Source organism: Rhodoblastus acidophilus (assembly GCF_900187365.1).
Lineage (GTDB): Bacteria > Pseudomonadota > Alphaproteobacteria > Rhizobiales > Beijerinckiaceae > Rhodoblastus > Rhodoblastus acidophilus.
In genome coordinates this window covers 1,029,495-1,085,460 of the sequence record NZ_FYDG01000001.1, presented here as the reverse complement: position 1 = coordinate 1,085,460, position 55,966 = coordinate 1,029,495, and the positions used below count along the sequence as shown (strand labels likewise).

Below are 55,966 nucleotides of genomic sequence, written 5' to 3'. Positions count from 1 at the left end.
ATGTCTTTGAACGCCGTCGAAAATGTCGAGGACTGGCTGGCGCGCGTGAGGGACTATCTCGCCGTGCTCGCCGCGCGCAAGCGGAGCCAGTTCGGCCGCCGCGTCTCGCTGGGCGACCTGCTGACCGAACGCGCCGACAATGCCGCCGCCTGCGGCTTCGGCGAGGGAACGACCATGTATGACAACGTGCTCGTTCTCGGCGACGTCAGGGTGGGCCGGCACAGCTGGATCGGTCCGGGCTGCATTCTCGACGGCTCCGGCGGCGGGTTGGAGATCGGCGACTGGTGCTCGATCTCGGCCGGCGTGCAGATCTACACCCACCACACCGTCAACCGGTCGATTTCGCTCGGGCGCTTGCCGATCGACTACGCGCCGACGAAAATCGGCCACGGCGTCTATCTCGGGCCGAACGCCATCGTCCAGATGGGCGCGACCATCGGCGACAAGGCGGTGATCGGCGCCAATTCGCTGGTCAATCGCGACATACCCGCCGGCGCCGTCGCTTACGGCTCGCCGGCGCGCATTCGCCGGCTCAACGCTCCTTCATCGCCCGTTCCGCCTGATCCCACAGCGGCTTGGTGAGGTAAGACAGCGCGGTGCGCTCCGGCGTCTTGATGAAGACGTCGACCGGCATGCCCGGCGTCAGCTTCGCGGGGCCGAGACGCGCCAGTTCCTTGGCCTTCATTTCGATCCGCGCCTTGTAGAAGCTCGCGCCGGTTTTCGGGTCCTGCGTGGAATCGGCCGACACCATGGCGATGGCGCCGTCGATTTCCGGCGTGGTCTTCTGGTTGAAGGCGGTGAACCGCAACGCCGCCGTCTGGCCGACGCGCACCTGGTCGATGTCCTGCGGCGCGAATTTGACGTCCACGGCCAGAGCGTCGGCTTCCGGCACGATCAGCATGATCTGCTCGCCCGGCGCGATCACGCCGCCGACCGTGTGAACCGACAATTCATGCACGCGGCCCGACTGCGGCGCGCGTATGTCGACTCGGTTGAGCTGGTCAACGGCGGCGATCTTGCGTTCGGCCAGTTCGGAAAGTTTTGAGCGCGTTTCGATCAGATCCTTGCCGACCTCGCTGCGCAAGTCCTGGTCGATCTGGATGATCTGCAACGCGATTTCGGAGGTCTTGCCCTTGGCTTGCGCGATCAGCCCCGACAATTGGCTGCCCTCGCCTTCGAGCCGCGCCGCGTCGCGCTCCATCGCGTTCAATTTTGTGAGCGGAATCAGTTTTTTGTCCCAGAGCGTGCGCAGGCCGTCGAGTTCCTTGCGCACCAGTTCGACCTCCTTGTGCTTGGCCTCGGTCTGGCCCTGATAGCCGGCGATTTCATCCTGCAATTGCGCGCTGCGCTCCCGCAGTTGCGCCTTCTGGCCTTCGCGCGCCAGCCGGCGCAGCTCGAACAGTCGGCGCTCCGCGCCGATCGCCCGGTCCGCATCAGAATTCTCCCGCACGCGGTCGAGCAGGGAGGGCGGAAACACGATGCCGTCGGAATTGTCGCGCTCGGCTTCGAGCCGCGCCTCGCGCGCCAGCAGATCGTCGACGCTCTTGACGACGACGGCGGCGTTGGCGGCGGTCTGGGTCTGGTCGAGCCGGATCAGCACATCGCCGGCCTTGACCTCGTCGCCGTCGCGCACCCGCAATTCGTTGACGATTCCGCCGGTCGGGTGCTGCACCTTCTTGACGCTGGAATCCACCACCACCACGCCCTGGCCGATCACCGCGCCGGACAGCCGGCTGGTGGCGGCCCAGCCGCCCAGCCCGAAGGTCAGGCACAGGGCGAGCGCGCCGCCGACGATCATGTAGCGTTGGATCGAATGCAGGGCCGAATCCGGCTGCGAGGCTGTCATCGCGCGCTCCATTTTCCGCCGGTCGAATTGGTTGCGACCACGTTCAGATTGGCGGGCTTGCGCAGCACCCGGCTGAGCACCTCGTCTTTGGCCCCGAACCCCTGGCGACGGCCGTCGCCGATCACCAGCACATGGTCCACGCTTTCCAGCGCCTTTGGCCGATGCGCCACGATCACCACGATTCCGCCCCGCTCGCGCACGCTCGTGATCGCGTCGTTGAGCGCCTGTTCGCCCTCGCTGTCGAGATTGGACGAGGGCTCGTCCAGCACGACCAGGAAGGGCTCGCCAAACAAGGCGCGCGCCAGTCCGATCCGCTGCCGCTGGCCCGCCGAGAGCGCCAGGCCGCCGTCGCCGATTCGCGTTCCGTAGCCGTCCGGGAAAGACAGGATCAGGTCGTGGACGCCCGCCGCTTTCGCCGCCTTGAGCACGTCGGGGGCTTTCACCTTGGGATCGAACCGGGCGATGTTGCGGGCGATGCTGCCTTCGAACAATTCGACGTCTTGCGGCAGGTATCCGATGTGGCGGCCGAGCGCCTCGCAGGACCAGTGCTCGAGCGCGGCGTTGTCGAGCTTGATGCGGCCGGCGAGGCGCGGCCACACCCCCACCAGCGCCCGCGCCAGCGTCGATTTGCCGGAGCCGCTCGGGCCGATGATTCCGACAGCCTGTCCGGCGCTCAGCGTGAAGGAAATGTCCGACAGCAGCCGCCGCTCCGAGCCGGGCGCGGCGACATGCAGGCCTTCGACGATCAGCGTTTCGCGCGGCGCCGGCAGCGCCAGCGGCTCGCGCTCCTCGGGCAGCAGGCGCAGCAGCGTGTCGAGCCGCCGCCCGGCCTGACGCGCGCCGACAAACCCCTTCCAATGGACGATGGCCGCGTCGACCGGCGCGAGCGCGCGCGCCGTCAGGATCGATCCGGCGATGATGATCCCGGCGGTCGATTGTTGATTGATGACGAGGATCGCGCCGACCGCCAGCACCACCGATTGCAGGATGGCGCGCAGCACGCGCGACAGGCCGCCCAGCCCGGTGGCGACGTCGCTGGCCCGCTCGTGCGCTTGCAGATAAGCGTCGTTGGCCTTGCGCCAGTTCAGCGCCGCGCGCCCGCGCATGCCCATGGCTTGCAACACTTCGGCGTTACGGCGACTCTCGGTCGCCAGCGCGGCGCGGGTCGCGCCATGGCGCGCGAAGGCTGCCGACGGCGCCTGGGTGCGCGCTTCCGTCATGACCGCGAGGGCGACCAAAACCGTCGCGCCGATCAGGGCGGTCGCGCCGATCCAGAAATGAAACAGGAAGCAGACGCCGAGATAGATCGGCATCCACGGCAGGTCGAGCAGCGCGATCGGGCCGCCGCCGGCGAGAAAGCCGCGCAGCAGATCGAGATCGCGCAAGGGCTGCAGCCCGTCGCCGTCGCCGCCGGTTTTCAGCGGCAGCCGCGCCAGCGCGTCGAACACGCGCGTTCCCAGACGCTCGTCGAAATGACGGCCGAGGCGCACGCTGATCCGGGCGCGCACCAGATCGAAGCCGCCCTGGAACAGGTAGAGCGCGACCGCGAGCGTCAACAGCGCCAGCAGCGTCGGCACGCTGCGGCCCGGCAGCACGCGGTCATAGACCTGCAGCATGAAGAACGAGCCGGTGAGCATCAGCAGGTTGCTCAACCCGCTGAACAGGGCGAGGGCCCAGAAGATGCGCCGGCACGACGCCAGAAAGGCGCGGATTTCCGATCCTTGCGCGTCGCCCGCCGCCGTGTCCCGGATGCGGTCGAAAAACGGCAGGCTGCGGCGGGCCAGTTCGATCAGGTCCTTCGCCGCCGGGCGCAGCGTCTCCGTCCATGCGGCGACGCGGGTCGTGAAACGCGCCGCCCGCGCGTCGGAGGCATCCTCAAGCGGCGTCGGTCTTCCGAAATGAGTCATGATGTCCGGCCCCTCGCGGCGCCCCTTCGAGAAAGTGCGGAACGCCAGCGGACGAAGCCGCTGGCGCGGGACGCCGTCGCCGCGGCGTCAGGCGAAATGGAAGTCGTGGGCGCTGAGGGCGCCGAGGCTGGTGTGCTTGAGGGTCAGCTGGTCATGCCCCGAGGAGATCAGCACATCGGATCCCACCTGTTGGGCGTGCGAGAGCACGCTGGCGAAATCGGCGAATTCGGACGCGCTGAACTGGATCGTGTCGTGCCGCCATCCCGTCGCGGCGAAGTCGTTGATGACGTCGTGGCCGAAATGCGAGGCGAACACGAAGGTGTCGGGATGGCCGCTGCCGAGGAAAGACATCGGCTCCGGACGTGCTCGTCAGCGTATCGTGGCCGCGCGTTCCCAGCGTCGCCGCGCCCGAACTCTTGGCGGCGACATGGCCGGAATTGTCCACCTCCGTCGCGGTGAACGTGTGGGCGGCGTTGGACAGCGGGGCGGTCTTGAAGGTCCAGTGTCCCTCGGAATCCGTGGTGGCCGATCCGTTCTGGGTCTTGCCGTCGAAAATGTTGATATGGCTGTTGGCGTCGGTGACGCCGTTGATCGTCGCGGCGTGGGCCCAGCCGCCGGCGGATAGGTCGGTGATGTCGACACATGCGCCTTGGCGGCCGAGCCGTGTGGCCGGGGTCGAGCCGGGCGTCGTGTGCGAACCGGAGTCTGTGCCCGTGCCTGTGCCTGCGCCCGAGCCTGAATCCGTCGGGGGCGTCTCGCCGCCGGTCGACCCCCTCGGCGTGGTTGTTCCCGTCGATCCCGAGCCGGTGTTGGCGGGCGTGTTGAGCTTGGCGATCAGGGCGGCGCCGTCGTTGACATTGCCGCTATAGACCGGCGTGTCGGCGTTGAAATCGGTGTAGCCCCAACGGCCGGATTCCATGTGATTGTTGGTGAAGGAGACGCCGGTGACGTCGCTGCCGTTGAAGTGGGCGTCGTCGCAAACCGTGTAGCCGCCGCCCGAAAGGATGTTGCTGTCCACCTTGATGTTGGAGACGGCGCCGAAATCGTTGTCCATCATCACCGCCGCGGTCTGTTCGTGCGCATTGATGATGGTGTTGTGGATGACGACTGTGTTGGACACGCCGCCATCGATCTGGATGCCGTCGGAGTGCGGCTCGCCTGAGGCTTTGAGATCGTGGATGTAATTGTCCTGAATGGTCGACGGCCCGGTGACATTGATGCCGTTCTCGACATTGTAGATGTTGTTGCCGACGAAGGTTCCCTGACCGTTGATGCCGTGGGAGCCGTCGTTGTGGGCGTCGGTTCCGTTGATCTCGCAATTCTTTACGGTCGTTCCGGTGACGCCCCCGGCGATCTGGACCACGGCGAAATTCGCGCTGGTGATCTTGCAATGGCTGATCGTCACGTTGGGCGTATAGACATATACCGTCCCGCTGATGTTCATGCCGGTGATGACCGTACCGGCCTTGGTGACGATGATGTCGCCGCTGGATGTGAGCGTGACGCCAGCGGGAACGCCGGTGTTGGTCGCGTCCGGATATCCGGTGTGGAAGCTGTGGTTGCCAAGAGAACGTTCCTGTCGGTTTGGTGTATTCTTAGTAGTTTCAGGCTATTTGATGTGGTTTTGAAACAGACGTAAGGCCAAGTTGGCGTTGCGAAGATGCGTTGGAAGGACAGGCGTTTTTGTGACGCAACCACGGCCCGGATGAGGTCATTTCACTGCACGTCGCGCCAAAATTCAATTCCATCCCGGTGAAATTTCAGGCGCGTGCTGGCGTAACAGTCTGAAAAGTAGATTATTTTTGCGAAGGTGCGGCGGGGCGAGCGCGTGGTCGTCCGACCGCGAAAAACCGTTTTTTTTCGCCCGGCTTTTTTCTCTCACATGAAAAGCCTCTATTCATTGTCGCGCCGCGCCCTGAAGAGGATGAATAAAACCGCAGTGATTCACCTTCAAGCCGCCCCATTATGCAGTTCACGGAAAAATTGAACAGTTTTTATTTAAAGATCGCTTGTAAACAAATTGTTAGCTTTTTTTACAATCCGCGCACGCCCGACGATTTATACTTGATAAATTAGACACCTAGAGCGCATTAAATAATCTAAAATTACGTGTGGGATTCCAAAGAAAATGTTAGTTTAAATTGTTAAAAAAGAGGCGCCCGCAAGTCGAGCGTTCGCCGCGCCCGGTGTTCGCGTCGGAATCGGGGATTGAATATTTATGAGGTCTTTTGGAATATTGAGGCGAGATGAAGGATCGGCGCGGACTATTTGCGGACGCGCGGCTCATGCGGACGGCGGGCGTCTCTGCATTGGCGCGGCCGCGACAAAGCGCTCTGAGCTTATGCCGATAAGGGATGCGCCGTTCCGTGCGGCTCCGCCGGCGTCAGGCTGATTGTGCGGGATTCGCGTCCTGCGCCGCGCGCGTCGGGTTTAGCGCGCGCCGAGGTCGGCGCCGGTCCTGACGTCGACATTGCCGCGCCATTCCGGGGTGTTGCCCTCGATGCTGCGATAGCCCCAATGTCCCGTCCCCATTCGGTTGTTGGTGAAGGACACGCCGGAGACCGGCCCGTTCTTGAAACCGTCGGAGCTGTAAACCGTGTAGCCGCCGCCCATGAGCACGTTGCCGTCGACGCGAATGTTGGACACGGGAGAGAAATAATTGTCGATCATCACCGCCGAGGTCTGCGCATGGTCGTTGATGATCGTGTTGTGCAGGATTGCGACGTCATGGCCGCCGTCGATCTGGATTCCGTCGTAATGCGGCGTGCCGGACGCGCGGAGGTCGTGGATGTAATTGTCGCGGATCAGCGAAGGCCCGGTGACGTTGACGCCGTTTTCGACATGGTGAATGTTATTGCCGACGAAGGTTCCCTGGCCGTTGATGCCGTTCGATCCGGCGTTGTCGTGGCCGACGCCGTCGATTTCTGACGTCTTCACCGTCGTTCCCGTCACATCGGCCGGGATTTGCGCCACGCTGAAACGCGCCGCCGCGATCCGGCAATTGACGATGGTGATATTGGGCGCCTTGACTGTGACCATGCCGCGAATGTCGAGGCCCGAGATCACCGCGCCGGGTTCGGTGACGATCAGTTCGCCCGAGGGTTTCAGCGCGAGGCCGGGGGGCGGGCCGGTGTTGGCGGCGTCGGGCCACGGCGCGCGATCGGCCGCCTGCGCGCCGGACGCGGCCAGCGCCGCCGCAAAAGACGCCCCCAGCCTGGCGAGCCGCCGCCTCATCGCGGGCGGCTCCAGTCGGGCGCGCCCCATTCGCCGCGCAGGCCCGCCGCCGCGCCCGCCAGCGCCGCCATGCAACTGTCTGGCGCGCGCCTGAGCAGAAAGCGCAGGGCGAAGGCCAGCGACAGGGCGACCCGAACCGGCAGGCTCCAGGGATAGTGCCGGCGCACGAAATGAATGGCGTTGCGATGCTGCAGGTAAACGGCGAGCTTGGACAGGCCCTGGCCGCGCTCCGCCGACCCCGTGGTCGTGCCGCGCTTGTGGGCGACGACGGAGGCGCTTGCGTAGCCGAGGCCGAGTTTTTTGGCGCGGACGCCCCAGTCGAGATCCTCGAAAAACAGGAAATAGGCGTCGTCCATCAGACCGATCTGCTCGATGCAGCGCCGCGTCACATACATCGAGGCGCCCGACGGGCTGTCCATCGCCCCTTCGATGGCGGCGAGATCGAAGGCGGCGTCGAGCCGGTCGCCCAGTCCGAGCGCGACGCATCGGGTTGACAATTTTCGCCAGCACAGCCCGCCGCGGAACCGGATCACCTCCGCGCTGCCGGCTTCGAGAATGGTGCTGCCCACCATGCCCTTGCCGCCGGTTTCAGCGCGCGCGACCAGCGCGGCGAGCGCGTCCGGCGCCGGTTCGGCGTCCGGGTTGAGAATCCACGCGCCCTTCCAGCCCTCGCGATTCATCAGCGGGCGCAGCCAGGCGTTGACGCCGCCGCCATAGCCGAGATTGGACCGGGCGCAGCCGAGGGTGACGGCGGCGTCGCGATCGCGCAGGATCAGGCGCCGGGCCTCCACAAAGGGCGCGGAGGCTTCGATCGGCCCGATGTCGATGCACAGGCCCTCCGCGACCAACCGGCCGGTCAGCTGGTCATAGGCGGCGCGGCCGCCGTTTTCGCAGATGAAGATGTTGAACCGGGGCGAGGCGGCGGCGCGCGAAAGGGCGGCGAGGCAATGCAGGATGTCCTCGGCGTTGTTGTAGCCGACGATCAAAACCGCCGTCTCCGCGCATTTGGCGGCCAAGCCTGTCATGAATCGCCGGTCCTCGTCGTTTTCGTTATTTAATTAGCAATTTATTGCGCGCGCCGGTGTGAAATGCAAGATTATTTAAATGCCGCCGTCGTGCGGGGCGCCGCGAAGCCGGCCGCTCACGCCGGGGGCGGCGGCGCGCGGGCGATGAGCCGCTCGCGCAGCGACGCCTTGATGCCGATGCACAGCGCCCAGAAAATCCACATGTAGTTCCAGAAATGCACGGTGATGCTGCTGAACATGAACAGAAGCAGCACGATGGCGAAGCCGAGATTGAGGCGCCGGTCGGTCACGGCCGCCGCGTCGTCGTCCTCGAACCCGCGCCGCCGCGCGGGCCACACCGCCGCAATATTCGCCCAGGCCAGCAGGAGGATGGCGGGCGCGCCGTAGCGCAGGGCCTCGACCAGCCAGACGCAATCGACGGTGGAGTCGAGAATGGGATCGTTCAACAGGTTGAAGGCATAGCCGGTGAGGGGATTCTCGTCGATTTTCGCGAGGGCGCGATCCCAGATGATCATGCGGAAAAAGCCGCTTTCCGGGTCGAGCGTGAGGTGGGAGACGATCCAGCCGATCGGATGTTCGACCAGAACGAACAGGACGCACAGCGCGGCGCCGACCAGGCCCCAGAACAGCCGCCAGCGCGCGGTCAGATTCGGCAGCAGGCGGTCATAGGCATAGGCGGCCGAGCCGAGCGCGAACGCCATCAGCGCCGCCGAGGATTGCGACGTCAGGCAGCCGACAAGGCACAGCAGCGACAGCGCCGCGCGCTGCGCGCCGTTGCGCGCCCACAGCAGGACGAGGGCGTTGACGAGCGCGCAGAACACGCCGAACTGGATGGGATGGTCGAGCGTCGCCGTCGCGCGTATGGCGCCGTCGCGCGAGACCGGCGTCAGCGCCGATCCGCCGAACAGCGCCGCCGCCGCGTCGTGCGCCAGCCAGCGGTTGGTGAGGCGTTCCGCGATGGCGATCGCCACCATGGCGAAGGTCAGCCCCAGCAAGATCCGCATGAAGGCGTCGAGCGTGGCCGGCGCGAAATAGAACGCCCGGCCCACCAGATAGCCGAACAGGAATTGCAGACTTTCCGCCGCCGGCGAGGCCAGCTCGCCAAAACCGCCGACCGACGCCGCGGCGCCGATCATCCATAAAGCTGTCAGCAAGGCGGCGAGATCGGCGGCCATCAAGCGACGTCCGCGCCGGAACAGCAGGACGAGGGCGGGGATGACCAACAGGGTGACGCCGAGACGTCCGGCCGTCATTTTGGCGCCGGCGACGTGGACCTGCGCCTCCCAGCCTGGAATCACCAGGCCCATCAACACCAGCGCGTTCACCATCAGGCGACGCGGGCCGGCCTCGGCGTCCGAGCGCGAACGCGCGGGGGCGGGCCATGCGGCGGCGAGGGGCGCCTCGGGCGCCAGGCTGCGGCTTGCGTTCACGCCCGCTCCCGCGTTTCGGCCGCCGCGCGCCGGGCGACGGCGATGATGTCGGCGGCGAGCCAGGGTTGGGCGATCCGCGGAATGCGGCCATCATAGGACGCCAGCCGGGGGTGCGGAATGAAGCGGGCGGTCTCCAGCGTCAGGCCCGCTTGCCGGCACCACCGCGCGACCTGGCCAGCCGAGGTGAAATGCGCGCCGGATTTCTCGAAACCCAGCGGCGTCTCCAGGCGCCGGATCCGGATCTGGCGCAGGGCGGCGGGCAGGCTGGCCATGTTGGGGCAGCTCAGGATGACCGGGGCGCCAGGCGCCAGCAGCGCGCGGAACGCCGTCAGCGCCGCGACGGGATCGGGCGTGAGATGCAGCAGGTTCAGCATCAGCAGCGCGTCGAAGCGCCGGCCGGCGAGGCGGCGCGGCGCCGTCGCCAGATCGGCGTCGCACATCTCCACCCCGGCCTCGGCGGCGGCGCGGCTGCTCACCGGATCCATCGGCGCGGCGGTCACCGCGACGCCGGCCCGCGCCAGCGCGATTTCGGTCGCGCCGCTGGCGCAGCCGACCGAGAGAATGCGCGCCGCCTGCGGGGGAACGAGGCGGAGGATTTCCGGCGCCGCCGGCTCATAGAAATCGCGGGAATAGACGCCTTCCGGCAGGCGGGTTTCGGCGTCGAGCAGGCGCAGCGGCGGGCGCCGGCCGCGCGCGATGTCGGCGAGCGCGGCGAGCTGCCTCCGCATTTCCGTCTCGTCGACGCCGACCTTGCCGGCGTATTTGTTGGACATGTGGTGGACGGTGAAATCGTCGAGGCGGGAAATCGGAATCAGCTTGGCGAAACCGCATTGCGTATACGGGTCGGTGGCGGCGGTGCACAGCAGATCGTAGCGGTCCGCATGGGGCTTGACCGCGAAGCCGCCGGAGGCCAGCGCGCGCCCGAGCTGCGCCCGGGTCAGCATGTAGCAGGCGGCGTGGTCGTTGGTGAAGCGGGCGAGGGTGAGCGGCCCGCGCGTGCGAACCGAGGTCGGGTCCCAATGGTACCGCCCGTGCGCGTCGGGATAGGTCCGCCGTCCGTCCGGGGTTGTTTCGAAGCGCAGGAAGCCGGCGATCTCGTCGTCGCGCAACAGCGGCGCGACCTCAAGGAAGGCGGCGATGGCGCGCGCTCCGATCAGGATGTCGTCCTCCGAATAGATGAACAGATCGTAGGCCGACGCCCGTTCCGCAAACAGCGGCTTGTGCGCGAAGGGCAGGGACCACGGGTTTCTCGACGGCAAGCCGACGCGGGTCTCCACGCCCGGGCCGAGCGTTTTGTCGATGTTGGAGAGCACGACAATGTCCACATCGAACGGCAGCGACCGGTATTCCGCGATCATGCGCTTGAGATAAGCGTCGTTGCCCGAGCCATAGCTGGCGATCGCGACCAGCGCCTTTGCGACGCCGATGTCGCGCCGGCGGCTCGGAACGGTTTCGCAAAGCTCGGCGACAGGCCCGCCGTAGTTTCCGTTGTCTTCCATGCTCCGTCCAATGTCCTGCGCGCCAGGGGCGGGACGGCCCGCCCCCCGGCTTTCCCGATGACTCGGCGATTGAATAATGCCGATTTATAATTTAATTCTGATATTATATGCCCGCAGTTTAAATACAATGGTTTTTAATTTGGAGGCGCCGGCGCATGAGGATCCTGGTTTACCCGCACGCGATGGAGCTGGGCGGATCGCAGATCAACGCGATCCAGCTGGCTGGCGCGGTGCGCGATCGCGGACATGAGGTGATCGTCCTGTCCGAACCGGGGCCGCTGGTGGCGCGGGTGCGCGCGCTGGGGCTGGAGCATGTCGCCCTTCCCCTCGAACGCAGCCGTCCCTCGCCTTCGGCCATTCTCGCGTTGCGCCGGCTGGCGGCGCGGCGGCGCATCGACGTCGTCCACGGCTACGAATGGCCGCCGATCATCGAAGCCCTGCTCGCGGTGGGGTTTTCGCGGCGCGTCGCGGTGACCGGCACGGTGATGGCCATGTCGGTCGCGCCGTTCCTGCCGCACCTGCCGCCGCTGGCGGTCGGCGCCGCGCAGATCCGCAAGTCCGCTCTGGCGCAGGGCCACCGGCGGGTGGCGCTGCTGGAGCCGCCGGTGGACACGCGCGCCGATCACCCCGGCGCGGACGGCGGCGATTTTCGCGCGCGGCTCGGCGCGCGGCCCGACGACATCGTCGTCGTCATGGTGTGCCGTCTCGTGCCGGAATTGAAGCTGGAAGGTTTGCTTGCGGCTTGCGACGCCGTCGCCGACCTCGCGGCGGCGGGCGGCAGGATCAGGTTGGCGATTGTCGGAGACGGCAGGTCGCGCGAGACGGTGGCGGCGCGCGCGGCGCGCGCCAACGCCGCCTGCGGCCGTGAGGTCGTGACGCTCGCCGGCGAGATCGCCGATCCCTCGCCGGCCTATGCGGGCGCCGACATCGTGGTCGGACAGGGCGGCTCGGCCTTGCGCGGCATGGCTTACGGCAAGCCGCTCGTGGTGGTGGGCGAGCAGGGCTTCGTCGAGACGCTCGCGCCAGCGACCGCGCCGCTGTTTCTGCGGCAGGGCTGGTACGGGCTGGGGCCGGGTTCGCTGGGGGCGGGCGCGCCCGCGTTGAGCCGGGCGCTGGAGGCGCTGGCGCGCTCGGAGGAGGCGCGGCGCACGCTCGGGGCTTTCGCCCGCCAGCTTGTCGTCGAGCGGTTCAGCCTGGACCGCGCCGCCGCGTTGCAGGAGCAGGAATATCTGGCCGCGATGGCGGAGCGGATCGCGCCCGCGCCGCTCGCCGCCGATCTCGCCCGCAGCCTGAGCCTGCTGGCGGCGAGCAAGTTGCGCCGCAAGGTGCAGCGCTGGCGCGGGACGGTCGCGGTGGACGACACCAACGCGCTGGCGGCGGTGGCCGCCGTCCTGCGCCGCTGACGGCTCAGGCCTGAAGGCGCAGCTCCGCCTTCAGCGCCGCCGCGACATGGCGCTGGTCGTCCTCGCTCATTTGCGCGTAGAGCGGCAGCAGGATGCAGCGGTCCTGCGCGCGCTCGGACAGGCGCAGGTCGGCGCGCGCCGCGCCATTGGCGAAAGGCGCCTCGCGATGCGCGCACATGATGCCGCGCCGGGTGGCGACGCCCCTGTCGAGCATCCGCTGCATCACCTCGCGCTGATCGACCTCGTCGGGCAGGCGCACGCAATAGCTTTGCCAGTTGGAGCGCGCCCAGGCCGGTTCGCCCGGCAGGCCGAGGCCGAGCGGAGCGAGCATTTCGCCATAGCGCGCGGCCAGGGTCCGCCGGCGCGCCACCAGTTCGGGCAGCCGCTTCAGCTGGCCGCGGCCGATCGCCGCCTGGATGTCGGTCATGCGGTAGTTGAAGCCGACCATGAGGTAATCCTCGAAGATCACCGTGGGCGAAGCGTGGCGCACCGTGTCCGGCGCGCTCATGCCATGCTGGCGCAGCAGCCGGAAGCGCCGGTCGAGCGCGGGATCGCGCGTGGTGATCATGCCGCCCTCGCCGGTGGTGATGACCTTGCGCGGGTGAAACGAGAAGCAGGCGATGTCGCCGCGCGGGCGGCCGATCGGCTCCCAGTCTCCGTCGATGTTGATCTGGCTGCCGGCGGCGCAGGCGGCGTCCTCGACCAGGGCGAGGCCGCCCCGGTCGGCGATCTCGACCAGCGCCGCGAGGTCGCAGGGCATGCCCATCTGATGCACGGCGACGATGGCGCGCGTGCGCGGCGTGATCGCCGCCGCGACGCGTTCGGGGTCGATGTTGTAGCCCTCCGCGCCGATGTCGACGAACACCGGCCGCGCGCCGCAATAGCGGATGCAATTGGCGGTGGCGATGAAGGAATGGCTGACGGTGATCACCTCGTCGCCCGGCCCCACGTCCAGCGCCTTCAGGGCGAGGTGCAGGGCGCTGGTGCAATTGCTCACCGCGCAGGCGTGGGGGGCGCCGACCAGCGCGGCGAATTCGCGCTCAAACGCCTCCACCTGCGGCCCTTGCGACACCCAGCCCGACAGCACGGCGGCGTGGGCGGCTTCGGCTTCGGCTTCGTCGAGCAGCGGCAGCGCGATCGGGATCACGACGCCACCGCCTGACGCTCGACCGCGACCGCGGCGGGGCGCTCGGCCCGCCACCACTTGACCAACTCGGACAGCCCCTTGTCGAGCGATGTGGTGGCGCGGAAACCGAGCAGGCGTTCGGCCTTGCCGGTCGAGGCGAGACGGCGCGGCACGGGGTTGATCGAACGCTCCGGCGCGCATTCCGGCGTCAGGCCGCGCCGGCCCATAGCGGCGGCCAGCGCCTCCGCCAGTTGCCGCAGGCTGGTTTCGGTTCCGCTGGCGACGTTGAACACTTCGTCGCTGGCCTTGGCTTTGGCGCCGAGAATATTGGCGCGCGCCACGTCGCGGACGTGAACGAAATCCATGGTCTGCTGTCCGTCGCCGAAAATGATCGGCGGCAGGCCGGCCTCGAGACGCTCCATCCAGCGGATCAGCACCTCGGTGTAGCGGCCGTGGATGTCCATGCGCTCGCCATAGACGTTGAAATAGCGGAAGGCGACATAATCAAGCCCGTACATGTCGTTGAAGGCGCGAAAGAGTCCCTCGTTGAACACCTTCGCCGCGCCATAAAGGGTGCGGTTGGCGTAGGGGTTCTGGCGCTCGGTGGTGGGGAATTCCTCGGCCAGCCCATAGACCGAAGCCGAGGAGGCGGCGATCAGCTTTTCGACATGATGGGCGACGCACAGCTCCAGCAGGTCGAAGGTCGCCTGCGCCATCACTTCCATCGCCAGGCGCGGTTCGGCGGCGCAATGGGTGATGCGCAGCGCCGCCTGGTGTAACACGATGTCGGAGGATCGCACCAGCGATTCCATCAGCCGGGCGTCGCGGATGTCGCCCTCGACCAGCCGCACCGGGCCGCGCGCCAGCGCGCGTTTGAGGTTCTCGGGGCGCCCCCTGACCATGTTGTCGAGCGCGACGATTTCGATGCAGCCCTCGTCGCATAACAGATCGACGATATGGGAGCCGACGAAACCCGCGCCTCCGGTGACCAGTATGCGCTTGCCTTTCAGATCAGCCACGGCCCTCTCCTCTTTCAAATGACGCCGGCGCCTATTCGGCGGCGGCCAGGGTGAGTTTCTTCAGCAGCCGCGCCACCCCAAGCAATTGTTCGGGCTGCAATTCCGGATAGACCGGCAACGACAGGAATTCGGCGGCGAGACGCTCGGTCCTCGGCAGCGAACCCGCCGGGAAATCCGGGTCGCGATAGGCTTCCTGCAAGTGGACGGGCACGGGATAATGCACGCCGGCGCCGACGCCCTCGTCGCGGAACGCCTGCAGCATCGCGTCGCGCTGCGCCAGCCGCACGGCGTAGACGTGATAGACGTGGCGGCGATCCTCCGGCGGCGCCGGACGCCCGAGCGGCGCCAGCAGCTTGTCGTACATGCCGGCGATGGCGCGCCGCGCGCGCGTCCACGCGTCGATGTGGTCCATCTTGACGTTCAGGATCGCGCCCTGAATCGCGTCCATGCGATAATTGTAGCCGGCGAGGACGTGGTGGTATTTCTGCTCCTGCCCCCAGTCGCGCAGCAGCGCGATTTTGTGCGCGAGGTCCGGCCGCGCGGTGGTCACCGCGCCGCCCTCGCCATAGGCCCCGAGGTTCTTGCCGGGATAGAAGCTGAAACAGCCGAGATCGCCGATCGTCCCGGCGCGGCGGCCCTTGTATTCGGCGCCATGGGCCTGCGCGGCGTCCTCGATCACCACCAGCGAATGGCGGCGCGCGATCTCCATGATCGGGTCCATGTCCGCCATCAGGCCGTGAAGATGCACCGGCAGGATCGCTTTTGTGCGCGGCGTGATCGCTTTGGCGATGTGGGCTGGGTCCATCGTCCAGGTGACCGGATCGACATCGACAAAGACGGGACGCGCGCCGCAATAGCGGATGGCGGCGGCGGTCGCGACAAAGGTCATGGACACCGTGACGACCTCGTCGCCGGGGCCGACGCCCGCCGCCAGCAGCGCCAGATGCAGCGCCGAGGTGCCGCTGTTGACCGCCAGGCAATGCGGCGCGCCGCACCAGGCGGCGAAACGCCGTTCGAACGCCTCGACCTGCGGCCCCATCACATAGGCGCCGCTGTCGAGCACGCCGAGCACGGCCGCGTCGATCTCCGATTTGATCTGCTGGTACTGAGATTTTAAATCCAGGAAGGGGATCATCGAAAACTCCCATTTCCATCACGTGGATAGGTCTGCTTCAAATCAGTTTTGCACTTAAATTAAATCATATAAAATCAGAGATTGAAATTAAATTCCGCATAAGTTCGAAAGTTGCTGAACAGAGCGTCACCCCGTCGATTGCGTTTCCTCGACATCGCGCGTCTGCAGCGGCGAGGCGATCCGCGCGGGGACGCCGGCGACGATGGCGCCATCGGGCACGTCGCGGGTCACGACCGCGCCGGCGCCGACAATCGCGCCGGCGCCGATGGTGACGCCGCCGAGGATGGTGGCGTTCGATCCGATGGAGGCGCGGCGGCCGACGCGCACCGAGGCGCAGGTCCAGTCCTCGGCCGCCTGCAACCGGCCCGAAGCGGTGGTCGCGCGCGGATATTTGTCGTTGGTGAACATCACGCCATGGCCGATGAACACCTCGTCTTCGAGGGTCACGCCCTCGCACAGAAAGCTGTGCGAGGAAATCTTGCAGCGCGCGCCAATGCGGACGCCGGCCTGGATTTCGACAAACGTGCCGATCCGCGTGTCGTCGCCGATGCTGCAGCCGTAAAGATTGACCAGATCGGGATAAAAAATCCGCACGTCGCGGCCGAGCCGAACATCCTTGGCGACAGGCATGGCATTTCCTCCAGAACTCAATGGGAAACAGGCGCTGCGGGGCGCCGCAGCGCGCGGCGGTCCTCCGCCGCCGCCTTCAAGGCGGACAGCAGGGGATGATGGGTGGCGGCGAGCCCGGCCAGTCCCGCCGCAGCGATCAGCGCGCCGCTGAACGCGAGGCCGAGCGCGGGGCCGAACCAGCCGGCGCGGATCGCGGCGGCGCCGGCGGCGGCGGCGACGCCGCAGCAGGCGGCCACCACCGCGCTCTCGCGCAGCGCCGCAGCGATGTCGCGCAGCCTGAGCCCAAGGCGGCGCCCGACGAAATGCAGCGCCACCGCCGCCTGAAACGGCAGGGTCAGCAGGCAGGTCGCGGCCACCTCATCGACGCTGAAAAAGCTGGCGGCGTAGAGCGCCGCGAGCGAGGGCGGCAGCGAGATCAGCGAGCAGGTCAGCGCATCCCGGACATGGCCGGTCGCGACCAGAACCGGATAGGTCAGGCAGGCGCCGAACAACGCGAGCGAGCCCAGGCAGAGCAACCGCACCAGCGGCGCCGCGCCCAGCCAGGACGGGCCGAGCCACAGCGTGATGATCGGCTCCGCCAGCAGCGCGACGCTGAGCAGGAACGGCCATTGCAGCGCCGCCAGCAGCGACAGCGCGCGCAGATAGAGCGGCCCGAGTTCGGCGCCGGCGCGCGACTGCGAGGCGAAGGCCGGCAGCACGACGGGCCCGAGCGCCTGGATCACCAGTTTGTCGAACAATTGCGTGATGGTCATCGCGCGGCTGTAGAGGCCGACCGCGTCGAACCCCATGCGCGCCAGAAAGAAATTCGGCGCCGTGGCGTAGGCCAGATTGATCAGCGCGACGCCGCTGGAAATCAGCCCGAAATGGATGACGTCGCCGCGCCCCGCCAGCGAGGGCTTGAACAGGCCGAGGGCGTTGCGGGCTGTCACGAGACAGATCGCCTGCGCGGCGGCGCCGGCGACCTGGCCCCAGATCGGCGCGAGAAAGCCGTGGCCCTTCAGCGCCAGCGTGATCGAGGTGGCGGCGTTGCAGACATTGCCGGCGAGATTGCCGATCGAGAGCGCGCCGAACATCAGCTCGCGCCGTAGCAGCGCGGAGGCGATGGTCGCGAACGGCGTGGCCGCGAAGCCGAGCGCCGCGATCCGCACGCCATCCGCCACGCCGGTCACGCCGAACGCCGATCCCAGCGCGCCCGCCGCCAGCCAGAGCGCAAGCCCCATCGCGACAGACAGCGCGAGCGTGATGGTGAAGGCGGTGCGCACGTGAATGTCCGCGAGCGCCGTCTTCTGAATGATGTAATTGGCGCCGCCAAACTCCTGCGTGGACACCGAGATCACCGTGGTGATCGCGCCCACGACCGCATAGACGCCGAATTGCTCGGGCGTCAGCAGCCGCGCCAGCGCCGCCGTGGACAGGAACAGAATGACGAGGCTCGCGTAACGCTCGGACGCCGACAGCAGCAGCGAGCGCCGCACCAGATCCATGCTCACGCCGTCGCCCTGCGCGGCCTGTGCGCGGCCGGGAAGCTTCCGAGCCTCACCGGCTGGCCCTGGCCGGCGATGGAGCGCGTCGCCGCTTCGAGAATCTCGACGACCCGCAAGCCCGACGCCGCGTCGCACAGCGGCGCCGCGCCGTTGCGCACGCAATCGACGAAATGCTCGACCTCGCTCGCCAGCGCCTCCTTGGCTGGCACATGCGGCGCCCACATGTCGCCGGCGCGATAGCCGATGCGAAGCTGGTGGGCCTTTTCCGGCGAACCATCGACGGTGACGCCCTTGTCGTAGACCTTGATTTTTTCGGTCGGCTCCATGTCGTCGTAAACGATCATCTTCTTGCTGCCGCCGATCAGGGTCTTGCGCACCTTGACCGGAGACAGCCAGTTGACGTTCACATGCGCGACGCAGGAGCTGTCGAAGAACAGGGTGAGATGCGCCATGTTTTCCGGCGAGCCGTCGACATGGCGCGAGCCGGTGGCCGAGACCGCGACCGGCCGCTCGTCGATGATGTGGTCGATGATCGAGAGATCGTGGACCGCAAGATCCCAGATCACGCTGACGTCGCTCTGGAACAGGCCGAGACTCACCCGCGTGCTGTCGTAATAATACACGTCGCCGATCTCGCCGCGCCGCACCAGTTCGCTGATCTTGCGCACCGAGGGCGTGTAGAGGAACGTGTGGTCGACCATCAGCGTCAGGCGGCGCCGCTCCGCTTCGTCGATCAGGCGGCGGACGAGATCGGCGGTGGGCGCCAGCGGCTTCTCCACCAGCACATGCTTGCCCGCCTTCAACGCCGCCAGCGCCAGCTCGTAATGGGTATGCGCGGGCGTCGCCACGGCGATGGCTTCGACGCTGGAATCTTCCAGCAGATCCTCGAAGCGCGAGGTCGCGCTCACGTCGGGATGATGGCGCGACAGCGCGGCGAGCCGCAGGGGATCGCGGTCGCACACGGCGACGACGCGCGCCGCCGCGCTGGCGGCGAAATTGCGCACGAGATTCGGGCCCCAGTAGCCGTAGCCGACCACGCCAACCCCGAGCTGGCTGCTTCGCATCATGCTTCTCCTTCTGGGGGTCAGGCGCGCGCGGGCATGTCCTGCCAGACGCCGCGGGTGTCGATGACGTCGAGATGGCGCCGCTCCGCCAGCGGAACCATTTTGAACTCGTCGTGATCGACGAGCAGAACGGCGATCTCGCAACAATGGATCGCTTCGTCGATGGTCATGAACTCGACGCCCAGCGCGGCGAGTTCCGGGTGCGGCCTCCGCAGGTTCGGTTCGACGATCTTGATGCGCGAGCCGTATTTGGCGGCCAGATGACGCGCGACCTCCATGGCCGGGCTTTCGCGCAAATCGTCGATATTGGCCTTGAAGGCGAGGCCGCAGCAGGCGACGTTGGCGTAGGGATGATCCTCGATCAGGGCTTCGGCCTGCTCGATGATTTTTTGCGTCTTGTCGAGGTTCACCTCGCGGCTCATGCGCATCACGCGCGCGAGATCCGGCGCGGAATCGATGATGAACCAGGGATCGACCGCGATGCAATGGCCGCCGACGCCGGGGCCGGGCCGCAGCACATTTACGCGGGGGTGGCGGTTGGCGAGGTCGATCACTTCCCAGACGTTGATGTCGAAGCGGTCGCAGATCATCGACAATTCGTTGGCGAAGGCGATGTTGGCGTCGCGATAGGCGTTCTCCGTCAGCTTGACCAATTCGGCCGCGCGCGCGGTCGTCGCCACGCAGGCGCCGCGCACAAAACTCTTGTAGAAGCGCTGGGCGCGGCGCGTGCAGGCCGGCGTGACGCCGCCGATGCAGCGGTCGTTGTTGATGAGTTCGGTGAGAATTTTCCCCGGCAGCACGCGCTCGGGACAATAGGCGACATTGATGGTGGAATTGGCGTGACCATTGGTTTGGCCGTTTCCGTTCGTTTTGCCGTTGGCGCCGACATGCAGATCCGGCCGCCGCTCCAGGATCTGCGTCGCGATTCCCTCGGTCGTGCCGATCGGCGAGGTCGATTCGAGAATGACGAGATTGCCGGGCTCCAGAACATCCGTGATGCTGTCCACGGCGGCGCGCACCATGGAGAGATCGGGCCGGTTGTCGCGGTCGATCGGGGTGGGCACCGCGATCATGAACACATCGGCCGGCTCGGGTTTGGTCGAGGTTCGCAGCGCGCCGCTCGACACCACTTTCGACACGAGGCCGTCGAGGTCCGGCTCGGAAATGTGGATGGTTCCGGCGGCGACGGTTTTCACCACCTCCTCCTTGGTGTCCACCCCGAGCACCTGCATGCCGCGGCTGGCGATCAGCGCCGCCGTGGGCAGGCCGATATAGCCAAGGCCGATCATCGAGACTTTCTGAAATTCATGCATCGAGCAGCACCTTCACTATGCGTTCGCTGGCGTGGCCGTCGCCGAACGGATTGTGCGACCGCGCCATGGCCGCATAGGTCGCGTCGTCGTCGAGCAACCGAAACGTCTCGCCGACGATGCGGTCGTAATCGGCGCCGACCAGGCGCGCGGTTCCGGCCTCCACGCCCTCGGGCCGCTCGGTGGTTTCGCGCATCACCAGCACCGGCTTGCCGAAGGTCGGCGCCTCCTCCTGCACGCCGCCGGAATCGGTCAGCACGAGATAGGCCATCGACAGCAGGCTGACGAAATCGGTGTATTCCTGCGGCGAGATCAGCACGACGCGCGGATGGTTGGCGAAACGCGCGGAGAAGATGTCGCGCACATTGGGATTGGGATGGACCGGCAGCACCACGGCGACGTCCTCGCGATTGAGGATCGTCTCCAGCGCGTTCACAATGTTTTGCACGCCGCCGCCGAAATTCTCGCGGCGATGGCAGGTCACCAGAATAAGGCGGCGGTTGCCGTGGCGCTGCTTGATGTCGTCCCAGCGCCGCGCCATCCAGGGGTCCTCCTCGACCATGGTCTTGGCGAGAATCAGCGCGTCCACCACGGTGTTGCCGGTGACGTGGATGCGCGCCTGCGGCACGTTTTCGGCGAGCAGCGCGCGCGCGGCGCGTTCGGTGGGCGCGAAATGCTGGTCGGCGATGGAGCCGACGATCTTGCGGTTCACCTCTTCGGGGAAGGGGGCGTAAATGTCGCCGCTGCGCAGGCCCGCTTCGACATGGGAGACGGGGATGCGATGATAATACGCGGCGAGCGCGCCGGTCATGGCCGTCGCGGTGTCGCCCTGCACCACGACCCGCGTCGGCTTCACCCGCTCCATCACCGCGCCGATGTCGTAGAGCAGGCGCGCCGACAGATTGTCGAGGGTCTGGTTGGGCGTCATCACGTTCAGATCGAAATCCGGAACGACCTTGGCGAGCTTCAGCACCTGGTCGAGCATCTGCCGATGCTGGGCGGTGGCGCAGACGGTGACGCCGACCTGTTCGGCCTTGAGGCGCCGGATGACGGGAAACAGTTTGATGGCTTCGGGCCGGGTGCCCAGCAGAACGAGAATGCGCTGTTTCACGGTCAGCCTCCCGCCGGTTCGCTGGCGGCGCCCAGGCGCCGGCGCACCAGCGCCTGCGCCAGAATGCCCGCGAACAGCGCGTTGGTTCTTGCGTAGCGCCACGCCATGCGGCGCGGCTCCTGATAGACGCGGTACAGCCATTCCAGCCCGAGCCGCTGCACGGCTTTCGGCGCGCGGCGCACCGCGCCGGCGAGCACGTCGAACGAACCGCCGACGCCCATGACGAAGGGCGCGCCGAACTCGTCGCGATGCGCCGCCAGAAACCGCTCCTTGCGCGGCGTGGGCATGCCGATGAACAGGCAATGCGCGCCGCTCTCGCGAATGTCGCGCACCACGCCGGCCTCCTGCTCGCGCGAAAAATAGCCGTCGCGCACGCCGGCGAACCGCAGGCCGGGATGACGCGCCTGGGCGCGGGCGGCGGCGCGCCGCACGACATCGGGCGCGGCGCCGAGGAAATAGGGCTTGAACCCTTCCCGCGCGCAGAGGGCGAGCAGTTCGTTCAACAGATCGACGCCGGCGACGCGGGATTTCACCGGCAGGCCGAGCGCCCGCGCGCCCCAGAGGATGCCCATGCCGTCGACGCCGACGACGTCGCTGTTGACGACATCGGCGGCCAGCGTCGGATCGGTGCGCATGTTCACCAGCTTGGCGACATTGAGCGCGACATGCTGCAGGCGGCGCCCGTCGCGCATGGCGCGCCGCGCAAGCTCGACGGTTTCCTCCATGGAAAGAAGATCAATCGGACATCCCAGAAACGACGCGCGCATCGGTATTTCCTTCCGCCTCGGCCGGTTCGCCAGACCGGCGAGCTTCGCCGCATCTATTTAATTTAACGGGCCGGATCATAATCAAATGGTATTTAAACGCAAGTCAGAATGATTTAAATATCACTCGCATGGTGAAGGCCTTGCGGCTCGCGAAACTGTGATCGCCTGGGGTTTTTGGGCGATGATGAAAATGGGGGTTGGGAATGGTTTTAAATCGAGGAATTATCTCCGTCGTCATCCCGCATTTGAATCAGCCGGATGCGCTGGGCGCCTGTCTGGCGAGCCTTGCGGCGCAGTCGCTGCCGCGCGACCGGTTCGAGGTGATCGTGGTCGACAATGGCTCTGCCACGCCGCCGGATGAGGTGGTGGCCGCCCACCCCGGCGCGCGCCTGCTGCACGAGAGCCGGCCCGGGCCGGGGCTGGCGCGCAACGCCGGCGTGGCGGCGGCGCGGGGCGAGACGTTGGCCTTCATCGACGCCGACTGCCGGGCGCATCCCGACTGGCTGCGCAATATCGCGGCGGGGCTGGCGGCGGCGGGACCGGGGGTGGTCCTGGGCGGCGACGTGCGCATCTGGCGGGCGCAGGCGCGGCGCGCCAATGCGATTGAGGCTTATGAGAGCGTGTTCGCCTATCGGTTCAAGCATTATATCGAAAAGCAGGGCTATGCCGGCACAGGCAATCTGGCGCTGCATCGCGCTGATTTCGACCGCGTCGGACCGTTCGGCGGGATTGAGATCGCGGAGGACATGGACTGGGGCAAACGCGCCGGCGCGGCCGGGCTGCGCTTCCGCTATGCGCCCGATATGGTGGTGTTTCACCCCGCGCGCGCCACCATGCGGGAGCTTTACGCCAAATGGGACCGCCAGATCGCCCATTACCGGCGCATGGCTGAACAGGAGCGGGGCTGGCGGCTGCGCTGGGTTTTGCGCGCGCTGCTGGTGCTGGCCTCGCCGGTCGCGGGCTTTGTCACGGTGATGACCAGCGACCGGATCGAGGGTCTCGCCGCGCGCGGCAAGGCCGTCGCGGTGATGAGCGCCGTGCGCGCGCATCGCGCCGCGACCATGCTGTCGCTGTTGCGCCGCAACGGCGCCGTCGTGTGGAACCGCTGAAGGTTAAGCTGCGAAGGCGGCGTGTCCGGTCAGTTCGGGCAGATCGGCGCGGGCGCCGAACGACCACAGCAGCCAGCCCAGCTCATAGCTGCGACATTCCAGCCGCAGCTCGACCTGCGCGGGGGCGATCAGGCCGCCATGGCGTCCCAGCAGCGCGTTGGCGATCGCGCGCGCCATGCGCGGCGCCTTGCTGTCGCGCTCGCCCTTGCGGATTTGCGAGCGGATGCTGAGGCCGCCCGGCTGCAACATGCAGCGCCCGAGCTGGTTCTCGCCCAGCGCCCAGTCGAAGCCGAGCACGAGCGCCTCGCGCGCGCCGGGAACGCCCTTGCGTTCGGCCCATTCCAGCAGCGCCGGCGCCATGCCGTACTGATGGACGCTGTAAACCTCGTAGAAATCGAGAACGCGGCCGGAGACGGCGTCGTAGAACCAGGGCCATTCGCCGCGCGGGCCTTGCAGCGCGATCAGTTTGGCGACGCAGGCCGAGGCCATGTCGGTGGCGGCGCTCTCGCCGGTCAGCTCGCCGTAGTGGTAGCAGGCGAGCGCCAGGTAGATTTGCGTGGCGAAGGAGGCGAAGCGCCGCCGCAGCCCGGCGGGCGTATCGCAGAACAGGGCGGAGCCGCCCTGGAAGCGCTGCTGCAAGTAGTGGAACAGCGGCGCGGCGAACGGGCGCCATTGCGTGTCGCCGGCGCGGACCTGCGCGGCGACGCCGGTGAGCAGCAGGCCGAGATCCTGCGCATGGAAACGCCGCCAGGCCGCTTCATCCGACAGCAAGGTTCGGATGGCGAGCGCGGTTTCTTCCGGCGGCGCCACGCCGAGTTCGGCGCTTGCCCACAGCGCCATGCCAAACGCGTAGTCGCGCACCGGCAGGCGCGTCAGCTCGCGCGCATTGCGCGTGAAAACCTCCGCCGTATCGGCGTAGGGCAGGCGGCTTCGGGCGCGCGAAAGGCCGAGCAGGACGTTGAGCGTGTAGAAAACGTCGCTGTGCGGCCGCGATTCATTGGGCGTCGCGCGGCCGTCGAGATGATGGATGTGCGACCAGCGCCCGTGTTCGGGCAGCCAGCATTTCTCCAGGCCGGCGAGCGCGTAGGCCGTCAGGCGGGACGCGCGCGCGACGTCTTCGGGCTGCGTCGGTTGGGCGCCGGTCAAATCCACGGGAGAGATTTTCATCGCAATGCGCCTTCCGTTTCGGGGATCTTGTCCAGGGAGATGGTTTCGGACGGTTTGAATGGCCGCGTTTTCAGTCCGACGGTTGGATTTAATGACTGGTGCGGATTAAAAATATTTGAAACAGGTCCGTCAAGCGCCAATGCGCGGGGGACGCCGGTTTGCGGAATGGCTGTGTGAAATTATTAGTGTAAACAGGGGAGTGGGTGATTGAATCTCGGGCGGATTAAGGGAGGGTTTCCCATGAGGCCTCATTTAAGTTGGACAGCGATTATTTTAATAGGTATGCTGATTTAAATCAGGTTACGGTCCCCGTCGGGGCCGGGCTTCCGCGCGGACGACGCCGGAACGCGCCAAGCTGGAGAGCTTCTCATGCTTCAGAGCAACGGGCCGCGGTCGGAGAAAGCCTCGCCTTTTTCCGACTCCGAAGGCGGCGTCAACGAAATCATCGCCTTCGCGACCGGGCTGCTGCGTCGGCAATATCGCGTGATCGTCGCCGCCTTCGTCGTGGCGCTGGCGCTGGCGGTCGGCTATCTCGGCGTCACGCCGCCCACCTTTACCGCGCAGACCCAGGTTCTGCTCAAGAACCCGAAAGCGGCCTTCGTGAAGCAGGAATCGCCGCTGGCGGAATCCGCCTTCGACGTGCCCGAGATCGAAACCCATTTGCAGCTGGTGAAGTCGACCGCGGTGGCCATCGCCGTCATCCGGCAGCTCAAGCTGGCGGACGATCCGGATTTCGAAGGGCCGACCGGACTCGGCGACATGATTGGGCGCCTGTCCAGCCGCAGCGCGCCGACCGATGAAGCGGAGCGCGACCGCATCAACGAGGATCCGCCCGAGGGGTTGATCGACGCCTTCCTGTTCCGCCTGCAGGCGCGCCGCCTCGGCATGAGCAATATCATCGAGATCGCCTATAGTTCGCGTTCGCCCGAGCGCGCGGCCGAAGTCGTCAATGCGGCGGCCGCCGCCTACATCAAGGAGCAGATGAACACCAAGTTCGAGGCGAGCCGCAGCGCCACGGCCTGGCTGCAGGACCGGCTGCGCGACCTCGGCGATCAGGCGCGGCGCGAGGAGCAGGCGGTCGACGCCTACAGGATGCGCAACAATATCGTGTCCAGCGGCGGCAAGCCCATCGATGAGCAGCAGCTCGCCGACTTCAACGCGCGCATCGTCGCCGCGCGGGCCCAGGCCTCCGACGCGCTGGCGCGGCTGAACCGCTACGAGGCGCTGCTGCGCGCGGACACGCCGGCCAATCCTTCGGCCGAACTGATCGGCGCGACCGTGTCCGACGCCCTCGCCAGCCCCGTGATCAACACGCTGCGCGTCGAACTGCTGGAGCTGCAACGGCGCGACAGCGAGTGGACGAATCGCTATGGCGAAAATCATCAGGCGGTCAAGGACCTGCGCGCCCGCATGCGCGAATTGCGCAATTCGATCCGCGACGAGGCCCGCCGGCTCGCCGAAACCAGCCGCAACGATTACGAGATCGCGGTGAAGCGGCAGCAGGAGATGGAGAAGCTCTATAAGGCGGCCCTGGCGTCGTCGCGCTCCGCCACATCGGCGGAAGTCGCCTTGCGCGAGCTGGAGAGCCGCGCCAAGAGCTATCGCGCCGTCTATGAAACCTTCCAACAGCGCTATATGGGCGCGGTCCAGCAGGAAACCTTTCCGATCACCGAAGCGCGCGTGATCTATCCGGCGCTGCCGCCGGACAGCAAGAGCAAGCCGAAGAGCAAGATCGTTCTGGCGCTCGGGGCGCTGGGCGGCCTCGCGCTCGGGCTGGGGCTGGGGTTGCTGCGCGACCTGCGCGACAGCGTGTTCCGCACGCCCGGACAGATCGAGGCCGCGCTGCATCTGCCCTGCTTCTCGGTCGTGCCGCTGATGGACGCGCCGCGGCCGGGGGGCGATGCTCGGGTCGAGGCCAATCCGCCGGAGCGCGCCCTGGCGAATGTGCAGACCATCGATTCCACCGTGGTCGGCATGCCCTTGTCGCGCTTCGCCGAGACCATCCGTTCGGCCAAGATCGGGATCGACCTCAACCCGACAAAAACCCCCAACCGGGTGATCGGCGTCACCTCGGCCCTGCCAAACGAGGGCAAGACCACCATCGCCGCGTCGCTGGCCCGGCTGATCGCCCATGGCGGCCGCTCGGTCGTGCTGGTCGATTGCGACCTGCGGCATCCCTCGCTGTCGGCGCAGTTGACGCCGGAGGCGCGCTGCGGCCTGATCGAGGTGATTTACGGCCAGCGGTTCGAGGACGCGCTGTGGCGCGACCCGCGCACCCCCTTCGCCGTGCTGCCGATGGTGCGGCGGCGACCGCTGTTCCACAGCACCGAACTACTGGCGTCGGAGGCGACGGCGAAACTGTTCCAGCGACTGCGCGACTCATTCGACTATGTCATCGTCGATCTTCCGCCGCTAGCGCCGGTGGTCGACGCGCGCGCGACGGCGTCGTTCATCGATTGCCATTTGCTGGTGGTGGAATGGGGGCGCACGAAAATCGAGGTGGTGCGGCGCGCCCTGCACGAAGCGCCCAACATTTACGACAATATGGTCGGCGCCGTGCTCAACAAGACCGACGTCAAGCGGATGTCACATTATGACAGGGTCTGCGCGGATTATTATGACGAGCGATACTTCGCACGCTACACGACCGCCGATGACCGTGGATCGTGAGCAGAACACACCCGGGCCTGTCGCCAATTAAGCTTTGGCTTGACCATAAGGATTGTTGCGTAAGCGCAACATTTTGGGGCGGAATTCAAATTGAGCGGATTATTTGCTGGCCTAATTCTCCCCGCAATGGCAACGTCAAAAAACAATTTTGATAATTGGGGGCTGTTCTGATTTCCTCCTCGCAGAAAACCGCCAGACTCGTCGCCGCCGCCCTGATGGCTTCCTGTTCCGCCTGCACGATGATGCCGGTCAGCGGTCCTCAGTCGATTGATGTCGCCGCCGATCCGCAAAGCGTGCAAGCTAGGGCGCTGCCCTATGCGCTCGTCCCTGTGACGCCGGCCGTGGTGGACGTGCTCGAGCGTCACATTCCCAGACTGTCGGGCGCCTTCATGACCCGCACGCCGCCCAAGGCGTTCCGTTTCGGAAAAGGCGATATTGTCAGCGTCACCATTTTCGAAGCCGCCGCCGGCGGCCTGTTCACGTCCAACGCCGGCGTGCGCGCCGGCAATTTCATCACGGTGCCGAATCAGGCGGTGGATGAAAAAGGCAATATCACCGTGCCCTACGGCGGCGAAATCCGCGCCGCCGGCCGCACGCCGTCCGAGATTCAAACCGACATCACCGAGCGTCTGAAGGCGCGCGCGCTTGAGCCGCAGGTGGTGGTGGCGCTCGCTGAACAGCGCACCGGGCTCTACAGCGTGCTCGGCGATGTGCGCGCCGCCGGTCGTTTTCCCGCCCAGCCGTCCGGCGAGCGCGTGCTCGACGGCATTGCCCGCGCCGGCGGTCCCGGCAGCCAGGGGTACGACCTCTGGGTTGCGCTCGAACGCAACGGACGCCGAGTCAGCGCGCCGTTTGGCGCGCTGATGGACGAGCCGGCCAACAACATTTATCTGCAGCCCAACGACGTCGTTTTTCTTTACAGCCAGCCGCAGACCTTCCTGGCTTTCGGCGCGGCGGGCGGGCAGGGGCAATTCAAGTTCGAGGCCTGGCGCGTGTCGCTGGCGGAGGCGCTGGCGAAACAGGGCGGATTGAACGACTCGCTGGCCGATCCGGCCGCCGTCTTCCTCTATCGCGGCGAGCCGCGCGAGGTCGCCCGCCAGCTCGGGGCGGAGGTCGAGAAATTCGACGGGCCGGTGATTCCCGTCATTTATCAGCTTAATCTGCGCGATCCCTCCGGCTATTTTCTCGCGCAGCGATTCCCGATGCGCAATAAGGACGTGATCTACAGCTCCAACGCGCAGGCGGTCGAGGCCTCCAAGTTCCTGTCCTTCGTGCGCACGGTGCTGGCGACCGTCAACGATCCCGTCATTTACGCCACCAACGGCTATGCGCTGAATGCGGCGGCCCGAGGCGGCGCGACCACGATCATCACCACGCCGACCCCGATCGCGACCACCGGCGCCACGCCCTGACCGGGCGAGGCGGGCCGTCGCCGGACGATAAATTAAATACGCTCTCATTTAATTGATAATTTAAATCTTGTTTTTTTGGCGCCGATTTGATCAAGTGGCCCGTCGCAACTCGGATGGGTGGGGCGCATGAACGCTGTCGATCGAAACATGGCCACGGGGCGCACGGTCGATCCGCTGGCGCCGGCCGTCGAACACGCCGACGCCAGCCGGAAACGCTGGCCGATTCGCTATCAGGCGATCGAGCCCCTGGCTGTTCTGGCGGATATCGCGGCGATCCTTCTCTCCTGCGTGCTGTCGGGCGCGCTGGCGGGCAGTCCCGATCCGGCCAAGGCGGTGGGCGCGGCCATTGTGGTGGCGACGCTGTTCGTGTGCCTGCTGAAAATGCGCGGCCTCTATCGTCCCGTTGAATTGCTCGCCCTGCGCAACCAGGTCCGCGCGGTCGCGTTCGCCTGGGCGCAGGTGTTCGTTCTGCTCGCGGCGGCGGTGGGCGCGCTCGACATGGGCCACGCGGTGTTGCGCAGCGCCAGCCTGCTGGCGCCGACGGGGTTCGGCGCGTTGATCCTCCTGCGCGTTCTGCTCAAGCGCATTCTGGTCAAGGGGCTGAGCGGCCGCAAATTCGCCGGTCGCAAGATCGTCCTGATCACGGACCAGCCCAAGGCGGGCGGCGGCCTGGAGCACAGGCTCGCCACTTTGGGCTTTGTCGTGGCCCGGCGCTTCGCCTTGCCGCCGCCCGGGGCGGGCTTCAGCTTTCGCAAACGCCTGGGCGCTTCGGTGATCGCCTTCGTCAGCGGTTCGGACATCGACGAGATTTTCATCGAAGCCGACATCAGCCGATGGACCGAACTGCGCGCGCTGGCCGGCGATTTGCGGGTGCTGCCGTCGCACGTCAATTTCGCGCCGGTCGGCGCGGCGGCGGAGGTGTTCCGGCACCCCAATCGCGAACTGGGCGGCGATATGTGCGTCGAATTTCAGCGCGGGCCGCAAACGCGTCTGGAGCATGCGGCCAAGCGAACGCTCGACATGGTCGGGGCGGGATTGGCGCTGCTGCTGCTGTCTCCGGTGCTCGCGCTCGCCGCGGCGGCGGTCCGTCTGGAAACGCCGGGGCCGGTGCTGTTCCGGCAAAAACGCTGCGGTTTCAACGGCAAGGGTTTTACGATCCGCAAATTCCGGACCATGCGCGTGCTGGAGGACGGCGCCAATGTCGTCCAGGCGCTGCCGGCGGACAAGCGCGTGACGCGCATCGGCAAATGGCTGCGGCGCACCAGCATCGACGAGTTGCCGCAATTGCTGAACGTGCTCGACGGCAGCATGAGCCTGGTTGGTCCGCGCCCGCACGCGCTGGCGCATGAAAGTCAGTTTGACAAGGTCGTGCGCAATTACGCCAGCCGCCGCCGCGTCAAGCCGGGGCTGACAGGCTGGGCGCAGATCCACGGCTGTCGCGGGCCCACCCCCACGCTGGCCGCGATCGAGCGGCGCGTTGAATATGACCTGTGGTATATCGACAACTGGAGCTTGCGGCTCGATCTGGCGATCCTGCTGCAAACCCCGATCGAAGTGGCGCGCGCGCGCAATGCGTTCTGACGCGTCGTCCGAAAACGGCTTCGCGGGCCTAGCGTCGCGCGGCCTTGGGCGTGTCGGGGCGGGTGGCGGGGCCGTGCGGGTCGGTGATGAGAAACTCGTCCATCTCATGGCCGGCGGCGAGCGCCGCCGCCATCCAGCGTGGTTTCTTGCCGCGTCCGGACCAGGTTTCCGAGGTCGCCGGATTGCGATAGCGCGGCAGCACTTCGGGATAGGCCCGGCGCGGCTTGCCGGCGACGGGCCGCGACGCCACGGACTCGCGGACGGTTTCGCCGCTGCGGTTCAGGATGGCGAGACGTTTTTCGAGTTCGCGCTTCTCCTGCAGGATGCGCGTGGACAGGAGCGTGCTGATTTCTTCGTGGAGCGACCAGAGTTCGTCCACGGACATGGAGGAGAGGTCGAAATTGCCTGCCGCCATCTTTCCCTCGTGGCTTTCCTATTTTTCGTGTTTCTACCTAAAGTGGTTCTTTTGGGTCGTTTAAACAAGCGACGGCTTCACTTTTAACGGCGTCCGCTCGGTTTCGCCATCTTTTTTCGTGGTTTGTTAAATAAAAATATTTTTGCGCCACGCGAAAAAATGGGAGTCAAGAGCGTGCTTGGTTTTAATTATATTGGTGCATTTATTTAAAACCATATTAAAATAGCGTCTTAAAGGTATGATCGCACGCCTTCGGGGCGGGGGTGGTCCAGTCGATCGCGCCGACGGCGATGGCGCGAAATCCACGCAATTCATGCGCGAGAGTCGAATGCGCACTTCCGAGATTGACGAGATGGACTTCGAACAGCTTTGGCGCTTGTACGAAGAGCTTTCCAGAGTGCTGGCGATCAAGATCGTCGCGGAGAAACACGAGCTGGAAAAAAGGCTGGCGCAGCTTGTGGGGCCTGAAATCGGGGTGGCTTTCGCGGAGGAGGCGCCGTCTCATCTCGTGCGCAAATATCCGAAGGTTGCGCCGAAATACCGCAATCCGCTCGCGCCTGAAGAAACCTGGTCGGGGCGGGGAAAGCGGCCGAAATGGCTGGTCAAGGCGCTTGAGGGCGGGGCCAGGCTGGAAACTTTCAAGATTGGTTCCGAGCCTGAAACATAAGGCGCTGATTTCTAGCGGCTTTCGCGCATCTCGTCTTGAAGGAAGCCCCAGACGGGCGACGGGAGATGCGCGAAGCCAAAAGTTCGATGCGACTCGGGGAATCGACGGCGAGGGCCGCGATTAATGGCGGGAGGCGCGCCCCTCCGGCGTCAGCGGCGAAGCGCGCAGGCTGAGATCCCGCGCGAGACGCCCGCGAATCCCCGAAATTTCCCATAACAGAATATTGCAGAGCTTGATCCGCGAGACGAGGTCGGCGGGAGTCGCGTCGGTTTTGCTCGGCTGGCAAAGTTGATCGTTGACATTCTTTATCAACGCCAAGGATTGGCAGAGATAATTAACCAGAGTTTGGCCGGAGTGGTCGGCGTTCTCCATCGAATTCCCCCAGTTGTTCTACACAAACTCGAAGGCTTACGGAGCGTTTTCTCGCCAATGCGCCGGAACGCGACTCGGCGGCCGAATGTTTCCATTTGGCTGAAAAACAGACCGGAAGCCATGCTGAATGGCGCACAACCGGAGGATTGCATATGCTCGCATGGCAAACAAGTCGGCAAAAAATCGGTATTTCCGCTGAAACTACGTAGAATAAAGCGCGCCCTTTCCACGGGGAAAGCGCGAAATAAGCTTGGCAAATTAGAGGGAACCTCAAGGTCATGTCTGCGATGAGTTCGAGCTTTGGCAGCAAAGCCCCCAGGAAAATATTAGCTTAATGGCGGTGCGCATCGCGGAACCTTGCGTAAGGTTGTGGACGCGCCGAGCCTTGTTGCCGCCCGAATGTTCGGCGAATAGACTCGGCCTGAAATTGTCGAGGCTCCGCATGAGATTCGCCGCGCCGCTTGCTCTGCTCGTCCTGACCGCGCCCGCCCAGGCGCAGGACGCGCCGCCTTTCTTCGCTAATGACGGGTCGCTGTCGCTCAAGTCTCCCTGGACTCAGCGCGACGACGACGCGGCGCGTCCGTGGGAGGGACTCACCATGGGCACGGAGGTCTTCGCCGGTTCGGGCGGCCGGCATGGCCGCGGCGGCTTCGGCGGCGACCTGCACATCGGCTATCTCAAGGAGCTCGACAATAATGTCGTAGTCGGCGTCGGCGCCGCGATCGGCTACACGCCCTCGTTCAGCCGGTTCGGGCCAAAAGGCTATAATTTCGGCATGGCGGATTTGAAGGTCGGCTATGACATGGGCCGCTTCATGCCCTATGTCACCGTCGGCGTCGGCACGCTCAGCGCCGCGACCAACGGGCGCGGCTGGCAGGGGCTCGACAGCGCCGGCAATACGTTCGGGCTGGGCGGCCATTCGGCCACCGTCACCAAGGTTGGCGCCGGCTTCAATTACGAAGTCAACGAGCACCTGCGCATTGGCGCGGAATTCAACGCCGTGCAGGTTCACGGCGCTACATTCGGGCCGCCGCTGGTTCCGCAGCCGGGCGCGCTGCCGTAAGCCGGCGCGACGCGACGAGGCGCCGCCGCGAGGCCGCGACGGCGCTTCAAGAGATGTTGCTTATTCGGCCTCGGCGCGCGCGACTTCCTGCGCGATCGAGAAGGCGCTGGTCAGCGAGTAGCCGATCTTGGCGTCGGGCTTGTTGAGCGGGCGGACCTGCACCATGTGGGCGCCGGCGAGTTCGTCGCCGTATTGGTAGATCAGCGCGACCTTGGTTCCCGCCGGCATCTGCGCGCAATGCACGCGCGAGGCTTCGGCGCGGACGGGATCGTTGAGCCGGTTGAGCTGGTAGTTCAGGATCAGGGTCCGGGTCGGGCAGAGCAGGGCCGGCTCGGAACCGACAATGGCATGCTTGAATTGCGAACCCGCCAAGGCGGGAAGGGCTGCGAGAGCGAGCATGGTCGTAAGGATGACGCGGCGCATGGGCTTCTCCATCGGTTAGACTTTTGTCTAAAGAAAACCGGGAGATATGACCTGCGAAATTTAGGCAAAGCAGACATGCGCGGAAAACAGCGGCGTTTCGCCGCACCGCACAAAATGTCGCGCGACAATTCGTAAGGATCTTTGCGGCGGCGTCAATAGCTATTTTCCTCGCGCCCGATCATGCTCAGCGAAGTCTTAAGTCGCGCTTCCTTCCTTTTTGCGCCGCGCTTATAAGCGCGCCATGAACGCTCAATCCCGCCCGATCGACATTTCCGCCTTGGCCGAAAACCTGCGTGGCGGCGACCGCGCCGCGCTGGCGCGCGCCATCACTTTGGTCGAAAGCGTCCGGCCCGACCACCAGGTCGCCGCGCGACAACTGGTGCAAGCGCTGCTGCCGCATACGGGCAGGGCGATGCGCGTCGGCGTCACCGGCGTGCCCGGCGTGGGCAAGTCCACCACCATCGACACGCTCGGCCACAATTTGGTGCAGGCCGGTCACAAGGTGGCGGTTTTGGCGGTCGATCCGTCCTCGACCCGCACTGGCGGTTCGATTCTCGGCGACAAGACCCGCATGGCGAAGCTGTCGCCGGAGCGCAACGCGTTTATCCGGCCCTCGCCCTCGTCCGGCACGCTCGGCGGCGTCGCGGCCAAGACCCGCGAGACCATGCTGCTGTGCGAGGCGGCGGGGTTCGACGTGGTGATCGTGGAGACCGTGGGCATCGGCCAGTCAGAGACGACGGTGGCCGACATGACCGATTTTTTCCTGGTGCTGATGCTGCCCGGCGCCGGCGACGAGCTGCAGGGAATCAAGAAGGGCGTTCTGGAGATCGCCGACATGATCGCCGTCAACAAGTCGGAAGGCGAGGGGCGCAACCGGGCGGTTGCGGCGGCGGGCGAATATCGCGCGGCGCTGCACATCATGCAGCCGGCGTCGCACAACTGGTCGCCGCCGGTGGTGCTGGTTTCCGGCCTCGACAATATCGGTCTCAATGAGATGTGGGGGCAGGTGGTCGAGCACCGCCGCCGCTTCGAGGCCTCGGGCGAATTCGCGCAAAAGCGCCGCGCGCAACAGGTGAAATGGATGTGGACCATGCTGGAGGACCGCATTTACGGCCGGCTGCGCCGCGACCCGCAGGTGAAGGCGCGGCTGCCCGAACTGGAGCGGCGCGTCGCCGAGGGCGCGCTGTCGCCCACGCTCGCCGTCGAGGACCTGGCGGCCCTGCTGGGGATATGAGCCGCGCGCTGCTGGTCGCGGGCTTCGGCGCCTTTCCCGGCCAGCGGATCAATCCGGCGCAACAGGCGGTCGCCGCTTTGGCGCGGCGTCGCGCCGCCTTCGCGCTGTCCGACATTGCGCTGCATTGCGCCATCCTGCCGTCCGAGCACGCGGAATTGTCGCCCCGGCTGTCGCGTCTGTTCGCGGAGACCGCGCCGGATGCGGTGCTGCTGCTGGGCGTGGCGGCGCGGCGCCGCGCGCTTTGCGTCGAGACGCGGGCGCGCAATCGCGTCACCTTGCTGCGCCCGGACGCCGCGCGGCAAATCCCCTGGAGCCGCGCCATCGTTCATGGCGCGCCGGATGATTTCGTGACCCCGGCGCCGGCGGCGCTGCTGGCGGCCAAGGCCCGCGCCTGCGGCGTCGCGACGCAGGTTTCGCGCGACGCCGGGGCCTATCTCTGCAACGAGGCCTATTATCTTTCGCTGTTGATGGATCGCCGCGCCGTTTTCCTGCATCTGCCGGACTGGCGCGGCGCGGCGCTGACGGCGGCGTCGCCCGCGCTCGAAAGCGTGGCCAAGGCGCTCGTCTTGGCGTAATTTCGAGTCGAAACGGGGGCGGGACATGGATGGCAATCTGGCGCTGACCATCGCAGCTGTCGAGATCGTTTGGCTCGACCTGATGTTGGCGGGCGACGGCGCGACCGATCTCGCCGTGGCGACCCGCGCCCTGCCGCACTCGCGTCGTCTCGCCGTCAATCTTGGCGGCGTGCTGCTGATGCTTTCGCGCGCGGCGTTTCTGCTGGCCGCGCTGGCCTGCGCGCCTCTGCCGGGATACGGGCTGTTTTGCGCGGCGGCGCTGGTTTTCGCGGCCTGGCTGTCCGCCCGGCGCGGCGAGGCGCCTCCATCGGGCGTGACGCGGCCGCGCGCCCTGCCGGGCCTGTTGCTGGCGGTGGCGGCGCGCGATGCGCCGGCGGCCTTCGTCAATATGCTGGCGGCGCAGGCGGCGGCGCAGGGGCATCGCCCGCTGGCGGCGCTGGGCTTCGCGCTGGCGCTGCCGATGATCGCCCTGGGCGCCGCGCCCTTTGTCGGCCTGCTGCGTCAGCCGCCGTTGATCTGGGCCGGCGCGGCCTTGCTGGGCTGGCTGGCCGGGCGGTCCGCATCCGCCGACGCGCTGCTGGCGGTCTCGCCCATGCCGGCGGATTTGCTGGGCGATTTCGCGCCCCCGCTCGGCGCCGCGTTGGCGCTGCTGATTGTCTTTCTTTATCTTCGTCGTCACAATTTCAAGCGTTTGCCGGAAGAAGAACCCTAGGAGTCCGCCATGTCGCGCCTGCGCAAAATCGTTTTCGGATCAGCTATTCTGGCTTTGGCCGCCGCTCCGGCGGTCGCGGCCGGCGAGACCGCCGGCGCCGGTCAGGGGGCAAGCGCGATTCAGATTTCCGCCGCCTGGACCCGCGCCACGGTGCGCGGCGCCAGCGTCGGCGCCGGCTATCTGACCATCGATAACCAGGGCGGCGCCGCCGACACTTTTATCAGCGCCGCGTCCGACCGGGCCGAGCGCGTCGAGTTGCATCAGTCCCGCGAGGAAGGCGGCGTCATGATCATGCGCGCCGTTCCCAAGGGCGTCGAGATCAAGCCCGGCAAGCAATTGGTCCTCAAGCCCGGCGGCTACCATTTGATGCTCGTTGGCCTGAAATCGGCGTTTCTGCCCGGCGAAACCGTGCATGTGACGCTGCATTTCGCCAAGGCGGGCGATGTCGGCGCCGATTTGCAGGTCGAAGGTTTTGGCGCGCAGGGGCCGGACCCGTCGAAGCCGGCCGCGCGATAGCGGTCGAATCCGCCGCGCCGCGAGCAGGAGGGCCCTTTACGATCCGTTAACGATTTGCGCCTTACAACCCATGCGTTACGCGCGTAATTATTTCAACCTAACGTCATGGGTCGGGCATGTTTAAAACCTGTATGATTGACAGCGTTATCGGATCGCGTCTCAGCATCCGGCGCATCGCGGCCGGCTTGGACAAGGCGGCGCTGGCCGATCGGATCGGCGCGACGGAGCAGCGGCTCGCCGCATTCGAGGCGGGGGAGGCGCGGATCGACCCGCGGTCGATGCTGACCCTTTGCCGCGTGCTGGACGTGCAGGTCGGCTATTTCTTCGAACCCTGGACCGGCGCGATGGAGCCGGCCGAACCCGTTCGCCTGCTCGCCGCCGAGTGAGGGCGCCGCGCGGCGGCGCCGTCCCGCGCCGGCGGGAATTGGCGTGAACGCTTAAACTGCGCGAGGCGCAGGGTCTGACAGCGGCTTGACAGGCGACGCGCGACATAACCGGGCCACGAGTTTTTCGTTGACCGGAGTCGTCATGACATACGCGCACGCATCCACGCGCAGCTGGCTTTCCGCCGTCCTGATCGGCTTGCCAGGGTGCGGCGGCGCCGTGGCGGCGCAGACGGTCGGGACGGAATTGCGCGTCCCGCCCGAGCAAATGGAGCAGTTCGACGCCCGCCCCGAGGAAATTCACCTGGCGTCCCGGAGCATTGTCGCGTCGCTGCCGGCGACGATCGTTTCGCCGATCAACGCCCGCGTCGCGGTCGCCGCGCCCTTCGCCGGCACGGTGGTGAAACTGCATGTGCTGCCCGGACAGGCCGTTCGCCAGGGCGACCCGCTCGTCACCCTGGCGAGCCGCGACTTGTCGGAGACCTTGGTGCGGCTGAGACAGGCCGAGGCCGATCTCCAGGCGGCGGAGGTGTTGGCGCAGCGCCAGCGCGAATTGTTCCACAAGGATCTCGTGATGGCCAACCGGGTGGCCGAAGCCGAAGCGCAGGTCGAGAAAGTCCGCGCCCTGGCCGAGGAAACCCGGCGCCTGCTGACGATGGGGGCGATCCGGCGCAATCCGGACGGCGGGTACAGCCTTACCGCCCCGAAGGACGGCCGCGTGGTCGAGGTCCGCCCGACGCCCGGCGCGGCGTTGCAGGCGATGGAGGCGGCGGTGCTTGTCGACACCGGCGATCAGGTCTGGGTGCAGGCGCAATTGCCCGGCCCGATGGCCGAGAAGGTCGCGGTCGGCGACCGGGTCGAACTGCCCAATGGCGATTCCGGGCGGGTGATTTCCGTCGGCATCTCGCTTGATCCGGTCACGCGCTCGACCACCTTGCTGGCCGAAATTCCCTCGTCCCGCGACCACATGACCGGGCAGGCGACGACCATCGCGGTCGTCCGCCCGGCGACGGCCGGGGAGTTCGAGATTTCGGCCGAAGCCATCTCCTGGATCGGCCAGAGTCCGCATGTTTTCGTGCGAACGGGCGACGGGTTCCTGCCGGTGCGCATCGCCGTCAAGGGTCGGGCCGCCGATGTCGCCACGGTGCAATCCGAAAGCCTGAAGCCCGGCCAGAAGCTCGCCACCCACGGCCTGTCGCAACTGGAAAACCTGATGTCCGGGAGCGACTATGCTATGCCGGCTCATTGAATTCTCGCTGTCGCAACGGCTGTTCGCGCTGCTGGCCGCCGCGCTGTTGGCCGCGGCCGGCGCCGCCGCGTTCCTGCGCATTCCGATCGACGCCTTTCCCAATATCGCGCAGGCGCAGGTCAAAATCATTCTGAAGGCGCCGGGCATGACGCCGGCGGAGGTCGAGAGCCGGGTGGTCGCGCCGCTCGAAATGGAGCTGCTCGGCATTCCGAACAAGACCGTGCTGCGCGCCTCGGCGAAATATGCGCTGGCCGATCTCACCGTGGATTTTGAGGACGGAACCGACATTTACTGGGCGCGCCAGCAGGTGGCGGAGCGGCTGGCCTCCGCGCGCGCCGATCTGCCCGCCAATGTGACGGGCGGCCTCGCGCCGATCTCGACGCCGCTGTCGGACGTGTTCATGTTCACCGTCGAGGGCGAGGGCGTCTCGCTGGAGGCGCGCCGCACCCTGCTGGACTGGACCATCCGTCCGGCTTTGCGCGCCATTCCCGGCGTCGCCGACGTCAACACGCTCGGCGGCTTCGTGCGCGCCTTCGAGGTCGCCCCGGACGCGCGCCTGCTCGCCGCCGCCGGCCTCAGCGTCTCCGATCTCGTCGCCGCCATTTCCGCCAACAACCGCAATGACGGGGCGGGCCGGTTGAGCGATGGCGAAAAGGCGCTGGTGGTGCGCGCGGAAGGCGCGATCCAGACGCCGCGCGATCTCGAACAGATCGTGCTGAAAATGGACAAGGGCCGCGTGCTGCGCATCGCCGACGTCGCGACGGTGGGCGTCGGCTCCCTGACGCGCTATGGCGCGGTGACGCGCGACGGCGAGGAGACGGCGCAGGGCCTGGTGATCGCGCTGCGCGGCGCCGACGCCAGCGCCGTCGTCAAGGCGGTGCGCGACCGGCTGGACCAACTGAAATCGAGCTTTCCGCCGGGCGTCTCGGTCAGCGTGTTCTACGATCGCGCCGACCTGATCGGGGGCGCCGTCGGCACGGTGAAGAAGGCGCTGATCGAGGCGACGATTCTCGTCGTGCTGCTGCTGCTGCTGTTCCTCGGCGATCTCCGTGCGGCCGTCGTCGTCGCCGTCACCCTGCCGATGGCGGCGCTGACGACGTTTCTGGCGATGTCGGCCTTCGGCATGTCGGCCAATCTGATGAGCCTGGGCGGTCTCGCCATCGCCATTGGCCTGATCGTCGACGCCGCCGTCGTCGTGGTCGAGAACAATGTCGAACGCCTCGGTTCCGGCAAGGGGGCGACGCCGCGGCTGCATCTGATTTATCAATCGGCGGCGGAGGTGGCGACGCCGGTCGCCTCGGGCATTTTCATCATCTGCCTCGTCTTCCTGCCGCTGCTGTCGCTGCAAGGCCTCGAAGGCAAGATGTTCGCGCCGGTGGCGCTCGCCATCGTGTTCGCGCTGGGCGGCTCGCTGGCCCTGTCGCTGACGCTGATTCCCGTGCTGTCCTCGCTGCTGCTGAAAAGCGCCGGCCATCGCGAACCCTGGCTGATGCGCCTGCTCACGCCGGCCTACCGCCGCGCGCTCGGCTTTTCCCTCAAACGTCCGCAGCCGGTGATGCTGGCGGCGGGCGCCGGATTGCTGGCGGCGGCTTGCGCCTATGTCTCGGTCGGCAAGACTTTTATGCCGACCATGGACGAGGGCTCGATCATCATGCAGACGACCAAGCTGCCGTCGATCAATCTCGCGCATAGCGCGGAACTGGACCGCGCCATCCAGACGGCGCTGCGGGCGAAAATTCCCGAGGTCGAGCGCATCATCACCCGCGCCGGCGCCGACGAACTCGGGCTCGATCCGATGGGGCTGAACGAGGCCGACAATTTTCTGGTGCTGAAGCCCAAGGACCAGTGGCGCGTGCGCGACAAGGATTGGCTGCTCGATCAGTTGCGCGCGGCGATGGCCGGCTTCCCCGGCGTCGAATTCGCCTTCACGCAGCCCATCGAAATGCGCACGTCGGAAATGCTCACGGGATCGCGCGGCGATCTGGCGATCAAGATTTTCGGCCCCGACCTCGCCACCCTGTCCGACCTCGCCGGCCGCATCAAGGCGACGCTGTCGCAGGTGCGGGGCGCCGCCGAAGTGGCGACGCCGGCCGCCGGCGCCGTGGACTATCTGCAGATCAAGCTCGACACGCTGGCGCTTGGCCGCGCCGGCCTGTCGGTGAGCCGCGTGCAGGACGAATTGCGCGCGCTGCTCGAAGGCGCGCCGGCCGGGATCGTGCTCGAAGGCGACCGCCGCACGCCGGTGCTGGTGCGCGGCCCGCTGGAGGTGCGGGAATCGCCAGAACTTTTCGCGCAGATGCAGATCGCGGCCGGCGACGGCGGGCTGGCGCGCGCCGGCGATGTCGCGCAGCTCACGCGCGCCGCCGGCGCGGTGAAGATCGACCGCGAGGACGGCTCCCGCTTCAGCCTCGTGCAGGCCTATGTCAGCGGCCGCGATCTCGTCGGCTTCGTCGAGGACGCCAAGCAGGCGGTGGCGGCGCGCGTCCCGCTGCCGCCCGGCTACCGCCTCGTCTGGGGCGGCCAGTTCGAAAACCAGCAGCGCGCGGCGGCGCGGCTGGCGCTGGTCATTCCCATCGCGCTCGGGCTGATCTTCATCGTGTTGTTCGCGACGCTCGGCTCGGTGAAACATGCGCTGCTGGTGCTCGCCAACGTGCCGTTCGCGCTGGTCGGCGGCATGATCGCGCTGTGGATCTCCGGCGAATATCTTTCGGTGCCGGCCTCCGTCGGCTTCATCGCCTTGCTCGGCGTCGCCGTGCTCAACGGCCTCGTGCTGGTGAGCCGCTTCAACCAGCTGCTGGCGCTGGGCGCCTCGCTGGAGGTCGCCGTGTTCGACGGCGCCGTGCGACGGCTGCGTCCGGTGCTGATGACGGCGAGCATCGCGGCGCTGGGCCTCGTGCCGCTGCTGTTCGCGGACGGGCCGGGTTCCGAGATCCAGAAGCCGCTCGCCGTCGTGGTGATCGGCGGCCTGATCACCTCCACTTTGCTCACCCTCGCGCTGTTGCCGATCACGTTCCGGCGATTCGGCGGCGCGCCGGCCAAGCTGCGCAACCGGGACGCCCAATGGATCGAGACCTCTGCAAACTGACCCTGGTTTATCCCGTCGCAGCCGAGGACCGGGTGATCGAATTTCTGCTCGACGCGGAGCCGCCGACGCCCGGCTTCGTCAGCTGGCGCGCCGAGGGCCATGGCGGCGGTTTTGAGGAGAGTTCGCCGCGCGAACAAGTGCGCGGCCGGATCGAACGCGCCATTCTGATGATGGTGATCGACCGCGCGCGGCTTGAGGGCCTGCTCGCCGATCTGCGGCGCGATTGCGCCATTCCGCACCTTGTGTACTGGACCGAGCCGGTGGAGCGCTTCGGTCTGCACAAGTGAGCCGCGCGGCGCCGCGCCGAGACTGAAATTATTGCATTTGACAGTTTTTCGACAGGTGGCGCGACGTACCACATTCCAGCGGCGCATGGCGCGCCGACGGAAAAACACACGATGCATAAGTTGCTGCTCCTTTCGTCCCTGGCCATTGTTGCGGTCGCCGGTTCTCCGGCGTTTGCGATCGAAGGCGGCCTGCCCAGGATGAACGCGAGTCAATTGCGCGCGGAACGCATCGACGTCTGCGCCGACCGAAAATATCAGTGTTTGCAAAACGCCGTGGGGCGCTTGTTCTCGCAGCGGGGCCAATGCGTCATCAGATACGACCAGTGCGTCAACCGGTGAGGCGCGCGGCGTCCGGGCAGGATGCGCGGGCGCCAAAGATCGGGAGCGCGTGCATGAAATCCTCGCTTGCGCCATACTGCGGCGGGAGCCTGATCCGGGCGAGGACGACCGGCGGGAAGCGCGCATGAGACTGCTGCTGATTGAGGATAATTCGCGCCTGCGGGAGCTTCTCACCGAACGCGTCCACGACGCCGGCTGGCGCATCGACGCGTTCGGAACCGCCGGGGAGGGCGAGGAGGCCATCGCCACCACGCCCTTCGACCTGCTGCTGATCGACCTCGGCTTGCCCGACGGCGACGGCCTCGACCTGATCCGGGATGCGCGCCGCCAGGGCGTGAAAACGCCGATCCTGGCGCTCACCGCGCGCGGCGCCGTGGACGAGCGCATCGCCGGCCTCGACGCCGGCGCCGACGATTATCTCGTCAAGCCGTTCGACCCGCGCGAATTTCTGGCGCGCTGCCGCGCGCTGCTGCGTCGCGCGCCCGATTCCGCGCCCGCCGTGCTGGAGGCGGGGCGCTTGCGCTACGACCCCGCCAGCGGCGTGCTCAGCTGCGACGACGCCGAGCTGTCCTTGACGCCGCGCGAGCGCGCCATCGTCGAGGTGCTGATGCGCGACGTCGGCCGCGTCACGCCCAAACGCAAGCTCGAACACGCCCTGTCCGAATTCGGCGACGAATTTTCCACCAATGCGCTCGACCTCGCCATGTCGCGGCTGCGCAAGAAACTCGACGGCTTGCCCACCGGCGCGGCGATCGAGACGATCCGGGGCGTCGGCTACCTCATGCGCGAGGTCGAGCCATCATGAGGCGCGGGCCGCCGTCCCTGCTGGTTCTGGTGGTGCGGCGGCTGGCGTTCTTCGCGGCTTTGGCCATGCTGGCGCAACTCGCCGGCGTGTTCGCGGAATATTGGACAGACAGCCACAATCTCGGGCGGCTGGCGGTCGAAATGGAGACCAAGGCGCTGGGGGCCGGCGTCTCGATCGAGGCGGGGCGACCGGCCTACGCTTTGCCGCCCGGCCGGCGCGCGCGCTATGGCGACGCGGCGGGCGGATATTACGTCAGGGTGCGCACCGCCTCGACCCAGCTGTTCTCCAATTGCGACGGCGCTTGCGAGCGCTATTTCCCGCCGCTCGACCTGAAGACGCTGGCGTTCTGGATGCGCCCGATTCGGCCGGGCAAGCCGCTCTATGTCGCGGGCGGCCGGATCGCGACCGAAACGCCGGAACCGGTGATGGTCGAGGTCGCCATTCTCGGCGACCGCGACGGCGTGCTGAACGACGTGCTCGCCAACGAAGTTCTGGACCACATGCTGCTTCCCATGAGCCTGATGCTGGTTTTCGTGCTCGGCGCGAACATTCTTTCCGTCGCGCAAGTGCTGCATCCCGTCGCCAAGGCCGCGCGTCAGATCAGCCTGCTCGATCCGAGGACGCCGCCGGGCCGGCTGGCGACGGCCGGCATGCCGCGCGAGATCGCCGGGTTCACGCAGGCCGTCAATGCGGCGCTCGATCGCGTGGCCGAGTTGATGCGCACCAAGCGGCTGCTGACGACGGCCATTTCGCATGAGGTGCGAACGCCGCTGGCCGTGGCCCGGCTGGAGCTGGCGAAAATCTCCGACCCGCGCGCGCGAAAAGTCGAGCAGGACTTGCAGGCGCTCAACCATCTCGTCGAGCAATTGACCGATCTGGCGCGGGTCGAGGGCGCCGCCGACGCGGCCATGGACAGGATCGACCCGGCGGAACTGGCCGAGCGGATTGTCGGCGATCTCGCGGAGCTGATCTATGCCTCGGGCAAGAGCATCGCCTTCGACGATCTCGGCGCGACGCCGTTCAAGGGCCATCGCGCGCTGGTCGAGAACGCCCTGCGCAATCTGATCGAGAACGCCGTGCGGCACGCGCCGAAAGGCGCGGCCATCCAGGTCGAGGCCGGGCCGGGCGCGTCGCTTTCCGTCGTGGATGACGGCTGCGCGATCGCCAAGGCGTCCGCCGGCCCGGGCTGCGTCGGCCGGCAGGGGCTTGGGCTGAAGATTGTCGGCCGCATCGCCGAAATTCATGGCGCGCGCTTTGAATGGACGCGCATCCCCGGCGCGGGCGTGCGCGCAAGTCTCGATTTCGCGGCGACGGTTTCGTGAATGCGGCGCCGGCTAGATCGGCAGGCCGGACACCACCACGCTCTCGCGCATGTGGGCGCCGCCGAGCAACAGCGTGTCGACGATGAATGCGGCCAGATCGGCGCGGCTGATCGTGCGCTTGCGCCGTTCGCCCGTCGCGCTGGCCAGCCAGCGTCCGGTGAGGGCGCCGTCGGTCAGGCCGACCGGCTGCACCAGCGTCCAGTCGAGATCGGACTGCCTGACCAGGGCCTCCTGCCGCTCCTTGTCTTCGAGCTGCTCGGTCAGCCGCAGCCAGCGGAAGATCCGCTTGTGCATGTCCGGCAGCACGGCCCGCGTATCGCCGACGCCGTAACTGGTGACGCAGATCAGCCGCCGGACCGCCGCCGCTTTCGCCGCTGCGATCACATTGGCTGTGCCTTTTTCGCAAATATGGGCGCAGGATTCCCGCTGCGCGCCCAGCGCCAGCAGGACGGGGTTGCGAGGGTCGCCCAGGGCGATCACCACCGCGTCGTGACCGGCGACCGCCTTGGCCACATCCTCGGCGTTGGCGGCGTCGCCGACGATCGCGGGAATCGGCTGTTGCGTGGGCAATTTTCGCGGATCGCGCACGAAAGCGGTGACCTCATGCCCCGCGGCCAGCAGCGTCAAGGCCACCGCGCGTCCGACCCTGCCGGTCGCTCCGAAAACAACGACTTTCAAGACAGAACCCCATATGTTTCATGCGGGCCGAGCCGGCTCGCGCCGACCGCGCCAGAGTCAGCGTTTCGGACGACGGGCTATCATGGCGGCTTGAGCGGGGCAATGCGACGGGGAAGCGCCCGATCCGGCGCGGCGTCCGGTTTTGGCCGCCGGACCGCGTTTTTGCCGCCGCCGCAGTTGTTTTGTCAGGGAAGTCGCTCCAGGCGTGTAAGGGAAATCCCGACTCATCAGCGTCGTGATGTCAGGGATCGCCCCGGCGTCGCAGCGGCGTTCCGGGAAGCATGGTCAGGACATATGCTCCGGGACAACGTAACGCGGACGGCGAGCCCCAATGATTCCTTGCATTCCCGCGCGAAAGCCCAGGCAAAGGGTGGTTTCCGTTTGGGACTGTTCTGTTCAAGGTATGCGTTTTTTTGTCGCAGAGCCAATAAGTTCCCCAGAGAGAGGATGTGTGGCAAGAAATAGCCTTGAAGGGTTTTGGGGCGACGCCCTAGTCTTGCCAGCGCCCATCGGAACTGTCTCATGTACGAGTTCTTCAAAGGCGTCCATATCCTCGGTTTGATTCTGATGGTGGGCAATGTCACCGTCACCGCCTTCTGGAAGGTTTTCGCCGATCGCACCTGCAAGACGCAGATCGTCGCCTTCGCGCAATGGCTCGTGACGGTCACGGACTTCACCTTCACCCTGACCGGCGGCATGCTGATGGTGATCGGCGGCTACGGCGCCGCGCTTTCTGGCCACATCCCATTGTTTTCGACGCCCTGGCTGGCTTATGGGCAACTCATGCTCGGGGTGTCCGGCGCGATCTGGGTCGGCGTGCTCGTTCCCATCCAGATCCGGCAGGCGGGCGCGGCGCGGGATTTCGCAATTATCGGCGACGTGCCGGCCTCCTACAAAAAAGACAGCTTCACCTGGCTGATCTGGGGGCTGATTTCGACCGTTCCGCTGACGCTGGGCTTGTATTTCATGGTGGCCAAGCCCAGTTTCTGAACCGGCCCGCCGCCGGAGGCTGACGCGCGTTCAAGTCTTGCCAAATCCTCAGTCCTCGACAATGGTTGCGCCATCATCACCTGAGGAGAAGGCCCCTTCATGCCCGAAGACGAGTTGTTGCAAACCACCGATGCGGCGCCGCCAGCTTCCCGAATCGAACAATCGGGCGGCGGAGGCGGCGACGCGCCGGCGAGCGACGACAAACCGGTTCAGGGGCCGCGATTCAACGCGCCGGTGGCGCAGGGCGGCTACAGCTGGTGGTATGTCGACGCGCTCAGCGACGACGGGCGCAATGGCATCACCATCATCGCGCTGGTCGGCAGCGTCTTCTCGCCCTATTACGCCGCGATGCGGCGGCGCGGCGGCGGCGATCCGCTGGAGCATGTGTCGCTGAACGTCGCCATTTATGGCGAGGGCAAGCGCTGGAGCATGACCGAACGCGGCAGCGACGCGGTCAAGCGCGACAAGACCTGGCTGCAGATCGGGCCGAGTTCGCTGGAGTGGCGTGACGGCGCGCTGACGATCCACATTGATGAGATCGCCGTGCCCTTGCCCAAGCGCATTCGCGGAACCGTGCGGGTCTATCCGACGGCGGTGCATGGCAAGCCGTATCAACTCGATTCCGCCGGCCGTCACTTCTGGGAGCCGATCGCCCCGTGCGCGCGGGTCGAGGTCGATCTGAAGCGGCCGGCGCTGCGCTGGTCCGGCGAAGGCTATCTCGATTCGAACCGGGGCGACGAACCGCTGGAGGCGGCGTTCAAGCGTTGGGACTGGTCGCGCACGGCGCTGAAGCGCGGCGCCGCCGTGCTGTATGACGTGACCGGCCGCGACGGCGACGGCCCGACGCTCGGTCTCCGCTTCGATCCGAACGGCGATGTGAAGCCGTTCGAGGCTCCGCCCTTCGCCCAGCTGCCTTCGACCTTGTGGCGGGTGCAGCGCGGCACGCGCGTCGACCGGCAGGGCGGCGCGCGCGTGGTGAAAACCCTGGAGGACACGCCGTTCTACGCCCGCTCGGTGCTGGAGACGAACATTTTGGGCGAAACCGCGACGGCCATGCACGAAAGCCTCTGCCTCGACCGGTTCAATTCGCGCTGGGTGCAAACGCTGCTGCCATTCCGGATCCCGCGCGCCATGCGCTGACCCCCTCGCTGCCACGGAGTCTGTCGATGACCGGTTGGACCGCCCGCCTCATGCCGATGCAAACGGGCCGGCTGGCGGTCGTCACCGGAGCGACGGGCGGATTGGGGTACGAGACGGCGCTGGCCCTCGCGGCGGCGGGCGCCGAAGTCGTCCTGACCGGCCGCAGCCCCGCCAAGGGCGCCGACGCGCTGGCGCGGCTGCGCGCGGCCCATCCCAAGGCCAACGTCCGCTTCGCCCGGCTCGACGTCGCCTCGCTCGCCTCGGTGGCCGCCTTCGCTGAGGACATGCGCGCGGCGGGCCGGGGCGTCGATCTGCTGGTCAACAACGCCGGGATCATGGCGCCGCCCGATCGTCATGTGACCGAAGACGGCTTCGAGCTTCAGTTCGCCACCAATGTGCTCGGCCATTTCGCCCTCGCCGCCCGGCTGGCGCCCTTGCTGCGCCAGCGGCCCGGCGCGCGCGTGATCAATGTCGGCAGCCTCGCCGCACATTGGGGGGAAGTCGATCTGTCCGACCTACAGTCAGAGCGCGGCTATGCCGGTTTGAAGGTCTATGGCATGACCAAGCTGGCGGCGCTGATGTGGGCGCTGGAGCTGCAGCGCCGCAGCGCGGCGGCTGGCTGGGGCGTCGCGGCGATGGCGGCGCATCCCGGCGTCGCGCGAACCGACATTATCGGCAATGGCGTCGCCTCGCGCGGCGCGGCGGCGGCGCTGTGGCGGGTCGCCAAATATGTCATTCAGCCGCTCAATCCCTCGGCCGCCACCGGCGCGTCGCACATCCTGTTCGCCGCGACCGCCGTTGAGGCGCGCGGCGGCGGTTATTATGGGCCGTCCCGTGTGTTCGAGACGCGGGGGCCGCCGGGCGCCGCGCACTTTCCGCCTGCGGCGCTGGACGCGACGGTCGCCGCCGGATTGTGGGATGCGCTGGAGCGGCTGGCCGGCGTGGGGTTCGGGTAAAACAGTCGGCGGCTCAGGTCGTCCGGCGGCGCGCGAACGCCAGCACGTAATCGAATTCGTCTTTCATCCCGGCGTCGGGGAAGTTGCGCAGCAGCCAGCCGGCCGGGCCGAGCCGGCGCCGCAGGCCGGCGTCCTCGGCCAGCGCGCGGCTCCAGCCCGGAAACACGTGGTCGCGGATCGACTCCACCCGCACGTCCTCGAAGCCGGCGGCGGCGAGCTTGGCGGCATAGACGTCGCGCGGATAGACGTTTGCGCGCGGCACCGCGAGCGCGGCGCGGGCGATGCTGAACAGCGCAGCGCGCAGCGGGTTGCGCCAGGGATCGGGTTCGGCCCGCATCGGGATGGAATCGGCCAGCACAATGCGGCCGCCCGGCCGCAGCACGCGCGCGGCTTCCGCGAAAAACTGCTCGCGGGTGTCGAAATGGAAGGCGCATTCGACGGCGGTGACCACATCGCAACAGGCGTCCGGCAGGCCGGTCGCCGTGGCCGAGCCTTCGCGCAGGTCGATGCGGTCCTCAAGCCCCTCAGCCCGAACGCGCTCGCGCGCCGCTTGCACCTGCTCGGGCGTGATGTTGACGCCGACGATCCCTCGCGGCGCGAAGCGGCGGGTCCAGTAAATATCCTGCTCGCCAAAGCCGAAGCCGACGTCCACGACGTCGTCGGCGCTGCCGATGCCGGCGGTCTTGCCGACCAGTTCGACCATCGCCTCGCAGGCTTCGTCAATGGTCCGCGCCTCGGCCCAGTAACCGAGGTTCAGATACATCCCGCGCTCTGAGAACGAATGGGTCGAGGCGAGCCGATAGAGCAGGCGCGGCGACAGCGCGGGCAGGCCGGTTTCGGCATGATCGCCGGACGCGGCCACGCGTTGGCGATTCGTCCATTGCCGGCGCAGATCCGTCAGATGCGCGATCAGGGCGGCGAGGAACAGGGCGGGGACCAACAGGCCGGGGAGGCCGGCGATCACCGCGCGCGCCGCGAGCAGCAGGAAGGCGCCGGGCGCAAGAATGAGCAGGGTTTCGCGCGGCCGCAACGGGCAGCGGCCCGTCCGCGCCAGTCGGTAGAGCACGACCGCCTCGACGGCGATCAGCGCCAGCACCAGGTCGATGGCGTGCGCGCTCGCCAGAAAGTCGATCATGGCTCCCCCTTGGCCGCGAAATGAGCGTCGTCATTAAAATCCCGCGCGCCCCAGCTCGAAATCAGCCGGGACGGCGCAGGCCATGGTTGGCACTAGGCCCTTGTTCGCCGTTGCTGTCAACTTGGCGGCCGCGCTCAGGGGCGCGGGGTCACGCCGCCGCGATCCATTGGAATTCCGGCAATTGGGTGCGCGCGAAGGTGAACTGCCGCTTGGCGTAGTGGCGGCTGTCGCGTTTTCCCCGCGCCACCGCCTCCTCCAGCGAACAGGCGCCGTCGAGATGATCCAGCAGGCCGGGCGCGCCGACCGCGCGCAGGGCGGGCAGGGCGCGATCCAGCCCGCGCGCCCGCAGCCGAAAAACCTCCTCCAGCGCGCCCGCTTCCATCATCCGGTCGAAGCGCGCGTCGATGCGGGCGTTGAGAACCGGCCGCTCCGGCGCGAGAAACAGGCATTGGCAGCGTTCAGCCTTCAGCAGCGGCGGCTGGCGCGCGCCCTGGAAACGCGCCAGAGGGGCCTGAAAAGCCTCGAAAATTTCGAGCGCGCGGATCAGGCGCTGCGGGTCGGTCGGGCGCAGCCGCGCCGCCGTTTCCGGGTCGACCTTGGACAGGCGGGCGTGCAGCTCCGCCGGCGCCACGCCGTCGCAAGCGGCGCGCACGCGCGCCCGCACCTCCGGCGGCACGGCGGGAATGTCCGACAGGCCCTGCAACAGGGCCTTGAAATACATGCCGGTGCCGCCGACGAACACCGGAATCAGATCGCGCGCGCGGCAGTCCGCCAGCGCGGCGCGGGCGTCGTCGAGCCACCGTCCCACGGAATAATTGCTTTCCGCATCGATATGTCCGAAAAGCATATGCGGCGCCCTGGCGGTTTCCGCCGCCGTCGGCTGCGCTGAAAGGATGGGCAAATCGCCATAGACTTGCATGGAATCGGCGTTGATCGCGGCGGCGCCTAATTTTTCCGCGATTTCGGCGGCCAAGGCCGTCTTGCCGCTTGCCGTCGGACCTGCGATGAGCACCGCTTGCAAGTCGTTGCGATTCTTAAGTTTGAAAGCGTTCAACACCGCATGACCCATGTCGCGACTCTGGTCGGCGCCGCCGACGCTCAGACGATCAGCCCCGATCTCATCGCCGCTGCGGCGCGCAGGTTGCCGGGCGCGCGGGACCCCGAAATTCTGGCGCCGAACCGCGCGGCGGACATTCCTTTCGCACCGGGCGCCGCCCATGGCAATCCCGACGACGGGTCTTTCGCCGACGTCGGCTATTGCCGCGCCGCCGCCGACGTGTTGCGCATGACGCTGGGCGGCGCGCCGGTCGATATTTTCGTGCAGCCGCGCGCCTGGCGCCGCAAGAAGCTGTTCCTCGCCGATATGGATTCGACCATGATCGGGCAGGAGTGTATCGACGAACTCGCCGATTTCGTCGGCCTCAAGGAGAAGGTGGCCGCGATCACCGAACGCGCCATGCGCGGCGAAATCGCCTTCGAGCCGGCGCTGCGCGAGCGCGTGGCGCTGCTCAAGGGGCTTGATGTTTCTGTTGTGGACGAGGCCATCGCCACCCGAATCGTTCCCAATCCCGGCGGGCGCGAACTGGTGATGACCATGCGCGCCCATGGCGCCTATGCGGCGCTGGTGTCGGGCGGCTTCACCGTCTTCACCTCGGCCATCGCCGAAAAGCTTGGCTTTCAGGAAAACCGCGCCAATGTCCTGAAGATCGAGGACGGCAAGTTTCTCGGCGAGGTCGAGGAGCCGGTGCTGGGCAAGGCCGCCAAGCTCGCCGCGCTGCTGGAGTTGCGGGGGCTGCTTGAACTGGCGCCCGAGGAGACGCTGGCGGTGGGCGACGGGGCCAATGATCTCGACATGCTGGAGGCGGCGGGCCTCGGCGTGGCCTTTCGCGCCAAGCCGGCGGTGGCGAGCGCGGCCCACGCCCGCATCGACCATTCCGACCTGACCGCGCTTTTGTTCGCGCAAGGCTATCGGCTCGACGAATTCGTGAGCTGAACGTGGCCGCCGGCGAAGGGCAAACCTTTGAGTACCGGCTGCAGCGCCTGCCGATCGGCGTGGTGACGCTGGACCGCGACCGCAGGGTTCTGGCGGTGAACGGCGCGGTGCAAAACCTGCTGGGCGGCGCGGGCGGCGATATATTCGGCGTCGACATTCTCGATCTTCATCCCCCCGAAGCGCGCGCCAAAGTCGGCTGGCTGATCGCCAGCGCCGGCGAGACCCCGCTGGGGGCGGCGATCATCGTCGCCACCCGCATGGGCAATCTTCTCGCGCGGGCGATGGCGCTGCGCATTGGGCCGGGGCCGGACGACGTCGGCGCGATCCTGATGTTCTTCACGCTCGGCGATCTCGCGGCCGCGCCGGAGCCGGAGCCGGAACCCGACGCGTTCCTGATGAAACTGCCGATCCAGAAGGGCATGGGCGACGTCACCGCGCTGATCGACATCGACCGGGTCGCGGCCCTGTCCGCCCAGGGCCATTATGCGGAGGCGCTGACGCTGGAGTTTTCCGCGTTCTGCCCGCGCTCGCTGGCGGCGCTGGAGGCGCGGCTCGATCCCGCGCTGTTCGTGCGCGTTCATCGCCGCCATATCGTCAATCTCAGCCATGTGCGCGCGGCGGAGCGTCTCGACGGCGCCTGGTTCCTGCGCATGGCCGACAAGACCGGCGCGCGGATTCCGGTGGGGCGGCGTCAGGTCGAGCGTTTGCGTAAGCTGCTGGCTTTTTAGGCTTGCCGCTTATGCAGGCAAACGACCGTTCGTGCAAGGGCGTCGCCGGTCGCGTGTTGGCCGTTGCGCGCTTGGAAAAGCTTGCGTTCTAGTGGCGCAAATCCACTTTTGGAGCCGACCATGAACGCAGCCGCCCAGCCCGACCGTTACGTCAGTTTTCTCGATATCGACTTTGAAGGGAATATGGCGCGCGTCCTGGATCACCTGCGCCGCTACATCGACAATCCCGAGACCGGCAACGCCTTCTGGGACCGCTTCAAGGGCCGGCTCGCCGCCATCGAGGCCGGCGAGAACTCCATCACCGACAAGCTGCTGCTGCTGCATTCCCACGTCTATTACATGGTCGAACTGTTCGAGGACCATGACGACGAACAGGCGCTGAAGGATTTGAAGAAGCTGGAAGAGGAATGTTTCTAGCCTGCACGGTTTCCGCCGGACGCGGACGACGCGATCCGGCGGAATTTCACCCGGCGTTTAGTAATAGCCTCCGCAGGCTTCGCGATAACGCTGGCAGGTCCCCGCGCCTTCAAGGCCTAGCTCGTCCTTGTGCTCGCAGGTCCAGCGCAATTTCGCGCATCGGTTTTCTTCATGGCCGCCCGAGCAGGCTTCGCGATAGCGCCGGCACGTGCCTGCGCCTTCAAGGCCTAGCTCGTCCTTGTGCTCGCACGCCCAGCGCAGCCGCGAACAGTTCTGCGCCTGGCTGGCGGTTGGCGCCAGACTGCCCAGCAGGCTGAGAGCTGCAACGGCCAGCATCAGTTTTTTCATGTTTGGCTCCTCTTCGAAACGCCGCCTCCTGTCTAAGGGGATAAGCATGAACTGGAGCAGAACGCGGACCAAATCGGACTTTTTGCGCGCGAGTTCCTGTCCTTTTTTGGCCTGGGGCGCCGGTTAGACGACTTCGTCCGGCGCCAGGGCGCAGGCGCGGGACGGATCGACTTCGATCTGCATCGTGGCGTGGTCGATCCCGAATTCATGCGCCAGACTTTCGGCGAGGTCGTGCAGGAAGGCGTCGCCGGGATGGCCTGAGGGCATGACCAGATGGCAGGTCAGCGCCACATGGGTTGTGCTCATCGGCCAGATGTGGAGGTCGTGCAGCGCGGCGACGCCGCTTTTCGCGCGCAGGAATTCGCGCACCTTGGCCGGGTCAATGCGCGGCGGCACGGCGGCCAGCGACATGGCCAGCGATTCCTTCAGCAGCCGCCAGGTTCCCCAGATGATCAGGGCGCTGATGACCAGGCTGACCACCGGGTCGAGCCAGAGCGCGCCGGTGAGGGCGATGATCAGGCCCACGGCGACCACGCCGGCCGAGACCAGCGCGTCCGAGGCCATGTGCAGGAAGGCGCCGCGCAAATTGATGTCGTCCTTGCCCGAGGCGAACAGCCAGGCGGTGAAGCCGTTGATGACGATGCCGGCGGCCGCCACCGCCATCACCACGCCGCCCTCCACCGGCTGCGGCGCGCCGAGCCGCCACAAAGCCTCCCAGGCGATGGCGCCGACGGCCACCAGCAGAAACACCGCGTTGAACAAGGCGGCGAGAATCGACGAACCGCGCAGGCCATAGGTGAAGCGCGCGCTCGGCGCCTTTTTCACCAGTTCGCTGGCCACCCAGGCCACCGCCAGCCCGAGCACGTCGCCGAGATTGTGGCCGGCGTCGGCGAGCAGCGACATGGAATTGGCGACAAAGCCGTAGCCGGCCTCGATGACGACAAAGCCGGTGTTGAGCGCGATGCCCCAGCCGAAGGCCCGGCCGAAACTTTGCGGCGCATGGACATGGCCGTGGCCATGAGTATGGTCGTGGCCATGATCGTGATCGTGGCTTGCGTGGTCGTGCGTGGAACTCATGTCGCCTCCGGGGCCGAATCTATACGTGTTCCAACCGGAAGCAAGCCGGCCCGCTCTTGACGACGCGCGGCGAAACCCGCATGGTTCTTCCATGACGCCGCCAAACACTCTTTGCCGGATTATTATCATCAGCTAGCTGAAAAGCTGGCTGGCGCCGTCATGTCTCCTCAAAATCGTGAGATCGACGCCCCGGCCAGAGCAGGGGAGTCCCATGTCCGCCGTCCTGAAACTTTACAACACGCTGACTCGCGAGCGCGAAGTTTTCGCGCCGATCGATTCCAGCCGGGTGCGGCTCTATGTCTGCGGCCCCACCGTCTATGATTTCGCCCATATCGGCAATGCGCGCCCGCTGATCGTGTTCGACGTGCTGTACCGGCTGCTGCGCGAGATCTACGGCTGGAAGCACGTCAAATATGTCCGCAACATCACCGACGTCGACGACAAGATCAACGCCCGCGCCGCCGAGCGCGGCGTGTCGATCCGCGAACTCACCGAAGGCACTAACGCCATCTTCCAGCAGGACGTGTCGGATCTGAACTGCTTGCCGCCGGATGTGCAGCCGCGCGCCACCGAGCATATCGCGGAAATGATCGCGCTGGTGGAGAAGCTGATCGCCGCGGGGCACGCCTACGCCGCCGACGGCCATGTGCTGTTCGACGTGCCGTCCATGCCCGACTACGGCCGGCTGTCGCGGCGCTCGCTCGACGACATGATCGCCGGCGCCCGCGTCGACGTCGCGCCCTACAAGCGCGGCGAGATGGATTTCGTGTTGTGGAAGCCGTCGAAAGAGGGCGAGCCGGGCTGGGACAGCCCGTGGGGCTTCGGCCGGCCCGGCTGGCATCTGGAATGCTCGGCCATGTCGCACAAGCACCTTGGCGAAGTGTTCGACATTCACGGCGGCGGCATTGATCTGGTGTTTCCGCATCATGAGAACGAAATCGCCCAGACCCGCTGCGCTTTCGGCCATGACGTGATGGCCAATGTGTGGATGCACAACGGCTTCCTGCAGGTGGAAGGCGAGAAAATGTCCAAGAGCCTGGGCAATTTCATCACCATCCACGAATTGCTGCATGAGGAGAAATTCGGCGGGCGGGCGTGGAAGGGCGAGGTTCTGCGCCTCGCCATGCTGCGCAGCGCCTATCGCCAGCCGATCGACTGGACGGTCAAGGCGCTGGAGGAGGCCGAAAAGGTTCTGCAACGCTGGTACGCCCTGCTGCGCGAGCGCAAGGCCAAGCCCGGCGTGCTGCCCGCGCCTTTCCTCGAAGCGCTGTGCGACGACCTCAACACGCCCAAGGCCATCGCCGAACTGCACGCGCTGGCGGGCGCCGGAGAGGCCGACCAGCTTTTGCGCGCGGCGAATCTGCTGGGGCTGCTGCATGACGATCCCGCCGTCTGGGACGCCAAAACCTCCGCCGACATCGACGTCGCCGCCGTGGAAAAGCTGATCGCGGAGCGCCTCGCCGCCCGCCGCGCCAAAAATTTCGCCGAATCCGACCGTCTGCGCGACGTTCTCGTCGGCATGGGCGTCAAGCTCATGGACGCGAAGAACAAGCAAACCGGCGAGTTGGAGACAAGCTGGGAGGTGGGGTGACTCCCTCTCCCCGCCTGCGGGAAGACGAAGCCTGACCGGCCTTCATCACATCGGACGCCCAATGACCCAACCTGACGACCGCGAAAAATCCTGGCGCGACTCGCTGCCCTTCCCGGCGCATTGGCTGTGGTACATCGCCGCCAAGATTGTCGTGCTCGGCTTGGCGATCATGATCGGCCTGCGCTGGAAGGGCTTGATCTGATGGCGGAAAATATCGCACTGCGGCCCGCTTTGCCGGCCGACGCGCCCGCGCTCGCGGCGTTGTTCCGCTTGAGCGTCGAAACCTTGGGCGTTGAGGATTATTCGGAAGCCCAGGTCGAGGCCTGGAGCGCCCTGGCCGAAGACGAGGCCGAATTCGCGAAAAAGCTCGCCGGCGCCCTCACCATCGTCGCGACGCTCGGGGGCGCGATCGCCGGCTTCGCCGCGCTCAAAGGCGCGGATGCGCTGTATATGCTCTATGTCCACCCGCATTTCGCCCGGCGCGGCGTCGCCAGCGCCTTGTGCGACGCGATGGAGAAACTCGCCGCCGCCCGCCAGGCGAAAAAACTCACCGTGGACGCCAGCGACGGCGCCGAAGGGTTTTTCGCGCGACGCGGCTATGCGCCGCAGAAGCGCAACATGACCTTCGTCGGCGACGAAGTTTTGGGCAACACCACCATGACCAAAGACCTTCCTGCCATGACGGGACCGACGCAATGACTCGCGAGCGCGTATATCTGTTCGACACCACCCTGCGCGACGGCGCCCAGACCACGGGGGTCGATTTCTCGCTCGACGACAAGAAGCAGATCGCCGGCCTGCTCGACGCCTTGGGCATCGACTATGTCGAGGGCGGCTATCCCGGCGCCAATCCGCTCGACACCGAATTCTTTTCGACCAAGCGCACGCGAAAGGCCCGGTTCACCGCCTTCGGCATGACCAAGCGCGCGGGACGCTCGGCCGCCAACGATCCGGGCGTCGCGGCGCTGATCGACAGCGCCGCCAGCGCCATCGCCTTCGTCGCCAAGGCCTGGGATTATCAGGTGCATGTCGCGCTCGGCTGCACGCTGGAGGAAAATATTGAAGGCATCGACGACAGCGTCAAGGCCGCCGTCACAGCCGGCCGCGAGGTGATCGTCGATTGCGAGCATTTCTTCGACGGGTTTAAAGACAATCCCGATTACGCCCTGCAATGCGCCGAGGCCGCGTATAAAGCCGGGGCGCGCTGGGTGGCTTTGTGCGACACCAATGGCGGCACATTGCCTCATGAAATCGAGGAGATCGTCCGCAAGGTGGCGGAGCGTGTGCCCGGCGACCATTTGGGCATCCACGCCCACAACGACACCGAACAGGCGGTGGCGAATTCGTTCGCGGCGTTGCGCGGCGGCGCGCGGCAGATCCACGGCGCGCTCAACGGGCTGGGCGAGCGTTGCGGCAACGCCAATCTGTGCTCGATCATCCCGACGCTGCTGCTGAAGAAGGACATGGCCGACCGCTACGAGATCGGCGTGTCGCTCGATTCGCTGCGGGGCCTGACCAAGCTGTCGCATACGCTCGA

53 protein-coding genes (1 of these 53 running past the window's edge) are annotated in these 55,966 nt (G+C 66.7%); 28 read left to right on the top strand and 25 right to left on the bottom strand.

Annotated features, from left to right (window positions below; translation table 11 throughout):
- A complete protein-coding gene (locus tag CFB24_RS04630; RefSeq protein WP_088519347.1) occupies positions 1–582 on the top strand; it encodes an acyltransferase in 582 nt (193 codons plus the stop codon).
- Here the strand turns inward: CFB24_RS04630 and CFB24_RS04625 are convergent.
- The 7 genes from CFB24_RS04625 to CFB24_RS04595 form a co-directional block, all read right to left on the bottom strand.
- Entirely contained in the window at positions 533–1,846 is a 1,314-nt protein-coding gene (locus CFB24_RS04625; protein WP_088519539.1) for an HlyD family type I secretion periplasmic adaptor subunit, read from the bottom strand. The genes CFB24_RS04630 and CFB24_RS04625 overlap by 50 nt on opposite strands.
- The gene (locus CFB24_RS04620) at positions 1,843–3,753 is read right to left on the bottom strand and encodes a type I secretion system permease/ATPase (RefSeq protein WP_088519346.1); all 1,911 of its coding nucleotides are present in this window, start codon (positions 3,751–3,753) and stop codon (positions 1,843–1,845) included. Before CFB24_RS04620 ends, CFB24_RS04625 begins: the two co-directional genes overlap by 4 nt.
- A 151-nt stretch (positions 3,754–3,904) precedes the next feature.
- Positions 3,905–5,197 carry an Ig-like domain-containing protein gene (locus tag CFB24_RS04615; protein ID WP_088519345.1) on the bottom strand — a complete coding sequence of 431 codons (1,293 nt, stop codon included), beginning with the start codon at positions 5,195–5,197 and terminating at the stop codon, positions 3,905–3,907.
- Positions 5,198–6,183: 986 nt separating this feature from the next.
- On the bottom strand, positions 6,184–6,987 hold the full coding sequence (locus tag CFB24_RS04610; RefSeq protein WP_141098350.1) for a right-handed parallel beta-helix repeat-containing protein: 804 nt from the start codon (positions 6,985–6,987) through the stop codon (positions 6,184–6,186).
- Complete coding sequence (locus CFB24_RS04605) at positions 6,984–8,012, bottom strand: glycosyltransferase family 2 protein (RefSeq protein ID WP_088519343.1); 1,029 nt, start codon at positions 8,010–8,012, stop codon at positions 6,984–6,986. Before CFB24_RS04605 ends, CFB24_RS04610 begins: the two co-directional genes overlap by 4 nt.
- Positions 8,013–8,128: 116 nt before the next feature.
- A complete protein-coding gene (locus CFB24_RS04600; RefSeq protein ID WP_104469649.1) occupies positions 8,129–9,442 on the bottom strand; it encodes an O-antigen ligase family protein in 1,314 nt (437 codons plus the stop codon).
- Complete coding sequence (locus tag CFB24_RS04595; protein ID WP_088519341.1) at positions 9,439–10,941, bottom strand: class I SAM-dependent methyltransferase; 1,503 nt, start codon at positions 10,939–10,941, stop codon at positions 9,439–9,441. The genes CFB24_RS04600 and CFB24_RS04595 overlap by 4 nt, the downstream gene beginning before the upstream one ends.
- Before the next feature lie 155 nt (positions 10,942–11,096).
- Between CFB24_RS04595 and CFB24_RS04590 the strand changes: the two genes are divergently transcribed.
- On the top strand, positions 11,097–12,344 hold the full coding sequence (locus tag CFB24_RS04590; protein WP_088519340.1) for a glycosyltransferase family 4 protein: 1,248 nt from the start codon (positions 11,097–11,099) through the stop codon (positions 12,342–12,344).
- 4 nt (positions 12,345–12,348) lie between these two features.
- Here the strand turns inward: CFB24_RS04590 and CFB24_RS04585 are convergent, their stop codons facing one another.
- From CFB24_RS04585 to CFB24_RS04545, 9 genes are all read right to left on the bottom strand, one after another.
- On the bottom strand, positions 12,349–13,491 hold the full coding sequence (locus CFB24_RS04585; protein ID WP_088519339.1) for a DegT/DnrJ/EryC1/StrS family aminotransferase: 1,143 nt from the start codon (positions 13,489–13,491) through the stop codon (positions 12,349–12,351).
- The gene (locus CFB24_RS04580; RefSeq protein ID WP_170068151.1) at positions 13,488–14,480 is read right to left on the bottom strand and encodes an NAD-dependent epimerase/dehydratase family protein; all 993 of its coding nucleotides are present in this window, start codon (positions 14,478–14,480) and stop codon (positions 13,488–13,490) included. The genes CFB24_RS04585 and CFB24_RS04580 overlap by 4 nt, the downstream gene beginning before the upstream one ends.
- A gap of 40 nt (positions 14,481–14,520) precedes the next feature.
- Positions 14,521–15,624 (bottom strand): DegT/DnrJ/EryC1/StrS family aminotransferase, encoded by a 1,104-nt coding sequence (locus CFB24_RS04575; RefSeq protein WP_088519337.1) that lies wholly within the window; start codon positions 15,622–15,624, stop codon positions 14,521–14,523.
- Positions 15,625–15,750: 126 nt separating this feature from the next.
- On the bottom strand, positions 15,751–16,254 hold the full coding sequence (locus tag CFB24_RS04570; protein ID WP_088519336.1) for an acyltransferase: 504 nt from the start codon (positions 16,252–16,254) through the stop codon (positions 15,751–15,753).
- A gap of 17 nt (positions 16,255–16,271) precedes the next feature.
- Positions 16,272–17,738: an oligosaccharide flippase family protein gene (locus CFB24_RS04565; RefSeq protein WP_088519538.1), complete on the bottom strand. Its 1,467-nt coding sequence runs from the start codon at positions 17,736–17,738 to the stop codon at positions 16,272–16,274.
- A 2-nt stretch (positions 17,739–17,740) separates the two neighbouring features.
- Positions 17,741–18,802: a Gfo/Idh/MocA family protein gene (locus CFB24_RS04560; RefSeq protein ID WP_088519537.1), complete on the bottom strand. Its 1,062-nt coding sequence runs from the start codon at positions 18,800–18,802 to the stop codon at positions 17,741–17,743.
- Between the two features lie 20 nt (positions 18,803–18,822).
- The gene (gene wecC, locus CFB24_RS04555) at positions 18,823–20,115 is read right to left on the bottom strand and encodes a UDP-N-acetyl-D-mannosamine dehydrogenase (RefSeq protein ID WP_088519335.1); all 1,293 of its coding nucleotides are present in this window, start codon (positions 20,113–20,115) and stop codon (positions 18,823–18,825) included.
- Entirely contained in the window at positions 20,108–21,223 is a 1,116-nt protein-coding gene (wecB, locus tag CFB24_RS04550) for a non-hydrolyzing UDP-N-acetylglucosamine 2-epimerase (protein WP_088519334.1), read from the bottom strand. The genes wecC and wecB overlap by 8 nt, the downstream gene beginning before the upstream one ends.
- 2 nt (positions 21,224–21,225) lie before the next feature.
- Positions 21,226–21,990, bottom strand: a complete 765-nt coding sequence (locus tag CFB24_RS04545; RefSeq protein WP_088519333.1) for a WecB/TagA/CpsF family glycosyltransferase — start codon at positions 21,988–21,990, stop codon at positions 21,226–21,228.
- Positions 21,991–22,193: 203 nt separating this feature from the next.
- Between CFB24_RS04545 and CFB24_RS04540 the strand changes: the two genes are divergently transcribed.
- Complete coding sequence (locus tag CFB24_RS04540; protein WP_088519332.1) at positions 22,194–23,099, top strand: glycosyltransferase family 2 protein; 906 nt, start codon at positions 22,194–22,196, stop codon at positions 23,097–23,099.
- A gap of 3 nt (positions 23,100–23,102) precedes the next feature.
- Here the strand turns inward: CFB24_RS04540 and CFB24_RS04535 are convergent, their stop codons facing one another.
- Complete coding sequence (locus tag CFB24_RS04535; protein ID WP_244593173.1) at positions 23,103–24,266, bottom strand: hypothetical protein; 1,164 nt, start codon at positions 24,264–24,266, stop codon at positions 23,103–23,105.
- Between the two features lie 369 nt (positions 24,267–24,635).
- Between CFB24_RS04535 and CFB24_RS04530 the strand changes: the two genes are divergently transcribed.
- The 3 genes from CFB24_RS04530 (at position 24,636) to CFB24_RS04520 (ending at position 29,929) form a co-directional block, all read left to right on the top strand.
- Positions 24,636–26,936 carry a Wzz/FepE/Etk N-terminal domain-containing protein gene (locus CFB24_RS04530; RefSeq protein ID WP_088519331.1) on the top strand — a complete coding sequence of 767 codons (2,301 nt, stop codon included), beginning with the start codon at positions 24,636–24,638 and terminating at the stop codon, positions 26,934–26,936.
- Positions 26,937–27,091: 155 nt separating this feature from the next.
- Entirely contained in the window at positions 27,092–28,348 is a 1,257-nt protein-coding gene (locus CFB24_RS04525; protein WP_244593172.1) for a polysaccharide biosynthesis/export family protein, read from the top strand.
- Between the two features lie 126 nt (positions 28,349–28,474).
- On the top strand, positions 28,475–29,929 hold the full coding sequence (locus CFB24_RS04520) for an exopolysaccharide biosynthesis polyprenyl glycosylphosphotransferase (RefSeq protein ID WP_088519534.1): 1,455 nt from the start codon (positions 28,475–28,477) through the stop codon (positions 29,927–29,929).
- 28 nt (positions 29,930–29,957) lie between these two features.
- On the opposite strand, the gene CFB24_RS04515 is transcribed toward CFB24_RS04520, so the two are convergent.
- Positions 29,958–30,344, bottom strand: coding sequence for an H-NS histone family protein (locus CFB24_RS04515; protein ID WP_088519330.1), 387 nt, complete (start codon positions 30,342–30,344; stop codon positions 29,958–29,960).
- Positions 30,345–30,672: 328 nt separating this feature from the next.
- Here CFB24_RS04515 and CFB24_RS04510 point away from each other — a divergent pair, with 328 nt between their 5' ends.
- Positions 30,673–31,011, top strand: coding sequence for an H-NS histone family protein (locus CFB24_RS04510; RefSeq protein ID WP_088519329.1), 339 nt, complete (start codon positions 30,673–30,675; stop codon positions 31,009–31,011).
- A 120-nt stretch (positions 31,012–31,131) separates the two neighbouring features.
- Here the strand turns inward: CFB24_RS04510 and CFB24_RS04505 are convergent, their stop codons facing one another.
- Positions 31,132–31,383, bottom strand: a complete 252-nt coding sequence (locus CFB24_RS04505; protein WP_088519328.1) for a hypothetical protein — start codon at positions 31,381–31,383, stop codon at positions 31,132–31,134.
- Between the two features lie 442 nt (positions 31,384–31,825).
- Here CFB24_RS04505 and CFB24_RS04500 point away from each other — a divergent pair, with 442 nt between their 5' ends.
- Entirely contained in the window at positions 31,826–32,446 is a 621-nt protein-coding gene (locus tag CFB24_RS04500) for an outer membrane protein (protein ID WP_158255197.1), read from the top strand.
- Positions 32,447–32,506: 60 nt separating this feature from the next.
- Here CFB24_RS04500 and CFB24_RS04495 read toward each other — a convergent pair whose 3' ends face one another.
- Positions 32,507–32,869, bottom strand: coding sequence for a hypothetical protein (locus CFB24_RS04495; protein WP_141098349.1), 363 nt, complete (start codon positions 32,867–32,869; stop codon positions 32,507–32,509).
- Between the two features lie 241 nt (positions 32,870–33,110).
- Here CFB24_RS04495 and meaB point away from each other — a divergent pair, with 241 nt between their 5' ends.
- From meaB to CFB24_RS04440, 10 genes are all read left to right on the top strand, one after another.
- Positions 33,111–34,103: a methylmalonyl Co-A mutase-associated GTPase MeaB gene (gene meaB / locus CFB24_RS04490; protein ID WP_088519533.1), complete on the top strand. Its 993-nt coding sequence runs from the start codon at positions 33,111–33,113 to the stop codon at positions 34,101–34,103.
- Positions 34,100–34,678 (top strand): pyroglutamyl-peptidase I family protein, encoded by a 579-nt coding sequence (locus tag CFB24_RS04485; protein ID WP_088519325.1) that lies wholly within the window; start codon positions 34,100–34,102, stop codon positions 34,676–34,678. The genes meaB and CFB24_RS04485 overlap by 4 nt, the downstream gene beginning before the upstream one ends.
- Before the next feature lie 25 nt (positions 34,679–34,703).
- Positions 34,704–35,390, top strand: a complete 687-nt coding sequence (locus CFB24_RS04480) for a TerC family protein (protein ID WP_088519324.1) — start codon at positions 34,704–34,706, stop codon at positions 35,388–35,390.
- 9 nt (positions 35,391–35,399) lie between these two features.
- Positions 35,400–35,906 carry a copper chaperone PCu(A)C gene (locus tag CFB24_RS04475; RefSeq protein WP_088519323.1) on the top strand — a complete coding sequence of 169 codons (507 nt, stop codon included), beginning with the start codon at positions 35,400–35,402 and terminating at the stop codon, positions 35,904–35,906.
- 131 nt (positions 35,907–36,037) lie between these two features.
- Entirely contained in the window at positions 36,038–36,292 is a 255-nt protein-coding gene (locus tag CFB24_RS04470; protein ID WP_158255196.1) for a helix-turn-helix domain-containing protein, read from the top strand.
- A 142-nt stretch (positions 36,293–36,434) separates the two neighbouring features.
- Positions 36,435–37,538 (top strand): efflux RND transporter periplasmic adaptor subunit, encoded by a 1,104-nt coding sequence (locus tag CFB24_RS04465; RefSeq protein ID WP_088519321.1) that lies wholly within the window; start codon positions 36,435–36,437, stop codon positions 37,536–37,538.
- Complete coding sequence (locus tag CFB24_RS04460) at positions 37,519–40,623, top strand: efflux RND transporter permease subunit (RefSeq protein WP_088519320.1); 3,105 nt, start codon at positions 37,519–37,521, stop codon at positions 40,621–40,623. Before CFB24_RS04465 ends, CFB24_RS04460 begins: the two co-directional genes overlap by 20 nt.
- Positions 40,599–40,910, top strand: coding sequence for a DUF3240 family protein (locus tag CFB24_RS04455; protein WP_088519319.1), 312 nt, complete (start codon positions 40,599–40,601; stop codon positions 40,908–40,910). Before CFB24_RS04460 ends, CFB24_RS04455 begins: the two co-directional genes overlap by 25 nt.
- Positions 40,911–41,373: 463 nt before the next feature.
- On the top strand, positions 41,374–42,054 hold the full coding sequence (locus CFB24_RS04445) for a response regulator transcription factor (protein ID WP_088519532.1): 681 nt from the start codon (positions 41,374–41,376) through the stop codon (positions 42,052–42,054).
- Positions 42,051–43,376, top strand: coding sequence for a sensor histidine kinase (locus CFB24_RS04440; RefSeq protein WP_088519317.1), 1,326 nt, complete (start codon positions 42,051–42,053; stop codon positions 43,374–43,376). The genes CFB24_RS04445 and CFB24_RS04440 overlap by 4 nt, the downstream gene beginning before the upstream one ends.
- A 12-nt stretch (positions 43,377–43,388) precedes the next feature.
- Here the strand turns inward: CFB24_RS04440 and CFB24_RS04435 are convergent, their stop codons facing one another.
- Positions 43,389–44,054 (bottom strand): NAD(P)-dependent oxidoreductase, encoded by a 666-nt coding sequence (locus CFB24_RS04435; protein ID WP_088519316.1) that lies wholly within the window; start codon positions 44,052–44,054, stop codon positions 43,389–43,391.
- Positions 44,055–44,576: 522 nt separating this feature from the next.
- Between CFB24_RS04435 and CFB24_RS04430 the strand changes: the two genes are divergently transcribed.
- The 3 genes from CFB24_RS04430 (at position 44,577) to CFB24_RS04420 (ending at position 47,140) form a co-directional block, all read left to right on the top strand.
- Positions 44,577–45,044: a DUF2269 family protein gene (locus tag CFB24_RS04430; RefSeq protein WP_088519315.1), complete on the top strand. Its 468-nt coding sequence runs from the start codon at positions 44,577–44,579 to the stop codon at positions 45,042–45,044.
- A 99-nt stretch (positions 45,045–45,143) separates the two neighbouring features.
- Entirely contained in the window at positions 45,144–46,184 is a 1,041-nt protein-coding gene (locus CFB24_RS04425; RefSeq protein ID WP_088519314.1) for a carotenoid 1,2-hydratase, read from the top strand.
- 26 nt (positions 46,185–46,210) lie between these two features.
- Complete coding sequence (locus CFB24_RS04420) at positions 46,211–47,140, top strand: SDR family oxidoreductase (RefSeq protein WP_088519313.1); 930 nt, start codon at positions 46,211–46,213, stop codon at positions 47,138–47,140.
- A gap of 13 nt (positions 47,141–47,153) precedes the next feature.
- On the opposite strand, the gene CFB24_RS04415 is transcribed toward CFB24_RS04420, so the two are convergent.
- Positions 47,154–48,275 carry an SAM-dependent methyltransferase gene (locus tag CFB24_RS04415; protein WP_206605454.1) on the bottom strand — a complete coding sequence of 374 codons (1,122 nt, stop codon included), beginning with the start codon at positions 48,273–48,275 and terminating at the stop codon, positions 47,154–47,156.
- Between the two features lie 148 nt (positions 48,276–48,423).
- Positions 48,424–49,344, bottom strand: a complete 921-nt coding sequence (miaA, locus tag CFB24_RS04405) for a tRNA (adenosine(37)-N6)-dimethylallyltransferase MiaA (RefSeq protein ID WP_088519312.1) — start codon at positions 49,342–49,344, stop codon at positions 48,424–48,426.
- Here miaA and serB point away from each other — a divergent pair.
- The 3 genes from serB to cowN all read left to right on the top strand — a co-directional run bounded on the left by serB (position 49,336) and on the right by cowN (position 51,413).
- Positions 49,336–50,268 (top strand): phosphoserine phosphatase SerB, encoded by a 933-nt coding sequence (serB, locus tag CFB24_RS04400; RefSeq protein ID WP_088519311.1) that lies wholly within the window; start codon positions 49,336–49,338, stop codon positions 50,266–50,268. The genes miaA and serB overlap by 9 nt on opposite strands.
- A 2-nt stretch (positions 50,269–50,270) precedes the next feature.
- A complete protein-coding gene (locus tag CFB24_RS04395) occupies positions 50,271–50,996 on the top strand; it encodes a PAS domain-containing transcriptional regulator (RefSeq protein WP_244593171.1) in 726 nt (241 codons plus the stop codon).
- A gap of 120 nt (positions 50,997–51,116) precedes the next feature.
- Positions 51,117–51,413, top strand: coding sequence for a N(2)-fixation sustaining protein CowN (cowN, locus tag CFB24_RS04390; protein ID WP_088519309.1), 297 nt, complete (start codon positions 51,117–51,119; stop codon positions 51,411–51,413).
- A 57-nt stretch (positions 51,414–51,470) separates the two neighbouring features.
- Here cowN and CFB24_RS04385 read toward each other — a convergent pair whose 3' ends face one another.
- The gene (locus tag CFB24_RS04385) at positions 51,471–51,761 is read right to left on the bottom strand and encodes a hypothetical protein (protein WP_088519308.1); all 291 of its coding nucleotides are present in this window, start codon (positions 51,759–51,761) and stop codon (positions 51,471–51,473) included.
- Positions 51,762–51,884: 123 nt separating this feature from the next.
- Positions 51,885–52,838 (bottom strand): cation diffusion facilitator family transporter, encoded by a 954-nt coding sequence (locus CFB24_RS04380; RefSeq protein ID WP_088519307.1) that lies wholly within the window; start codon positions 52,836–52,838, stop codon positions 51,885–51,887.
- Positions 52,839–53,049: 211 nt separating this feature from the next.
- Between CFB24_RS04380 and cysS the strand changes: the two genes are divergently transcribed.
- From cysS to cimA, 4 genes are all read left to right on the top strand, one after another.
- Positions 53,050–54,429, top strand: coding sequence for a cysteine--tRNA ligase (gene cysS, locus CFB24_RS04375; RefSeq protein ID WP_088519306.1), 1,380 nt, complete (start codon positions 53,050–53,052; stop codon positions 54,427–54,429).
- Positions 54,430–54,490: 61 nt separating this feature from the next.
- Positions 54,491–54,631 carry a hypothetical protein gene (locus CFB24_RS22995; protein WP_170068149.1) on the top strand — a complete coding sequence of 47 codons (141 nt, stop codon included), beginning with the start codon at positions 54,491–54,493 and terminating at the stop codon, positions 54,629–54,631.
- Complete coding sequence (locus CFB24_RS04370; RefSeq protein ID WP_088519305.1) at positions 54,631–55,128, top strand: GNAT family N-acetyltransferase; 498 nt, start codon at positions 54,631–54,633, stop codon at positions 55,126–55,128. Before CFB24_RS22995 ends, CFB24_RS04370 begins: the two co-directional genes overlap by 1 nt.
- On the top strand, positions 55,125–55,966 hold the 5' portion of the coding sequence (gene cimA, locus CFB24_RS04365) for a citramalate synthase (protein ID WP_088519304.1). 751 nt of this gene lie beyond the right edge of the window; the window shows 842 of its 1,593 coding nt (coding positions 1–842); its start codon is at positions 55,125–55,127; its stop codon lies beyond the right edge, outside the window. The genes CFB24_RS04370 and cimA overlap by 4 nt, the downstream gene beginning before the upstream one ends.

Coding starts and splice junctions, on each gene's coding strand:
- CFB24_RS04455 (WP_088519319.1), top strand. CDS start 40,599: ATGGATCGAGACCTCTGCAAACTGACCCTGGTTTATCCCGTCGCAGCC.
- CFB24_RS04530 (WP_088519331.1), top strand. CDS start 24,636: ATGCTTCAGAGCAACGGGCCGCGGTCGGAGAAAGCCTCGCCTTTTTCC.
- CFB24_RS04565 (WP_088519538.1), bottom strand. CDS start 17,738: ATGGATCTGGTGCGGCGCTCGCTGCTGCTGTCGGCGTCCGAGCGTTAC.
- CFB24_RS04610 (WP_141098350.1), bottom strand. CDS start 6,987: ATGAGGCGGCGGCTCGCCAGGCTGGGGGCGTCTTTTGCGGCGGCGCTG.
- CFB24_RS04485 (WP_088519325.1), top strand. CDS start 34,100: ATGAGCCGCGCGCTGCTGGTCGCGGGCTTCGGCGCCTTTCCCGGCCAG.
- CFB24_RS04575 (WP_088519337.1), bottom strand. CDS start 15,624: ATGATCCCCTTCCTGGATTTAAAATCTCAGTACCAGCAGATCAAATCG.
- CFB24_RS04415 (WP_206605454.1), bottom strand. CDS start 48,275: ATGATCGACTTTCTGGCGAGCGCGCACGCCATCGACCTGGTGCTGGCG.
- serB (WP_088519311.1), top strand. CDS start 49,336: ATGACCCATGTCGCGACTCTGGTCGGCGCCGCCGACGCTCAGACGATC.
- CFB24_RS04560 (WP_088519537.1), bottom strand. CDS start 18,802: ATGCGAAGCAGCCAGCTCGGGGTTGGCGTGGTCGGCTACGGCTACTGG.
- CFB24_RS04385 (WP_088519308.1), bottom strand. CDS start 51,761: ATGAAAAAACTGATGCTGGCCGTTGCAGCTCTCAGCCTGCTGGGCAGT.
- CFB24_RS04540 (WP_088519332.1), top strand. CDS start 22,194: ATGGTTTTAAATCGAGGAATTATCTCCGTCGTCATCCCGCATTTGAAT.
- CFB24_RS04500 (WP_158255197.1), top strand. CDS start 31,826: ATGAGATTCGCCGCGCCGCTTGCTCTGCTCGTCCTGACCGCGCCCGCC.
- CFB24_RS04460 (WP_088519320.1), top strand. CDS start 37,519: ATGCTATGCCGGCTCATTGAATTCTCGCTGTCGCAACGGCTGTTCGCG.
- CFB24_RS04570 (WP_088519336.1), bottom strand. CDS start 16,254: ATGCCTGTCGCCAAGGATGTTCGGCTCGGCCGCGACGTGCGGATTTTT.
- CFB24_RS04420 (WP_088519313.1), top strand. CDS start 46,211: ATGACCGGTTGGACCGCCCGCCTCATGCCGATGCAAACGGGCCGGCTG.
- CFB24_RS04630 (WP_088519347.1), top strand. CDS start 1: ATGTCTTTGAACGCCGTCGAAAATGTCGAGGACTGGCTGGCGCGCGTG.
- CFB24_RS04615 (WP_088519345.1), bottom strand. CDS start 5,197: ATGAACATCAGCGGGACGGTATATGTCTATACGCCCAACGTGACGATC.
- meaB (WP_088519533.1), top strand. CDS start 33,111: ATGAACGCTCAATCCCGCCCGATCGACATTTCCGCCTTGGCCGAAAAC.
- CFB24_RS04495 (WP_141098349.1), bottom strand. CDS start 32,869: ATGCGCCGCGTCATCCTTACGACCATGCTCGCTCTCGCAGCCCTTCCC.
- cowN (WP_088519309.1), top strand. CDS start 51,117: ATGAACGCAGCCGCCCAGCCCGACCGTTACGTCAGTTTTCTCGATATC.
- CFB24_RS04470 (WP_158255196.1), top strand. CDS start 36,038: ATGATTGACAGCGTTATCGGATCGCGTCTCAGCATCCGGCGCATCGCG.
- CFB24_RS04465 (WP_088519321.1), top strand. CDS start 36,435: ATGACATACGCGCACGCATCCACGCGCAGCTGGCTTTCCGCCGTCCTG.
- CFB24_RS04505 (WP_088519328.1), bottom strand. CDS start 31,383: ATGGAGAACGCCGACCACTCCGGCCAAACTCTGGTTAATTATCTCTGC.
- wecC (WP_088519335.1), bottom strand. CDS start 20,115: ATGCATGAATTTCAGAAAGTCTCGATGATCGGCCTTGGCTATATCGGC.
- CFB24_RS04440 (WP_088519317.1), top strand. CDS start 42,051: ATGAGGCGCGGGCCGCCGTCCCTGCTGGTTCTGGTGGTGCGGCGGCTG.
- miaA (WP_088519312.1), bottom strand. CDS start 49,344: ATGGGTCATGCGGTGTTGAACGCTTTCAAACTTAAGAATCGCAACGAC.
- CFB24_RS04535 (WP_244593173.1), bottom strand. CDS start 24,266: ATGAAAATCTCTCCCGTGGATTTGACCGGCGCCCAACCGACGCAGCCC.
- CFB24_RS04515 (WP_088519330.1), bottom strand. CDS start 30,344: ATGGCGGCAGGCAATTTCGACCTCTCCTCCATGTCCGTGGACGAACTC.
- CFB24_RS04620 (WP_088519346.1), bottom strand. CDS start 3,753: ATGACTCATTTCGGAAGACCGACGCCGCTTGAGGATGCCTCCGACGCG.
- CFB24_RS04370 (WP_088519305.1), top strand. CDS start 54,631: ATGGCGGAAAATATCGCACTGCGGCCCGCTTTGCCGGCCGACGCGCCC.
- CFB24_RS04425 (WP_088519314.1), top strand. CDS start 45,144: ATGCCCGAAGACGAGTTGTTGCAAACCACCGATGCGGCGCCGCCAGCT.
- CFB24_RS04510 (WP_088519329.1), top strand. CDS start 30,673: ATGCGCACTTCCGAGATTGACGAGATGGACTTCGAACAGCTTTGGCGC.
- CFB24_RS04545 (WP_088519333.1), bottom strand. CDS start 21,990: ATGCGCGCGTCGTTTCTGGGATGTCCGATTGATCTTCTTTCCATGGAG.
- CFB24_RS04625 (WP_088519539.1), bottom strand. CDS start 1,846: ATGACAGCCTCGCAGCCGGATTCGGCCCTGCATTCGATCCAACGCTAC.
- CFB24_RS04430 (WP_088519315.1), top strand. CDS start 44,577: ATGTACGAGTTCTTCAAAGGCGTCCATATCCTCGGTTTGATTCTGATG.
- CFB24_RS04480 (WP_088519324.1), top strand. CDS start 34,704: ATGGATGGCAATCTGGCGCTGACCATCGCAGCTGTCGAGATCGTTTGG.
- CFB24_RS04380 (WP_088519307.1), bottom strand. CDS start 52,838: ATGAGTTCCACGCACGACCACGCAAGCCACGATCACGATCATGGCCAC.
- CFB24_RS22995 (WP_170068149.1), top strand. CDS start 54,491: ATGACCCAACCTGACGACCGCGAAAAATCCTGGCGCGACTCGCTGCCC.
- CFB24_RS04445 (WP_088519532.1), top strand. CDS start 41,374: ATGAGACTGCTGCTGATTGAGGATAATTCGCGCCTGCGGGAGCTTCTC.
- CFB24_RS04595 (WP_088519341.1), bottom strand. CDS start 10,941: ATGGAAGACAACGGAAACTACGGCGGGCCTGTCGCCGAGCTTTGCGAA.
- CFB24_RS04475 (WP_088519323.1), top strand. CDS start 35,400: ATGTCGCGCCTGCGCAAAATCGTTTTCGGATCAGCTATTCTGGCTTTG.
- CFB24_RS04605 (WP_088519343.1), bottom strand. CDS start 8,012: ATGACAGGCTTGGCCGCCAAATGCGCGGAGACGGCGGTTTTGATCGTC.
- cysS (WP_088519306.1), top strand. CDS start 53,050: ATGTCCGCCGTCCTGAAACTTTACAACACGCTGACTCGCGAGCGCGAA.
- CFB24_RS04520 (WP_088519534.1), top strand. CDS start 28,475: ATGAACGCTGTCGATCGAAACATGGCCACGGGGCGCACGGTCGATCCG.
- CFB24_RS04590 (WP_088519340.1), top strand. CDS start 11,097: ATGAGGATCCTGGTTTACCCGCACGCGATGGAGCTGGGCGGATCGCAG.